The following is a 57,671-nucleotide window of genomic DNA, read 5'->3' on the forward strand; positions in this document are numbered from 1 at the left end:
GCGGGCCAGGTCACCCGGGACCTGCCGGCCACCGCGGTGGCCTCCGGCGCCCATCCGCTGGCCTGGCTGTCAATCCCCAATCTGCTGGCGGACGTGCAGTCCAACCTGATCGACTTCGACGTGCCGGTGTACGAGTGCACGTTCGAGTGCGTGCCCGCCAGCGTGGTCTATCGGCCGGCGCGGGTCACGCCGTGGCCGGTGATGCGCGGCACGCAGACAGCCCGCGTGGTCGGCCCGGACGGCGAGGAAATCCACACCGACAAGTACGGCCGCGTGCGCGTGCAGTTCAACTGGGACCGCGCGGGCAGCGAAGGCGGGCAGCCGAAGCTGTTCGGGGCGGACTCGTCGTGCTGGATCCGCGTGTGCCAGGGCATGGCCGGCGGGGCCTACGGCATGATGTTCCTTCCCCGCGTCGGCCAGGAGGTGATCGTCGATTTCCTGGAGGGCGACCCGGACAAGCCGATCATCATCGGCCGCGTCTACAACGCCGACCACATGCCGCCCTACAAGCTTCCCGACGAGAAGACAAAGAGCGTCATCAAGACGCACAGCAGCAAGGGCGGCGGGGGCTGCAACGAAATCCGGTTCGAAGACCTCAAGGACAAGGAACAGCTCCTCATCCAGGCCCAACGCCAGATGGACACGCGCGTCAAGGCCAGCCACTTTCACACCGTCGGCGGCAGCTACCATGTGCTGGTCGGCGGCGAGAAGGACGGCGAGCTGTTCGGCGAGTACCGCCAGAAGGTCTTCAAGCTCAAACAGACGCACGTGGGCGAAGAACGGCGGGCGTGGATCGAGAAGGACGACTCGCTCAAAGTGGACGGCAATCGCTCGGAGGGCGTTGGCGGCACCTTGTCCGTCAGCGTCGGCGGCGACGTCGTCGAGAAGTTCGACGCGAACCACAAGCACGAGGTGACCGCCACCTACGCCTGCAAGGCCGCCGACGTGAAGATCGAAGCGTCGGGAACCATCGAACTGACGGCCGGCGGGAGCTCGATCGTGCTGACGTCCGGCGGCGTCTACATCGTCGGGTCCATTGTGTATATCAACAGCGGCTCCGGCCCATCTGTCTCCCCGCCGGGCTGCTCCGCCGCGGCCCCCCAGACGGCCGAAGATCCGTCCGCGGCCGATGCTTCGAAACCAGGCAAGGACACGCGCTACAGCGGCGCGTCCGCCGCGGTGGCGCCGCTGACGCCGCCGGAAGAGGTCCCCGGCCACGAGTTCGAGGAAGAAGAGCCGACGCCGACGCGGACGTCGTGGATCGAGATTCAGTTGGTCGACGAGGCCGGCCAGCCGGTCACGGGCGAACGCTACGAAATTCAGACGTCCGACGGCAAGCAGCGGACCGGCGTGACAGACGCGAACGGGAAGGCGCGCATCGAGAACATCGCGCCCGGTGAATGTCAGATCTCGTTCCCGCGGCTGGACACCGAGGCATGGGAGCGGCAGGCATGAGTGCGCGGACCGCCAACGCAGCGCCGGACGGCCGTCCGCGACCGGTGACGCCTGACCGGTGGTTGAAGGGAGTTCGCCAATGGCAGTGATACGCGAAATTCGCGCCGCGGACGGTGACACGCTTTGCAGTATCGGCGTCGATAGCGGCTTCAAGAACTGCACCAAGCTGCGCCCGCACAATCCGGACTACAACACCCGGCCGCTGGCCCCCGGCGACCTGGTGAAGGTTCCCGAGGTAACGCGCAAGGACGAGGCCGGTCAGACGGAGATGACCCACAAGTTCGTGCGCAAGGGCAAGACCAACCGCGTGTGGATCATCCAGGATCGACACCGCGCGACCGGGCAGGAGGCCAGGGGGGACGCCGTCCGTGAGCTGGCGGTGAGCAACTTCGTCACCGGCCGCCAGAGCCGGGGCTTCGCACCCGACCCGTGGCGCGACGCGACGTTCTTTGGGTTCAGCGCGGGCGCTTCCGCCGACCCGGATCACTTCCGCCTGCTCATCCACGACCTACACGCCCACCGCACAAACACCGACACGGTGGAGGTGCAGCTCCGTACCCAGCGGCCCGTCCTGGGCCACATCCCCAACGAGATCCAATCGTGGCAGAACCTGACGCAGCCGGGGACCACGCTGGGCCCGATTCGCTGCCGGCGGTGGAACAACACGCCCTGGTACCGCTCGCCGTACCTGCGGCTGGTCGTCGATGAGGAGGATCGCCAGCTTCGCCGCACCGACGGCCGGATCAACATCGCCAACGACAACGGCGGCACGTCGAACGACGCCGGCACCGCCGTCACCGACCAAGTGCTGCTCACGCCCGCGCTGGACGATCTGGAGATCGAGATCCTCGACTATCGCGTCGAGGCCTTTCGCCCGGCGCCGGACTGTGAGCATGGCGACGCCAACGGCAAATGCCGGGCCCGCGCCGTCGCGCAGGTCGGGAAGGACGAGATCGAACTGAAGCTCAAGGTCGTCCGGATCGGTGGTCAGGCCGGGTCCGGCGCCACCAATGCCCAGATGCGCCAGATGGCGCTCGTCAACCTGCGCAACCGTTACGCGCAGGCCAACATCGGTGTGAATCTCGTCCAAGAGCCCGGCCCGGGCGTGACCATCGTCGACAACTTCATCCACGACGTGGCCGAGCCGCGCAACATGATCATGATCTCCGACTTCGACGGCCTGCCGGCCACGGGCGGCGGCACGCTGCGCGCGGAGGTCAATCTCGCCAGCGGGCGCGTCACCGCCAGCATCACAACGGACCGCGGGGCATCGCCGGCACTTACGGCCGGCAAGCTCGCGGCGGAACTGCGCCGCCAGGGCGTCACGTGCCGCGTCTCCGCCAACCCGCCCATCATCGGTTCGCCGCGTCCCTACGGCTCGTGCGACATCCTCTGCTTCAACCCCGATGGCACCTTGGCCCCGGTCCACAGCGTGACGGGCGATCCCGCCGAGGCCCAGACCATCGGCAGCACCGCCGGCTGGACGAACGCCCGCGTCCGCAACGAGGACTTCTACAACACGCCCGCGGAACCGCGGCGCGGCGGGAAGGCCCGCATGGTCGGTTCGCCGGACTACCGCGCCGCCGCCAAGAACTTCAATCGGCCGGGCCAGTATCTCTGCGCATTGGTCACGCGGCGGCTCGAGACCGCGGGCCTGAACGGCGAGGCGATCTTGCCGCACGTTGGCATTTCCGGGACCGTCGCGCCCCTGCCGGAATTCCGGCTGGTGGTCTTCGTGAGCCGGGGCGGCTACACCTCGCCGGTGACGCTCTCGCACGAGGGCGGCCACGCGCTGTGCGACTGCTTCCACACCAGCTTCAGCAACGGCGCCGATCAGGAAGAAGACCATGAAGGCAATATCTTCTGCAACAACGCGGCGCTCGCCTTTTCCGAGTGGATGTCCGCGTTCGCCCGCGACCGTCCGATTCGCAAGCGCATCTCCGACGGCCCGCTCAACGTCTGGCTCGTCACGCTGAAGCAGGGCGTGCCGCGCGTCGAGGGCGAGTGGCGCCTCATGGGCGGCCGCCAGATCGGGCGGCCGGCCACTGACCTGCCGGTCGGCGCGGCGGCGAACCCGACGTGTACGCAGCGTCTGCGGACGCATTCGAGCGCCATGTTCGTCGCGTTGCGACGTCTCCACGAGGCCCCGACTCCGCGCTAGCTCCGCAAGAGGTGAGACATGCTTCCTCAACCCCCCAACGGCTATCTGGACAAGGCGTCCGCGGACCACGCGCTGCTCACCTTCCTGAAGGCGAAGAAGTTCGACATGCCGACGCCGCTGCCCAAGCGGGTCGAGCCGCGCCAGGCCGGTGAGTTCGCCAGCAAGGCCCTGGAAAAGGACGCCCTCACGCCCCCCGAGGCCGGGCGCCTCAGCGAGCTCGTGCGCTTCTTCAACCTGCGCCAGACCGCCCCGACCCTCGCCCAACGACTGAACCGGCGTGAGTCCGGCGAAGCCGAGTGGCAGCGGGCCCTGGTCTTCACGACGCTGCTCGCGGATGTCGGCGATGACACCCAGGCGCGGCAGGCCGCCGAGTACCTGCGCTACCTGGCAGGCACGCGGGCCGCGTCCGAGGCGCCGGAGCAGATCATCGGCGCGTATTTCGCCCTGCCGGCGGGCGCCGACCCGAAGATCGTCACGGACCTCCTCGACGCCGAACAGCAAAAAGCCCAGGCAGCGGGCGCCCAGGATGAGGATGCCAGCCGCCGGGCCGCCGAGCTGCAGTCGCTGAAGTCCGACCGCTTCGCCCGCGTCGAGCGCGCCCGCAAGCGGAAGTTCGAGATTCTCGCGTTGAAGGACCCGGCCCGCCGGCGCAGCCAGCTGGCCCGCGTTTACCTGGAGCTCGAGGTTTACCCCACCACCAGCATGCAGCCCTGGAGCCTGATGATGCTCCAGCGCGAATGCGACGAGGGCACGCCCGCCGAACTCGCCGCCGTCTTCGGCGAAATCCTCGACTTGATGCGCATGCCGGCGGGCGTCGTCGGGCCCACCGGCGAGAAGCCCACCGGCGAGGAAGAAGTCGGCCTGCTCACGCGCTGCGTGCGGGCGATCGAGTTCTATCTCGGCTCACTGACCGAGGAGCAGCAGAAGTTCGTCGACAGCAAGAAAGATTTCCCGCGCGAGCAGGACGACGTGCTCTGGTGGGAGCTGGAGCCGGCCGCGGCCCGCGAGGATGAACGCTGATGCCTCCCGCGGCGCGTACCAACGATCCGACCGGCCACGGCAACCCGCTCAACCCCGGGCCGGGTAGTCCCGACGTCCTGATCGGGTACATGCCGGCCTGGCGCGCGCTGCCGACGTCGGTCGCTTCCGCCCTGGACGCGATTTCCAACACGATGAAATCGTTCCTGGCCAAACCGGTGATGACGCCCGCCGACGCGGCAGCGGACATCGCCAAGATCTGCCAGAATCTCACCGAGGGCGGGGCAAAGGCCGCCGGCGCCGGCGCGCCTGCGGCCGCCGGCGCCGCCGGCAGCCAGCTCGCCACGCTTAACGCGACCAACGGCACGCTCACGACGACGTGGACTTCCGCCTCGGCGGCTCCCGGCGGCCAGCCGGCCGCGAACAACGCCTACACCGAAGGCATCAAGGCCGCGGCGGGCGCCGCGGCCTCCGCGGTCGTGTCCGCCATGGCCAGCCTGGCGGACATGCACATGTGCCCGATGCCCGCGGGGGCGGTGCCGCACGGCCCCGGCTTCGTCACCAAGGGCAGCGGCACGGTGCTGATCAACAACCTGCCCGCCTGCCGCCAGAATGACAAAGTCATGGAGGCCTGCGGCGGCAGCGACCCGATCGCCATGGGCTGCCCGACCGTGCTCATCGGCGATTCGGGCGGCGGAGGCGGCGGGGGTGGCGGCGGGGGCGGCGGGGGCGGGGGCGGCGCCGGCGGGGGCGGCGGCGCGGGAGGCGGCGACGAGGAAGCCGCCGAGTCCACGGCGACCGAGACAGAAACCGAGCCGGAGGAGCGCGCGCCCGGACCATCCAGCGAAAAGGTGGACACCGGCACACACTGGGTGAGTATCGAACTCGTGGATGAAGCGGACCGGCCGGTGGTCGGCGAACCCGTCATCGTCCGGCTGCCGCAGGGCGAGCGGACGCAGGAGGTCCGCAGCAGCCTCGATGCGCGCGGTACACTCCGCATCGAGGGGTTGAAACGGGCGGGTGCCTGCAGCATCCGCTTCCCCGCCCTGGACCTGGCCGCGTGGCAGCGCTGGACGGGCAAGGCCCCGCCGCCGGCCGCCGGCGCTTCGACGTCGCCGCCTCCGGCCGAAGAGGGGCCGGTCCCCGCCGGTTCGACGACCGCGCGCGGGGAATGGCGGACCGTGCGACAGGGCGAGTGTCTGTCGAGCATTGCGGCGGACACGGGGCTCTTCTGGGACACGCTGTGGAACCATCCGGCCAACGCCGAGTTGAAGCGCCGGCGCGGCGACCCCAACATCCTGTTTCCCGGCGACGCGGTCTTTGTGCCGGAGAGGCGACCGAAAGAGGAGACCGGCAACACCGACCAGCACCACAAGTTCATGCGGCGCGGTGAACCGCACTGGCTGGACGTGAAGTTGCTGCGCAACGGCGAACCGCGGGCCAATGAGCCGTACACCCTGGAAGCCGGCGGAGAGCAGCGCACCGGCACGACGGATGCGCAGGGACGGATTCATGAGCCTTTGCGCGGCAACGCGCGGCGGGCCACGCTAACGGTCGGCAGCGATGTCTATCGGTTCGTGCTGGGCGGAGTCGATCCGCTCAACAAGATTTCGGGCGTCCAGCAACGGTTGAATAATCTGGGGTTCGCGTGCGGCCCTGCGGACGGCCAACTGGGTCCGCGGACGCTCGCGGCGCTGAACCTTTTCCGCCAGCACGTCGGCCTGCCGCCATCGCAGGAACTGGACGACGCCACGCGCGCCAAGCTGAACGAGGTGCATGACCGGATGGCGGGAGCGACGAGCAGTGCGGACGCGGTCGATGAGGTCGAGTTCGAGAGCTACGGCCTGCGCGCCGCGGACCTGGATACCACGGAGGCGCCGGATCAGTCCGGGCCGGTCACCTGACGGCCCGCCTGTGACCCTAACGCAACAGAGGCAGACACGTGAGCCCACCGGAGACGAAACCATCGGCCAAGAAACCCGCCAAGGCTGCGGCGGGGCCGCCGTTCGTGCCCGATTCGGTCGCGGTCGCGGCCTACACGGGCAAGCGGTCCGTGACCGGCAGCAGCACGGGCGTCACGGTGGACGACACGGCGCGGCCGGACGCGGAAGTCGAGATCACCTACCGCGTGCAGTTCCGCTTCTACCGTTTCTGGCAACCGCGCGTGGCGACGCCCGCGTGGTACGGCGTCGGTGAGCCAACAGACCTGGCCGAGCGGGTCAACAAGTCGCCGACCGGCGATGTGGTCTTGGAAGCGGGCGATCGCTTGTGCCAGCTCGACTTGAAGGAGCAGAAAAGCGTCCGCGTGGGGAAGCAATCACTGGTGCTGCACCTCGGCGAGTCGGAGAAGCGCGGCCTGCCGTACTGGTTCCCCACTGCCGGCAAGCTGCCGCCGGAGGTGAAGGTGGATCAGGCCGGCTGGAAGTGGCGCAGCCCGGTGAAGCAGCCGGGCAGCAGCCCGGACAATCAGTGGGGCCTGCGGGGGGACTTCGCGTTCCGCACCAAGCCCGGCGATCCGGCCGGCACGGGCCGGCAGTACAAGATGGTGACGGTGTGGCAGCGCTGGAAAAGCGACAAGAAAGACTACACCGCGGACATGTGCACGCTCGCGCCGGGCACCTACGCCGGCTACGTGCGGGTCATGGGCAACCATCAGGACAAACAGGGGCGCACCGACTACCCGGCGATCTGGGTGGGGTACACCTGGAACGCGGGTACGTCGGCCTGGGACTTGGGCGTGCTGGGCTGGATCCTGAAGAACCCCAACTCGACCAAGCTGACAACTTCGATCTTCATCCACCCGGGCAACTTCCCGAACTGGTTCCTCGGCTGCATCGGCCCGGGACCGGTGGACAAGCAGACGGAATGGGGCTTTGCGTCGCTCGGAGACACGCGCGACACTATGTGGGAGATCCTCGACGCTGTGGGCGTGAAGAAGAGCGACTACATCAACACCGAGCAATACGTGTCACCCGACAAGAAACACAAGAAGTGGTTCCTCATCCGTGTGAACGCCGGGAGTACAACCGTGACGTCACCGGACGGGTGGCGGGATCACCCCGTGTGGGTGAATCCATGAACCGATTGTCACGGGCCGCGATCCGCCCACTGAGCCGGATCGGACGGTGCCGAGATTGCCAGTTGAGATGAACAGTAAAGGAGTGTGGCTATGAACTCCCTCGTTGAAGCCAAAGTGAAGGACTTCCTGATCAACCGTCTGCACTACGACCCCTATCAGTGCGGCACCGTCGTGGAATGCATGCGGCAGTTCGCCCGCATCGCCGGGTACGCCCTGGACGAACGCTTCCGGCATTCCGGGCTCGGCTCCGGGCCCGAAGGCCGCGTCGCCGCCGGCATCGTCGACCAGGCGCTCGGCGGCGGCGGGTGCGAAACGTCCATGTACGAGACCCGCATGCACATCGACGAGTGGATCCGCCGCCACCCGGTGAAGGGGCGCTAGCGGCTGCAGCGCGGCGGCGTTGCCGGACCGGGTCAGCCGGCAGCGCCTGCGCGGGCGCAGCGCCCGGGTGGACGCAGGTTCCGCCGCGCGTGGGTGTTCGTCGTTTGACCCGGCCGGCTTGCGCGCTGCGCGCACCCGGTTCACGCTCGCCATGGAGATGACACGATGACCGACGAACCGCTGCCGCCCGATCTGGACGTAGAGCTGCCCATGCCCGGTGGTTTGCACGTGACCGCCGACCGGCCGTATCGCATCCTGTTCCTCGCCGATTTCGCCGGCCCGGCCGGGCGACTGTCCGGCCCGCTGGTCGATCGCGCGGTCGAGGTGCAGCCCGATACGTTCGACGAGCTCTTCGCCAGTACGAAGGCGACGGTCGCGCTGAAGACGACCGACCCGACGGCGACCGGCAACGAGATGGTCGTGCTCGACCTGACCTTCGCCGCGCTGAAGGACTTCCAGCCGCAGGCCGTGCTGGCGCAGATTCCCGCCACGCGCGCCCTGCTCGACGCCCGCGCCCAGATCGTCGCGCGCCTGCGCGGCAAGCTCACGAGCGAGCAGCTCACCACCGCGATCCGGAAGGCAGCCGAAGCCAACAGCGCGTTGAAGTGGCTGATCGAGTCGCTGCACTGGACGCCGGCCGCAGCGGCTGCGCCGTCCGACGCCGCCGTGGACAACCTGCTGGGCCAGCTCGACCTCGGCGACGAGTCGAGCGACAAGTCCGCGCCGCCCCCGAAGTCACCCATCGGTGCGATCGTGTCCGCCGCCGCCGCCAGCGGCGCGCCGCAAATTCCCGCCGCCGAGGCCTCCGCCCTGCGGCGCACTGTGGGACAAATCGACCAGCGCGCCACGGCGTGGCTCAACGCCGTCCTGCATGCCCCCGCGGTGCAGCGCGTCGAGGCCGCGTGGCGCAGCCTGGCGTTCCTGGTCAGCCATCTCGATTTCCGCAAGGGCCTGCGCCTGACCGCCGTGCACGCCCCGCGCGCCCAACTCACCGAGCGGCTGGTCGCCCTCGTCATCGATCCCGTCTTTGACGCCGGCGCCGATGCGCCCGACCTGATCGCGGTCGATGCGCTCTTCGGCAACAGCGCCCCCGATATCGAAACGCTCGACGAGCTGGCCCAGCACGCCGCCAGCCTGCCGGTCGTCGCGCTCGCCGGCGTGGGCGCCGAGTTCTTCGGCGTCAAACACGCCTGGCAGGTACCGACCCTGCCCGCGTTCGTCTCCATGTTCGATCAGTGGCAGTTCGCGAAATGGAAGGCGCTGCGCAACCAACCCTACGCCCGCGCGCTGGGCGTGATCTTTGGGCGCGGCCTGCTCCGCGCGCCGTACGCGCGCACCGACGGCGACGAGCTCGAGTTCGCCTACCGCGAGGAGTGCATCGCCGACAAGGACCTCGTCTGGGCCAGCGGTGCGGTCGCCGCCGCGTGCACCATCGCGCGCAGTTCCGCCGAGATTGGCTGGCCCACCGGCATGGTCGGCCGCCTCGAAGGCTTCGCCAGCGGGACGGGAGGCAAACAGGGCGAGAAGCGCTTCGGCCCGGCCGACAACCAGATGCCCCTCGAGAAAGGACAGGAGCTCGCCGCCGCGGGGCTGAACGCCGTCCTGTGCTTCAAGGACGAGGCGCGCATCGTTGTCTGCAACGGCTTCAGCGTCGCGCGGCCGACGCGCGCCGACGGCTTCGCGCTGCTCGAAGTGAGCTTGCCGTACCAGCTTTTTGCCAGCCGGCTGTCGAGCCTGCTGCTGGCGCTGAAACCCAGCCTCGGCGGCCTGTCGGCCGAAAAGGTCGTCTCCGTCACGCTCGCCCACGTGCGCGACTGGCTTACGATCGCCGAAGTCGCCCCCGATGAGCAGCAGGTCGCCGTCCAGGCGCGGCCGCTCGATAACGAGCCGAACTCCCTGCAGCTCGCCGTCACCGTGACGCCGCCGCCGCGCATCGTCCCCGGCGGCGTGCCGGTCGTGCTGGGCTATCGCATTCGGTAGAACAAGGCAAAGGCGCAGAGACCGGGGCCGACCGGCGAACGACTACGGCCCCGTGATGACGATGACGTTGTCGGGCAGGGCCGCCAGCACTTTCGCTACGTCCTCCCACGCGAGCTCGCCCTCGCCGCACCCCGGGCGCGGCAGGAGCGTCTTGCCCGTGCCGACGATCTGCGCGAGCTCGCGCGCGCTGCGCTCGATCACCGCCAGGCTCGGCCCCGCCCACTGGTACTGTTTGATCGGAAACGAGCACAAGCCCGGCCGGATCTCGTGCACGTGGTTCCCGCGCGCCGTCAGCAGCCGGCCCAGATCCTCGGCCAGCCCAGCGAACTTCGCCGCGGCACGCTGCGCCGAGGGTGTGTCGAGCACGGCCTCACCGTTCGAGACCGCGGCGTTGGTCAGGATGCAGCGGTAGTCCGCCGGCTCAAGCCATAGATCGCAGTTCTTCTCGATCATCGTTCCACCACCCGCAATCGACGCCGCCATTATAGGGCGAACCCGGTTCGCGCGGCTCCACTTCGAGGTCGGTCGCGGTCACGTCGACGTGCAGGTCGGGACTGCTCCGAAACGCCGGCCGACACGCGTCGGATAAATATCTCATCGGCACGCCGCGCCGGGCGGTCACAGCCTTCGCGCGACTCGCGCGAGCCGCGGCGACCGGCTCGGGAGCAACATGCTGCATACGCGCAGGATGCGCCCGGCCGCAGCAGTTTGGCCCGCCGGCCGCGGGTCCGCAAGAGGGGCTCGCAGATAAATGTCTGTACTTACTGGGCTTGCGCCGTCGTCGGGTCCCGGCGCGCCACACCGCCACGCGGGTCATGCGATCGTAACTCATTCATGGAAAGAAGGTTGCGATGATGGCGGTCCATGACGTCGCCCGATCTCCGGGTGCCAGATTGCGGCGACCCGGCCCTCCGCTCAGTCGCGAGGCCACCCCCGCGCCAACTGGTCTCCCCTGCGGACATTGGGCGCAATTACATTGCCCGCCTGCGCTTTACGGTGCTAAACTGGATTGACTGGGCGAGGTTGGTGCGTTCGCGGTTGTCTCACTGCCGTCGGTTGCCGCCGAATTCGCCACCGGGGCGCGCCCCCCCATGGCCCCCGCCGCCGGGTGCGGGAGGAGTTGTCATGTTCCGCTCGCTGCGACTCGTACCTGCGATCGCTCTCATGCTCGCGCTAAGTGTGGCGATGCAGCCCACCCAGGCGCAGGTCTGCCCGGACGACGCCATCTTCGCCCAGGGCCCCGCCGACCCGAACAGCGCCTGGATCGCCGCCGGCAGCGATGCCGGCGCCAGCGTGCTGCATTACGAGAACTTCCTGGTCACCGGCGGGCAGTCGATCTGCGACATCCACTGGTGGGGCCTGTTCGTCTACGCACCGTGGGAACCGTGCACTGAGACCAGCCTCCAATTCGCGATCACGTTCTACGCCGATTTCGACGGCACGCCCGGGACGCCCACCTGCACGTATTACGCCATCCCCACGGCGATCCCGACCGGGCAGTATTACAGCGACCAACCGCTGTGGTACTTCAGCGTAAACGCGCTCGCGCCCTGTTGCGACACCACCTACGGCTGGGTTTCGATCCAGGCCCTCGGCGACGATAGCTGCTGGTTCCACTGGATGAGCGCCAGCTCCGGAGACGGCCGGGCGTTCAAGTACGCAACGGGCGGCGATTCCGGCCCGGTGCAATACGACCTGAGCATTTGCCTCACGCCGGCGCCGCTCCCTGCGGGCGCGTGCTGCCTCGGGAGCCTCTGCGTGCCTTACACGCTGCAGGCCGATTGCACGCTCGCCGGCGGCACCTGGCAGGGCGCCAACACAACGTGCGAGCCGAACCCGTGCCCGCAGCCCAGCGGCGCCTGCTGTTTCATCGACTATTCGTGCAGCGATCTCACGGCGAGCGACTGCGCACGCTTTGAAGGTCAGTGGCTCGGCCCCGACACGACTTGTGCGCAGAATCCGTGTGGTTCGGCCTGTGCGGCATGGACCGAGGAAGACTACGGCGGCCCCGCCGCCGGCGTGGGCCATGCCATGGCGTACGACGCGGCGCGCGAGGCCGTCGTCCTGCTGGGCAACGAATTCGATGCCGAAACCTGGCTGTGGAGCGGCAGCGGGTGGGTGTCCGCCGCGCCTGCAACCAGTCCGCCCCCGCGCAGCGACCATGCGCTCGCGTATGACGCGGCGCGCGGCGTGGTCGTGCTCTTCGGAGGTTCGTACACCTTTGAGTACTGGCAGGTGCTCAACGACACGTGGACCTGGGACGGCACCACGTGGACGCCCCAGTCCCCCGTACACCAACCGCCGGCGCGCAGCGGCCACACGCTCGCCTACGACGCCGCGCGCGGCGTGACGGTGTTATTCGGGGGCCTGGATGGGCTGGGCGTCCCGCTGGGTGACACGTGGGAATGGGACGGCACGGACTGGACGCTGCGGGCGTCGTCCGGCCCCGGGCCGCGCTATCGCGCAGCCAGCGCCTATGACGCCGAGCGCGCCGTGGTCGTCCTGTTCGGCGGCGGCACGTTCGCGACGTCATACGCGCTCGGCGATACATGGGAATGGAACGGCGCGACCTGGAGCCAGCGCGCCACAAGCGGCCCGACGCCGCGCCTTGGACATGCGATGGTCTACGACCCCGGTCGCGCGGGGTGCGTCCTCTTCGGCGGCAGCGGCTCGGCGGAGATGATGAGTGACGAGACGTGGGTCTGGGACGGTGCGGCTTGGTCGCAGCTCTTCCCGGTGCTCCGGCCGACGCCCCGCGCCGGGCACGCGCTGGCGTTTGACGCCGCCCGCGCGGAGACCGTGCTGTTCGGCGGGTACAATTGCTACCCCAATGCCGACACATGGACGCTGGTCGTGGAGCCCGCGCCGCTGATCAGCCAGCAGCCGCAGAATGTGGCAGCCTGTGAAGGCGAGACGGCACGGTTCACGGTGGTCGCCGGGCGGGCCGACGCCCTCACGTACCGGTGGTACCGTGACGGTGCGCCGCTCAGCGACGGACAGCACGTCGAAGGCGCCACGACCGACACGCTGACGATTATCAGCTCCGCCGCGGCCGACGCCGGCAGTTACACCGTCAGGGTGGCCAACGCGTGTGCGGCGCGGACCAGCGCGCCGGCCACGTTGACCGTCGCGACGACAACCACCATCACCGCGCAGCCGCAGCCCGTGACCGTTGTCGCCGGCAACGTTGTCACGTTCACGGTCGCAGCCACCGGAACCGAACTGACGTACGCGTGGTTCAAGGGCGGCCAGCCGCTGGCGGACGGCGGCCGCATCAGCGGAGCGCGGACCGCCATGCTGACGGTCCACGCGGCGACGCCCGCGGATGCTGGCGCGTACACGGTGCGGGTCACTGGCGCGTGTGGCACGCAAACCAGCACGGCAGCGACCCTGACGGTTCTGCCCGACCGCGACGGCGACGGCATCCCCGACACCAGCGACAATTGCCCGGACGCGCTCAACCCCGACCAACGCGACTCCGACGGCGACGGTGTCGGCGACGTCTGCGACGGTTGCCCCGGCGACGCGAACAAGCTCGTGCCGGGCGCCTGTGGCTGCGGCACGCCGGACACGGATACTGACGGCGACGGCGTTCCGGATTGCGTGGACAACTGCCCCACGCAGGCCAACGCCGATCAGGCCGACAGCGACGGCGACGACATCGGCGACGTATGTGATGACGATCAGAGCGAGCGGCCCAAGCCTGAGCCGGCCGACTCGGCGTTCATCCGTGGCCTGATTGATTTCATCAGCGCGGACGAAGGCGACAGCGCCGACCGGGAGCACTTCCTGGACGTGCTGAGTGACATACTCCGGTCGCTGCCGGGGGCTGAGGATCCGAACGACGTGTCAGACGCCAACAGCCCGACGGATCAGTCCGGCCGTCCGGACGTGGCCGCCGCATTGTGTCCGACCACCAGCGCGCTCCTGTTCGGCCTTACGCTGGTCGGCTTGAGCCGCGTGCGCCGTCGCTGACGTACTGCCTGATCGAAAGCAAGCCACAAGAGGGGTGGTGCGCGCGTCCCGCCCGTCGCAGAAACGGGCAAGATCTCCATACCACCCATGTGAGCGCGATTCCGCGGCATTACGCCACGGCGCGCTGCCCCGCCAGAGCCACGAGCAAAAGCGCGTGAACCGCGCGCCGGTGGCCAGCTCGTGGATGTTCTGCTGGAGACGCAGGAGAAGATCAAAGCGGCCGTGCTGGAGAAGCAGCGGGCCGCGACCCCGAGAAAAAGGGATCAGAAACCTTCTTGCTCCTACGTTTCGCGCGACAAGAAGGTTCCTGACACCTTTAGCTGACCTTCTGATGCTCACAGGCGGCGCGCGTCAGTGCGAGCGGCGCAGCTTTGCACGCCGCGCGCGCTCCAGACGGTCCCGTTCCGCGTCGGTCAGGGCGCCAATTCCCTCGCGGCTGATCTTCGCGAGGATGTCATCGACATCCGGCTCATCCAGGGGCGGCTGGATGATCGCCGGCGGGATCGACGGCCGCACCACCTGGCGGACGCGACGCGGCCGTCGCGGCCCGCTCGACCAGCGCGCAGCAAGCGGCGCGCTGCCCGCGCCGGCCGCCGCCGCCAGCAGCCACGCTAGCGCGCCCTCGCGCGCGTCGGCGAACGCGAGCACGACGACGATTCCCGCGCAGATCGTGTAGATCGTCGCGACGCTCATGACGCGGCCCAGCAGCTGCACCAGGTCGTGCCGCAACTGCCGCCACGCCGTCAGGCACAGCGCCGCCAGCGCGCCGACCGGGTAGTCCAGCGGCGCCGTGGCCAGCGTCGGCAGGCCCCGCGCCACCGCGAAATACACGCCGCCGGCCACGAGATTGCCGGCCACGTAGAGCACGACGAGCCGCAGCAGGCCCATGCGCGGCTCCAGCCGTCCCGCCAGCGACCACAGCGCCAACACGACGAACGCCGCGCGCAGCACGTCCGCCGTCGCCAGCGGATGCAGCAGGATGCCCAGCGGATGCGCGGTTTCGCCGGACAGCGCGCACATGGCGACGATCGCCTCGCCGTTGCCGTGGCGCAGCATGAGCATCAGCACGAAAGCCGCCCCGTGGATGATCATCAGCGCGAGCGTGCCATTGGGCGGTCGGCGCAGTCCGCCGGTGGTCGAGACCGGCTCGCCGTACGACTCATCGGAATAATCACGCTCCTGCCAGCCCACGGCGACGCCCTGCACTGATTCCGTCCGGGGGCACGCACGCCCATGTCATATTGTATCGTGGGGAAATGGCGGTTCGGAACGGCCGGCAGCTCAGAGCGGATCCTCAGCCCGCGGCACGGGCGTGGCGTCGGCCGCCTCGGCATCATCAAAGATCACGGGGAACCCGCGCCGCCGCCCCGCCGCGCGGGCCTTCCGCCGATAGATCAGCATCAGGTTGCGAACGTAGATGAAGAGGCCCAGCGCCTGCGCCGTCATGAAGACGAGATCGGGCTTGAGCGCCGCGTACACGAAGGTCATCCCACCGCCGATCAGGCTCAGATACCAGAACGCGATCGGGATGTGGCTGCGGCCGCGGCGCTCCGACGCGAACCACTGCACCGCGAAGCGCAGGAAGAACACGAACTGCCCGGCGAAACCAAACAGCACCAGCGGATTCTGGAGTTCCTTGACGATCCACTGCCAGGTGATTTCCGCCAGCATGCGCGCCCTACTTGTTGCAGTAGTCGATGATCCGCGCAATCTCGCTGCGCAGGTCGCGCCGGTGCACGATCCGATCCACGAAGCCGTGCTCCAGCATGAACTCCGCCCGCTGAAAGCCCTCCGGCAACGTCGCCTTGATCGTGTTCGCGATCACGCGCGGCCCGGCGAAGCCGATCAGCGCGCCCGGCTCCGCCAGCGTCACGTCGCCCAGAAACGCGAAGCTCGCCGCCACGCCCGCCGTCGTCGGGTCCGTCATCACTACGATGTACAGCCCGCCGGCGTCATCGAACTTCGCCACCGCCGCCGACGTTTTCGCCATCTGCGCCAGCGAGACCATGCCCTCCATCATCCGCGCGCCGCCGCTGCACGTGACCATTAAGAGCGGCAGGCCCTCGTTCATGGCACGCTCGGCCGCCGCGGCGACCTTCTCGCCCACCACGGCGCCCATCGACCCCATGATGAAGTTCGGGTTCATCACGCCCATGATCAGCGGGCGGCCCTTGATGAACCCCTTGCCGACGACGATGGCCTCGGTCTCGCCCGTCTCCTGTTTCGTCTTCTCCAGGCGCTCCCGGTACGAGATGCGATCGGTGAACTCGAGCGGGTCGCTCGATTCCAGGTCTGGCAGAAACTCCTCAAACGTCCCCGGGTCGTTCAACTGCGCCAGGCGCGTCCGCGCGTCGATGCGGTAGTGGTAGTCGCATTCCGGACAGACGTGCAGCTCTTCCTCCAGAATCCGCCGGTACACCATCGCGCCGCAGCGGACGCAGCGGATCCAGAGCCCCTCCGGAACCTCGACATTGCGGCGGGGGGAATGCGTGCTCTCAGCCATGCTTGCTCCCGGGTTCGGTTGCCGTCCGGCGCGGCGTGCGCTGGGCGGGGGGGCATTCGTACTCGATCACGACCGGCTCGGTCGCACTGCGCGCGGCCTCGCAAAGCTCCGTGGCCGTGCCACCCCCCAGGGCAAACTTCGCCAGCGCGAAGCTGAACGGACGCATCACCACGCCGATCGCCTGCTTCCCATTCTTGCGCGCCTGCTTGCGGATGCACGCCGTCACGCGCTCCGCCGCCGTGGCCAGGCTCTCGCCGCCCGGCGGCTGCACATGCAGTGGCGACTCGCGCAGCTCGCGATGCGCCGACGCGAACCGCTTCTTGAGCTGGCCCTCGGTCAGGCCGGCCCACAGCCCGATGTCCACCTCGGCCAGCTCGGCCAGCTCCTTCGCCGGTACCGCCAGTTGCCGCGCGACCGCCGCGGCCGTCTCGGTCGCCAGCTCGTCCGGCCCGTGCAAGATGCGCTGCAGGCCCAGCGCGCCCAAACGCTGTGCCCACGACCCGCACTGCTCCCGCCCCGCCCCGGTCAGCGGCAACTCCACCCGCCCGAGCAGGCGGCCGGCGGCGTGCCATTCGGTCTCGCCGCACGGGATCAGCACCACTTTCATGCCTTCTGCTCCGCTTCGGCTTGCGCGCGCTGCGCCGCCCTCCGTAGCGTCTGCAGGGCTTGTCCCGGGTCGGCCGCTCCGAAAATCGCCGACCCGGCCACCAAGGTGTCGGCCCCCGCCGCGACCGCCAGGGCGGCGGTCTCGGCGTTGATGCCGCCGTCGACCTCGAGCCACTGGTCGTCATCCATCTGATCCGCGAGCACCTCGATCTTCTTCAGACAATCGGTGATGAACTGCTGCCCGCCGAAGCCGGGCCACACCGTCATCACCAGCACGATGTCCACGTCCGCCACGACGCCCAGCACGTCCTCCACCGGCGTGCCGGGGTTCAGCGACACCCCCACCTTCGCGCCCAGGTCGCGAATCTGCTTGATCAGCCCGCGCGGCTCCGGCACCGCCTCGATGTGAAAGGTGACGCTGCCGGCGCCGGCGTCCACGAACGCCTGCGCGTACTTGCCCGGGTCCGTGATCATCAGGTGCGTGTCGAGAAATAGGTCCGTATGCCGCGCGATCCCCGCCACCACCGGCACGCCCAGCGACAGGTTGGGCACCAGATGCCCGTCCATCACATCCAGGTGCAGGGCGTCCGCGCCCGCCGCCTCGACCAGCGCAATCTGGTCTGCCAACCGGCCAAAGTCGGCGTCCAGCACCGAGGGGGCAATCCGGATTAGCGGCTCGGTACTCATCGTTACCGCCTAGGCGTCGTCCAAGATGTCGATCGGCCCGAAGCGCTTGCCTTCCAGGAACTCCAGCGAGGCGCCGCCGCCGGTGCTGATGTGCGTCACCCGTTCCGCCAGCCCGGCCTGCTCCACCGCGGCCGCGCTGTCACCGCCGCCAATCACCGTCACCGCCCCGCGGTCGGTCGCCTCCGCGATCGCCCGCGCCAGCGCGTACGTGCCGGCCTCGAAGGGCTTCGTCTCGAACGCCCCCAGCGGTCCGTTCCACACGATGGTCTTCGCGTCGCGCACCAGTCGGCCAAATTCCTCCAGCGTCTTCGGCCCAACGTCCAACCCCATCAGGTCCGCCGGCAGCTCTCCGGCAATCGTCTGCGTCGGCACGCCGTCGCGCAGCTCAGTCGCGGCCACCGAGTCCACCGGCAGGTGCAGCTTGTTGCCCGCCTGTTGCAGCAGGCTCTTCGCGAGGTCGAGCTTGTCGCGCTCGCACAAACTCTTGCCGACCGCGCGGCCCTGTGCCGCCCAGAACGTGAACGTCATCGCCCCGCCGATCAGAATGTGATCCACCCGCTGCAGCAGGTTCTGAATGACGCCAATCTTGTCGCTCACCTTGGCGCCGCCCAGCACCGCCACGAACGGGCGCTTCGGCGATTGCAGCGCCTCGCCAAGGTACTGCAGTTCCTTCTCGACCAGGAACCCCAGCACGCGCGTGCCCTTCGGCAGCGCCGCCGGTACGTCGTACATGCTCACGTGCTTGCGATGGCAGGTGCCGAAAGCGTCGTTGACGTACATCTCGCCGTGGGCCGCGAGCGCCGCCGCAAACTCTTTCCGCAACGTGTCTTGCTGCGGCGTCAGTTTCTTGTCCGGGTTCTTCTTCGCCTCGTCAATGATGGTTTCGGCGGCGTGGAAGCGGACATTTTCCAGCAGGAGCACCTCGCCGTCCTTGAGCTTCTTCACGGCGTCCGTGGCCGGCGCCCCGATCGTGGCCGGCACGAACTGCACTGGCTTGGACAAGAGCTTGCTCATCCGCTCGGCGACCGGCTTGAGCGAGTACTTGGCGTCCTGCGCCGGGTCGCCCTTGGGCCGGCCGAGGTGGCTCATAACGATGGCCCTCCCGCCGTTGTTCAGAACGTGCTCCAGTGTTGGCAGGAACATCCGGATGCGACGGTCGTCCGTCACTTGCTGCTGCTTGTCCAGCGGCACATTCAGGTCGGCTCGGATGAGGACGCGCCGACCCCGCACATTCAGATCTCGAACCGATTTTTTCGCCATCGCCACACCTGCCTCGTTCAAGACGCGGCCCATCCGCGAGGACGGGCCGCAACAGCAACCGCAATATGATAATGCCGCCAAGTCCAGCGACAAGCGGAGCCCACGGCGCCGCCCATGCGCGCCGTGGGCTCCCGTCGTTGCGTCCGCGCTGGTGCGCGGCACGCACAAAACTACATCAGGCCATCCTTGGCCGCCATCAACTTGACCAGATCAACTACGCGGCACGAATAGCCGTACTCGTTGTCGTACCACGACACGAGCTTGAAGAACCGCGAATTCAGCTCGATGCTCGCCTTGGCATCATAAATGCTCGACAGCGGGCAGCCGATGAAGTCCGAGCTCACGACCTCTTCCTCCGTGTAGCCCATGATGCCCTTCATCTTGCCCTCGGACGCCGCCTTGATCGCCGCGTTGATCTTCTCCAGCGACGTCTCCTTCGAGGTCCGCACGGTCAGGTCCACGGCCGACACGTCCAGCGTGGGCACGCGGAACGCCATGCCGGTCAGCTTGCCCTTGAGTTCCGGGATGCAGAGCGTGACCGCTTTCGCGGCGCCGGTGCTCGACGGAATGATGTTGTAGCTGGCTGCGCGCCCGCCGCGCCAATCTTTCTTCGACGGCCCGTCGGCAGTCTTCTGCGTCGCGGTGATGCTGTGCACCGTCGTCATCAACGCCTCTTCGAGGCCGAAGTTGTCGTTCACGATCTTCGCCAGCGGGGCCAGGCAGTTTGTCGTGCAGCTCGCGTTCGAGACGATCGTGTCTGTCTTCGGGTTGTACTTCTCGTCGTTCACGCCCAGCACGAACGTCGGAATGTCCTTGTCCTTCGCGGGCGCCGATATCACCACGCGCTTCGCACCCGCAGTCAGGTGCTTCGACGCATCCGCCCGGGTCGTGAACAGGCCGGTCGATTCGATCACGTAGTCGGCTTTCAGGTCCTTCCATGGCAGCGCCGCAGGGTCCTTCTCCGCCAAGCAGCGAATCTCGCGCCCGTCGATCTTCAGCGCCGATTCCGTCGCCGCGACCGTGCCCGCGTAGCGCCCATGAACCGTGTCATAGCGGAACAGGTACGCCAGGTTGTCCGGCGGCACCAGGTCGTTCACGCCGACGAACTCGACGTTCTTGTCTTTCAGGCCGGCCCGCACCACCAGCCGTCCGATCCGCCCGAACCCGTTGATACCAATCCGAATCGCCATCCTGATGCTCCTTGAGCCTGATGCCGTTACTGCGCGGGGCGCCGGCGGCCAGCTCGCCGCCCGCAGAACCGCGTAGCTTCGGGCCGCCTGCTGTGCCTGTCAAGACACGGCCCTGGCGCGGCCGCGGCGCGGTTCCAACGCCGGCTAATCGACGCCGGATTACTCCGAATAATAGTCCGCCCGCGGAAACAGGTTCCACTCGCGCAATTCCCGCGCGACTCCGCCGGCGAAGGGCCGTAACGCCATCCATCCGAGACACGCGCCCCGCCGCCGCCGGCGTTACCTACCACGTCGGACGAAGCGCCTGTTCGAGCAGGATCTGGGCCGCTTCCGCGCTGCAACCCGGATGGCCTATCAAATCGAGATACGCCTGCACCACGGATACCACCACCGCCCCACCGATGGTCGTGCTGCCTTGAAAGACACCAACGTCGTACGGCCGCAGGAGCAGCACATTGGCGCCGCTGCGCACCCGCTCCAGCGCCAGCGCCTGCACGACCGGGTCCGGATCTCCATCGATGTACGCCGATACGTGCTGGCAGCTCACCCCGGTTGCCCGGCGGGCCGCGGCCGCAAGACCCGTCAGGGCGTAGCGCACTCCCGACGCCGCACACGCTTCCACGAGTGCCGCCTCCGTCGCACCCGTGTCACCCGCTGAGTGGTACGCCGTTATGGAGCTGCGTCGTAACGAATGCTGGTCGGCCCAAGCCTCGAGCAGCGCCTCCGCATTCGTAAGCCGCAGGCCGTCCGAAGTCCGCCGCAGCCACTCGCGGTCGGCCAAGCAGCGGGTCACATTGACCGCGTGCCCCAAGCTGACGCCCGCCTGCACGGCCAGGTCGGTCAGTCGCCAAGGCCGCCGCGGTTCGAGCAGACACGCGCGCAGCACCCGCGTGGCGCGCGGGCTGAACAGTGAGCGCTGCTCACGCCGCTGCGGCAGCGGGTTCGGCCGGCCCTCGCGGAGGATGCACACGTTGTCAAAACAGAGCCGCCCGTTGCCGGCCAGGTCCACGTACCCGACGTTGGCCGCCCGGCAGATGGCGGCGCCGGCGGGCGAGACGTATGGGGCGACGAACACCGGATAGGCCGTCGGAAACTCCTGTTGATACCGCAGCAACTGGTTCGTAGCGGCGCGTGCATGTCGCGGCTGTCCCGTCGTCCCTGACTCTACCACCAGAAGCCGCTCGACTCCGGGCAACGTGATGCGCAGCAGCGCCTCCGGCGCGACGGAACCGGCGGTGTGTGACCGTTTGGCGAGCGTCACGACCTGCACGGCCGGGACTTCCGACATCACGGCCAAGATGGCGTCGCGGACAGACGTAATCGACTGCAAATTACACCATTTGAATCTATTTCAGCTTATGCTGAAAATGACATAAAAATGAAAATACTCCAGAAAACCAATAATGTAAATGCTTTAGACGCTTTCCAGAAATAGCCGTGGCCACGCGAAGTCGGAGAAGATCCCACCCGTGTGGATGAAGACTACCGGCCGGTCGAAGCCGAACCGACGGCTGCGAATGCCGTCCAACAGAGCACAGAACGCCTTTCCCGTGTATACCGGATCTAGAACGATCGCCTCGGTGTGCGCCAGAAGCCGCAAGCCCTCGATCTCCGCCGGATATGGCACCGCGTAACCCTCTCCCACATACCCGTCGATGAACGCCAGCGCCCCCGCGTCGAACTGCACCGGCAGGTCGTACCGCGCGACCGCCTCCTGGCAGAGCTCCGTCGCCTTCGCGGTGTGCTCCGCGACGTTGTCGCTTACTGGAACCGCCCAGAGCCGCCACGAATCCAGCCGGTGCAGCATCCGGCCCAAGAGCAGCCCGGCGTACGTCGCGCCGGACGAGATCGCGACGAGGACGTCGCACTCGCCGATCCCCGCCGCCTGGAGCTGCTCGGCCAGCTCGCGCGCCGCGCGCAGGTAGCCCCAGCAGCCCAGCGGCTCCGACGACCCGGCCGGGGTGAACCGCGGCTTGCGACCGGCCGCTTTCAACTCGGCCAGCACGTCCGCGATGATCCGTTCGCGCTGGGCCGCGTACTCCGGGCGCGGGAACGAGCGCGTCTGCGCGCCAAACAACACATCCAGCAGGTGGTTGCCCTGCGGCAGCTCCGGCGCCGCTGGCCGAAACAGCAACACGGCCTGCATTCCTAGCCGCGCGCAGACCGCGGCGGTCGCGCGGCAGTGGTTGGACTGCGAGGTCCCCTCGGTCACCAGCGTGTCGCAGCCGCTCGCCAGCGCCTCGGCCGCGATGTATTCCAGCTTCCGCACCTTGTTGCCGGAGACCTCCAGCCCCGTGAGGTCATCGCGCTTTACCCAGACTTCCGCCCCGGCCAGCGCCGCGCCCAGGCGCTCCAGCCGCACCAGGGGCGTCGGGAGGTTGGCCAGCGGCACACGTTCCGGCTCAAACATCACGCGCACTCCGTCACCCGTCCCCGCACGGCGTACTGTACCACAAGCGACGCGCGCACTTCAGTCCTCCCAACTTGACGGCGCCCGCGGCGTATCGAGTACACTGCGCTGCGTTCGGGTCAGGTAATGAAGCGCGCCGCGCGGTCGCGCGTTCACTCGCTTTAGGAGATACGCCGTGCGCCCTCATGCTCACCAAACGAAACACATGCCGCGAGAAGCTTGCGTGTTGCGCCGCGTCGCCTTCGTGCTCTGCCTTGGCGTTGGCTCTGGCTGTGCGACGACTTCCGCGCCGCCGGCCGGCGAGCTCACCGTCCGCGACGCCATTGAGCATTACAGCGCGCAGCGCGCGGACGCCGTGGCCCAATCTGCCGCGCGCGGTGCCGTGCAGCTTGTGCTGCACGCCGGCGGCGGCCGAGAAGGTCTGCTGGACTCGCCCGCGCCGCTCAACCTCGCGTGGCATGGCACACCAACTTCCGGCAGCAAGCCCTTCCTGCTGGGCACGTTCACTGAGCAGGATGCGTCCGCCGCCCAAGCAGCGCCAGCCGCCGCCAGCGGCGTCGCGCTCCCCCCGGAGGGCTACTGGCGCCGGGATGCCTGGCACCAAGCCAGCGACGAGTTCGTCGCCCTCGCCACCCACGACTTCTGGAAGGGCTTCAAAACCAGCTTCTGGGACCTCGAGAATGCCCTCGTCCTCACCGCCACCATGGGCGCCAGCGTCACGATTCGCGAGACCGGGGTGGATGACACCATCCGCAATCGCACGCATGGCAGCCACGCGCTCGGTGACCTGGACGAGACCATCCAAATCCTCGGCCACCCCGGCACGCACTTCGCCGGCACCGGGGTGCTCTGGCTCACCAGCGCGCTAACCCAGGACGTGCGCGAGCACGAGGTCGCCAAGGCCCTCACCCAGGCCCTGGCCGTCAACGGTGTGAGCACGCTGATCCTGAAGGGTGCGACCAACACACGCACGCCCGACGGCGAGCATTTCGGCTGGCCCAGCGGCCACGCATCGAGCGCGTTCACCGCCGCCGCCGTCCTCAACGAGTTCTACGGCCCCTGGGTCGGCGTGCCGTCGCTCGCGCTCGCCGGCCTCGTCGGGTTTCAGCGCCTCGACTCGCGCGTCCACGACTTCTCCGACGTGGTCTTCGGCAGCATGATGGGCTACATCATCGGCACGTCCATCGCCCGCGGCGAGAAGGCGCAGTTTCCTGAGATCTTCGGCATGCAGGTGATCCCGTACGTTGACCCGGAAACCGGTGCGTCGGGCCTTGCCCTGCTGAAGCAGTGGTGAGCCGTCCGGGCCAGCGCCCCCGAACTCTCCGCCGCGTATAATCCCGCCACCGCCGTGGAGGACCGCGCGCCATGCCGTTGGGCTGGGAAGGTCGGAAGATCCGCCTGGTGCCGCTCGAGCACGAGCTGCACTTCGACAATTGCGTCCGCTGGCTCAACGACCCAGTGGTCACCGCCTGGACGCTCATTGGCGACTACCCGCTCACGCGCGTTGCCGAGGGAGACTTCTTCGACCGCGTCGCCCGCCAGAGCGACACCGACATCGTGTTCGCCATCGAGCTGCTCGCCGAGGAGCGCGAACACATCGGCGTCTGTGGGCTGCACAACGTCAACTATCGCCACGGCACCGGCGTGCTCGGGATCATCATCGGCCGACCACAGCTCTGGGGACGCGGACTCGGCTCCGATGCCATCGCGGTGATGACGCGCTATGCTTTTGACGTTGCCGGTCTGCGCCTCATTCTCTCCGAGGCCCTCGCCGAGAACGTGGCGTCAATCCGCGCACAGCTCAAATGCGGCTATCAACAGTTGGGCTGCATCCCGCAGCGCTACTGGAAGCGCGGCGCGTTCCGCGACGCCATTCAGTTCTGTCTGACGCGCGACGACTGGTCCCGCAGCCAAGCGCCCGCCGCCGCGGGAGCCTCCCATGCCTGACCTGCCGCGCCTGTTGTCCGACTTCGAACCGCTGCCCGGCCTGATCAAGGCCGACTACGCCGACTTTGTTGTTGAGGAGATCCCGCTCTACCCGGCTGACGGGACGGGGACACACACGTATTTTCTGCTGGAAAAGACCGGCATTTCCACGTCGCAGGCCATCCACGACCTGGCCCGCGCGCTCAACGTTCGCCGCCACGAGATCGGCTTTGCCGGCCAGAAGGACTCCCGAGCGGTCACGCGGCAGTGGATGTCCATCGAGCATACGCCGCCGGAGCGCCTGACCGCGCTCGCCATCCCGCGCCTGCGCATCCTTGAGACCACGCGCCATGGCAACAAGCTCCGGCTCGGCCACCTGAAGGGCAACGCCTTCACCATCCGTGTGCGCCAGACCGAACCCCAGCGCCTGGCCCAGCTCCAGGATGCCCTGGCGCGCCTCGTCCGGGTTGGCGTGCCCAACTACTTTGGCACGCAGCGCTTCGGCTATCGCGGCGACACGTGGGCGGTCGGCCGCGCGATCGTGCGGCGCGACCTGCAGGGTGCGCTGGACCTCATCCTGGGCCGCCCGACCGAACACGACGTGGACGCCACGCGGCGGGCACGCGAACTGTACGACCGCGGAGAATACTTACAGGCCGCTCGGGCGTGGCCGGCGCTGTTCCATACTGAGCGCCGGGCGCTGAAGGCGCTTGCCCAAGCCGGCGGCAAGCACCGGCGTGGCTTCGCCGCGATTGACCGGACCATGCGCACGTTCTATGTGTCGGCCTACCAGTCACACCTGTTCAACCAGGTCGTGGCCGCGCGATTGCCCACCGGCCTGGGGCAGCTCTGGCCTGGCGATCTCGCCTGGTTGCACGCCTCCGGCGCAGTGTTCCGCGTGGAGGACGTGGCCCTCGAGCAGCCGCGCGCCGACGCGGGCGACATCAGCCCGACGGGACCGCTCTTCGGCTACCGCATGACCGAGCCCTGCGGCCGCCCGGGCGAGCTGGAGGCCGCGCTGCTGGCCGGCGAAGGTCTTTCACGGGATGCCTTCCATGCTGGACCGCTGCGGATCAGTGGGGGTCGCCGGCCGTTGCGCTTTCGCCCGGAAGGTGCTCAGGTCTCGCTTGGCGCCGATGAGCGCGGCCCCTATCTTGAACTGCGGTTCGTGCTGCCACGCGGGTGTTATGCAACGGCGCTGCTGCGCGAGCTGTTCAGTGCGGCGCCCCCAGAGGCGTCCGATCCCGGGAACGCGGAAACGGAGGCCCTCGCGCCATAGCGGGAGCGCTGGGCGCGCGGGTGGGCGAGCTTTGCATGCCGAACGAGCCGGCTTTCGATTGGGGCCGTCTGCTTGATACGGTGCGGGATGATGAGCCCGACCTGTACCGGTCGTGGTTTGCCACGCTGCGCGCCACGCCGCCCGAGCGCGGCGAACTGGAGATCCAGGCGGACGACCCTTCGCAGGCTCACTATCTTGAGGACAAATGCCGCGACGCCTTCGTCAACGCGGCCATGAAGACGAGCGGCTACATGCTCGCGGTGCGCTTTGTCTGCCGCCAGGTGCCGCCGTCCGGCACCCTGACCGGCGCCCCGGCAGCCCTGACCCGTATCCGGCTCAGTGCTGACTACACGTTTGACCAGTTCGTCGTCGGCCCGTCGAATCGGCTGGCGCACGCCGCCTGCGGAGCCGTCTGCAACCAACTCGGCACGCTCTACAACCCACTTTTCGTTCACGGCGCTTCCGGGCTCGGCAAGACGCACCTCCTGCAGGCGACCTGTGGCGAGGTCCTGCAGCGCAACGGGAACCTCCAGGTGCTGTACGTAACCTGCGAGACGTTCGTCAATGACTTTGTGCAGGCAATCGCATCGGGGAAGCTCCAGCAGTTCCGCGAGGCTGCCCGGCGGGCCGACCTCCTCGCGATCGATGACATCCAATTCCTCGCGAACCGCGAATCCAGCCAGGAAGAACTGTTCCATACGTTCAACGTCCTTTACCAGAGCGGCAAGCAAATCGTCCTGTCAGCTGACTCGGCCCCCGCAGAGATCCCGACGCTCGAAGACCGGCTGATGAGCCGCTTCAACTGGGGCCTCGTTGTCCAGATCGACCCACCCAACCGCGAGACCCGCCAGGCGATTCTGCACAAGAAGGCCCGCCTGCGCGGCGTCGAAATCCCTGACGAGGTAATCGACGTCATTGCTGAACACGTCCAAGCCAACATCCGCCTGCTCGAGGGCGCGCTCACGAAGCTCATTACCAGCACTCAGCTCGGCGGGAAGCCGCTGAACGTCGAGACCGCGCGCGAGGTGCTGTCCAGCTACGGCGGCCGGGAGCAGCGCCCGCTCCGCGTCAGCGAAATTCTCGAAGCCGTGTCCAGCCATTTCGGCATCCGCCTCCAGGACCTCCTCGGCCGCAAGCGCACACGCTCCATCAGCCAGCCGCGCCAGATCGCCATGTACCTGGCCCGCAAGCTGACGCCCCTGAGCCTTGAAGAGATCGGCATGCAGTTCGGTGGTCGCGATCACTCGACCGTCCTGCACGCAGAGCGCTCGATCGAAAACACGCGCGGCACCGACCGTGAACTGGCCACGGCCCTGTCACAACTGACCGGCCGTCTCCTGTCGCGCGGCTGACGAATGCTGCCCACCACGCACCGCGGCACCGTCGGCGACCCTCACGCAGCGCCCTGACTGTGCGGCCTGTCAGCCACCGCGACGCCACATTGCCAGCTCCCCGCACAGCCGTCCGTCGCGCAAAATGCGTCGGAACAATAACTTGCGCGTCACAATCGACCCAAGTGACAGATTTCACACAGCAGGAGATGAGGAAGATGAAGTACCTTCCTTTAACCACCGTAATAACCCTGTCCCGGTCGCGTTGTCGCGCGGCCTACCCCGGCCTCCTTGGCCCGTGCAAAACTCCTCGATCTGCGCAACGCCTAGTAGCGGATGGCGCTTGGTTGGGTTAAATATAGGGGTGCGGCACATGCCTGGGGCTGACAGCTACAGCGCCCGGACTGGAAGCCGTGGTCCGCGTGGGCCCCGTGGCGCAAATGGATAGCGGGATTGCGATTATGAAGACTCGATTGCCACGCCAGGAGTTCCTCGACGCACTCGGCGCCATCGCGGCCGTCGCAAGTGGTCGCACGACCAAACCGATCTTCGGCTGCGTCAAGGTTGTGACCGAGGCGGAGTCCATTGCACTGAGCGCCACCGATGGAGAGGTGGCCCTGCGCCTGGGTGTCGGGAGCTTCGCCGTTGAGGAGCCCGGCGAGGCGGTGGTGGCCGCTGACCGGCTGCTTGGGATCGTGCGCGAGATGCCTGACGCCGAGATCCAGCTTGACGTGGATGAACGCTATTGTGTGGTGCGCGGCGCCGGCAGCGAGTTCAAGATCTTTGTGCAGCCGCCAGCGGATTTCCCGGCGATCCCGACGTTCGAGGACGAGCCGGACTTGGTGATTGACGGCGGGCTATTGTGGCGGATGATCGGGTTGACGATCTATGCCGCGGCGCGCGAGACAAGCCGTTACGCGATCAATGGCGTGCTGTGGGAGAAGCATGGGAAGCGGTTGTATCTCGTGGCCACGGACGGGCGGCGGCTGGCGCGGGCCGGCGGGGGTATCCTGGAATCCGCGAGCGGCGATTTTGAAGCGATCGTCCCGGCGAAGGCGCTGAACGTCTTTGAGCGCGTCTTCGCGCCGGGCCGCGAGCAGCGCGACTGGGCCGTAGATATCAAGGTGACGCCGAACCAGCTCTTGCTGCGCAGTGGCGAGCGGGTGTTGTCGACCGTGCTGGTAGAGGGCAACTTCCCGAAGTATCAGGACGTGATCCCGCGGGAGAGCAGCAAGGTGGCACACGTCGACCGCGCCGAGTTGCACGGGGCAGTCAAGCGCGCCGCGCTGCTGACCAGCGATGAGGCCCGGGCCGTGAAGATGACCTTCGACGGCGACCGGTTGACGATCACCGCGCAGTCACCCGAGCAGGGTGAGGCGCGCGTCGAACTCCCCATGGAGCTGGAGGGCGAGCGCGTCGAGATCGCGTTCAACCCGGCGTTCGTCAATGATGCGCTCAAAGCGCTGACCTGCGACCGCGTGCGCATTGAGTTACAGGACGGTTTTCGGCCTGGGATTCTCTGCGGCGAGGACAAGAATGAGTTCCTGTACGTGGTCATGCCTGTTTCCCTGTGACGGGCCGGGGAGCGTGCTGAGGCTGCCGTCGTGAACGTGGAGCAATACGAGGCGCTGCGGGCCAATCGCTATCGCCGGTGCCCGCGGAAGCTGAGCGAGCTGCCGCCGCGCGGGCCGCGGCGTGTGCGGCCGGCGGGGCTCACGCCGCTGGGCCACGTTGTCGCCGAGGCCGCCGAGCTGCTGCGCCGGCGCGAGGTCACGGAGGCGGCTTGGCTGCGGGTGGTTCCCGCGGCGTGGTCGCCGGCGACGCGGGTGCTGGGCTTGGCGTCCGCCAGGCGCGATACGGCGACGATCGCCGTCAGCAGCTCAAGCCTGCTCTTTGAGCTCCGTCGGCGGCAAGCGCGCCTGGAACGGGACTTGGCCCGCCTGGCACCGGGGATTCGGCACCTGCAGTTTGTGCTGGATGGCGGCAGCGCACCGGAGAGCGCAGGTTAGCTAGGGCGCGGGGCAAGGGCGGAGAGTGAAGTGACCGACATGCAACCGACATCCGCATACGATGAGAGCAAGGTGCAGGTGCTCGAGGGCACCGAGCACGTTCGCAAGCGGCCTGCCATGTACATCGGCGACACCGGCCTCCGCGGCCTGCACCACCTGGTGTACGAGGTGGTCGACAACTCGATTGACGAAGCGATGGCGGGGGCGTGCCAGAATATCGAAGTCTGTATTTACACCGACGGCAGCGTCAGCGTCGAGGACGACGGCCGGGGCTTTCCGGTTGGCATCAAGGAAGGCTACAACATGTCGGCGCTCGAGCTCTGCCTGACGCGGCTCGGCGCCGGGGCGAAGTTCGACCGTGATTCGTACAAGGTTTCCGGCGGCCTGCACGGTGTCGGCGTCAGCGTCGTCAACGCGCTTTCCGAGTGGCTCCAGGCCCGCACGCAGCGCGATGGCAAAACTTGGACCATGACGTTCGAACGCGGCAAGACCGCCAGCCCGCTGGAGTGTGCGGGTCCCGCCGAACACACCGGCACGCTCATCCGCTTCAAGCCGGATGCCGACGTGTTCCGCGAGGTCGACTTTCATTACGACATACTGGCCAAGCGGCTGCGCGAGCTGGCCTACCTGAATTCGGGCCTCACGATCACGATCCGCGACGAGCGCGATGGCACCGTCGAGACCTACCGGTTTGACCACGGGATCCGGCAGTTCGTCGAGCATCTCAACGAGGGCCGCGTCCCGCTCCATGCGCCGGTCTACTTCCGGCGCGAAGACCCCGCCCAGCGCCTGATTGCCGAGGTGGCGCTGCAATACACCGACAAGTACAACGAGACCATGCTCTCGTTCGCCAACAACATCAACACCGTCGAGGGCGGCACGCATCTGTCCGGGTTTCGCACCGCGCTGACGCGCACGCTGAACGCCTACGCCCGCAAGAACAGCCTGTTGAAGGCCAGCGACCCGACGCCGGGCGGCGAGGATGCGCGCGAGGGCCTGACCGCGATCGTCTCCGTGAAGGTCCCCGAGCCGCAGTTCGAGGGGCAAACCAAGACCAAGCTCGGCAACAGCGAGGTCGGCACCTTCGTCGAGACGACGGTCAACGAGATGCTCGGGAACTTCCTCGAGGAGCACCCCGCCGAAGCCAAGCGCATCGTCGGCAAGGCCGTCCAGGCCGCCGTCGCGCGCGAGGCGGCCCGCAAGGCGCGCGAGACGGCGCGCAAGAGCGCCTTGGCCGGCGCCGGCCTGTCACGCAAGCTCGTCGATTGCTCCAGCCGCGACGTCGGCTCGACCGAGTTGTTCATCGTCGAGGGCGATTCGGCCGCCGGCTCGGCCAAGGGCTATCGCGACGCCAAGACGCAGGCGATCCTGCCGATCCGCGGCAAGATCCTCAACGTCGAGAAGGCCCGCCTCCACAAGGTCCTCAACAGCGAGGAAATCCTGGAGATCATCAAGGCCGTCGGCACCGGCATCGGCGAGGAGGAGTTCGACGCCACGAAGCTCCGCTACGGCCGCATCATCCTCATGACCGACGCGGACGTCGACGGCTCACACATCCGCACGCTGTTGCTGACGTTCTTCTTCCGGCACCTGCGCGCCCTGATCGACAACGGCGTGATCTACATTGCGCAGCCGCCGCTCTACCAGCTCGCCAAGGGCAAGACGCGCCACTACCTCCTCGACGACGCCGCGCTCAATGAGCGGCTCAATCAGCTCGGCCACGAACGCATCACGCTTGAAATTCGCCGGCCCGGCGCGCCCCCGCGCCGCCTGCAGGGCGACGAGCTGCGAGCCCTGCAGCGCCTGGTGGAAGACATCGATCGCCAGGCGCGGATCCTCGCCCGGCGGGGCATTGTCTTTCGCACCTTCGTCGCGCGCCGCGCCGCCGACGGCCGGCTGCCGCTGCTCCGCGCCCAGACCGACGAGGAGGAAACCTATTTCTTCGACGAGGGCGAGTTCAACGCCTATCGCGCCGCGGCGACCGCGCGCGGCAAGACCGTCCTGCGCAGCGAGCTCGCCGAGGCCCAGCAGCTCCAGCGCTGCTTCGCCCGGCTCGCCGATTTCGGCTGCAGTGTCGACGACCTGTTCCTCCGCCGCGAAGAGCTCGTCACCGGCGAGCTCAGCGCGGCCACGTTCGTCCTACTCACCACCCAGGGCGATGTCCGCGAGCTCGAGAACCTCGCCGAGTTCCCCGCCGGCGTCCGCGCCATCGGCACGCGCGGCTGGGAAATCAAGCGCTTCAAGGGCCTCGGCGAGATGAACAAGGAAGAGCTCTGGGAAACCACGATGGACCCGGCCAATCGCGTGTTGCGCAAGGTGATCGTCGGCGAAACCGACGACGACCCCGAGCAGACCGACATCGACGCCGTCGAGGCCGATCGCATGTTCAGCATCCTGATGGGCGAGGACGTCGACGCCCGCCGGCAATTTATCGAGCAGAATGCGATCCATGTGAAGAACCTGGACGTCTAGGCGCCGCGGCCGGCGCCGGCGCATCGAGGCACGTTTATCCCAAGCCGATATAATCCGAGGTGCTGGGCCGGCGCCGTCGGCCCGATAACAGCGGACCCGCGTGGCGGACTCCTGTGCGCGAAAGCCCGATCGTCTTCGAAGGCCGTAGGTTCCGCGTCGAACGCCGCGCGTACGCCGTGCGCGGCACACCCCACCACTACGACATCATCGTGCACCCCGGCGCCGCGGTAATTCTGCCGGTGCTCGACGACGGCCGGCTGGTGCTCATCCGCAACTATCGCGTGGCCGTCGGCGAAGAGCTGATCGAGCTGCCCGCCGGCACGCTCGAGCCCGGCGAGGCGCCCGCCACTTGCGTAGTCCGTGAGCTGGCCGAGGAAACCGGCTACCGGGCTGGCCAGGTCACGCCGCTGGTCAGCTTCTACTCGTCGCCCGGAATTCTCACGGAGCGCATGCACACGTTCGTGGCCACGCAGCTCACGCCGGGCCCGATGGAACTCGACGCCGGCGAGGAGATCGAGGTCACGACGCTGACGCTGGCGGAGGCCTTGTCCGCGGTGCGCGCCGGCCGGATTACGGATGGCAAGACGATCCTCGCGCTGCTGTACTATGAGCGTTTTGCGTGTGAACGGGGGCGCGCCCGATGAACTTCCTCAACGGGTCATTCAGGATCGCGCGCCTGTTCGACATCACCATCCGGGTACACGTGCTGTTCGTCGTGTGGATTGCGTACCGGCTGTTCACCGAGCGCGCCGACGTGGCGGGTGAAGCGCTCTTCCTCGGCATGTTGTTCGGCATCGTGCTCCTGCACGAATTCGGGCACTGCTTCGGCGCGCGGATGGTCGGCGGCTACGCCGAGAACATCCTGATGTGGCCGCTGGGCGGGCTGGCTTACGCCCACGCGCCGATGCGCCCCTGGCCGCAGTTCGTCACCGTCGCCGCCGGGCCCGCCGTCAACGTCATTTTCTGCCTGCTTAGTGCGGCAGCCATCTTCGCGGTGAGCGGCGGGCGGGTGCTGCCTTCGGTGAATCCGCTCTCGTCGCAACCGTTCCTGTTCGGGACCGGGCCACTGGTTCTGCCGGAGTGGATCGGGTACCTGTACATGTTCTACCGGGTCAATCTGTTCCTGCTGGCGTTCAACCTGCTGCCGATTTTTCCGTTCGATGGCGGGCAGCTTTTCCACGCGATCATCTGGCCGTTCGTGGGCCTGCAGCGGGCCAGCCTGATCGCCTGCCAGGTGGGCCTGGTCGGCTGCATCGTGCTGGGCCTGCTCGGCCTGCGACTCGAGAGCGGCGGCATGCTGATCTTCATCGCCATCTTCGGTGGCATGACCTGTTGGCAGCGGCTCCAGGCGGCGCGCTACGGCCTGCTGGTTGAGGATCCAAGCTACACGCGCTATGACGCCGGCGGAGCGCGCGCCGGCTTCTGGGCGCGTATCTTCCGAACGAAAAGCCGCGCGCGGCCGGCTGCGCGGCCGATCGAGTTTCCCAATCCCAACCCCGGTGGCTGGGAGGCCCGCGAAGCGGACCGGCGCGCGACCGAGGCGGAGCTCGATCGCCTGCTCAAGAAGGTGTCCGCGCAAGGGATCCACAGCCTCAGCTACGTCGAGCGGCAAACACTCGAACGCATCACCCGCGAGCGTCAGCGCGAAGAGCGCGAATTCCAGCGCGACACGCGCGTGTAGGTGACCGCAAACGGGGATTTCACCACAGAGACACCGGGGACACAGAGGCGCACAGAGACAGCGACGACTCGTCCGCGCCTGCGGGGCACAACATGGGCGGATCGCGGGCGGCTCCTATCGCAGCGTCTTTGTCGGCGTGGTCGCGTCGATGTAGATCAGCGCGTCGAACGCCCTCGGCAGCGCGAGCGGGAAGAACTGCTCGTCCATCGCCAGCGCGCCAATTGAGCGGAACTTCACCGGGCGCGTCAGCCAGGCGGCGGCGGGATCGTCCGCTTTCGCCTGACGCAGGTCCAGGATGAAACGCGGCACGCCGAGCGCGTGAAAGGCGTATTCCGCGCAGCCCGGTGTCGCCGCCTGCAGCTCGTTGTCCGACGAGAGGCCCTCCCCCTTCGTGATCGCCGTGTAGCGGCCAGTGTTCGCGGCGAAGCCGAGCACCACGTACTTGTCGCCGTACCATTCGCGCAGGCTCGCCCCCATCGGGCCCAACCCGAACCCCGGCCGGTCCGCGGACACGTGCCCGTTGTGCGCCCACAGCACGATCTTTGCGTCCGGCGGTGCCTGCTCGAGGATCCAGCGCACGTTGCGGGCCATGCTCAGGTCGCGCGGCACCTCGTTGCCGAACATCTCGTAGCACTGCTGCACGACGCGCGCATTCTGCCGCGCCCAGGCGAACTCCTTTGCTGACGAAGCGGCCTCGTAGTCCGCACGGTGCTCGTCGAGATGCTCCACGATCGCGCGGCACAGCTTCGCCGCCCCCTTCGCGTCGATTTGCGACCCCTTTTCCTGCGACGCGTACGTTATCTTGAGGCTGCACCGGCCGGATTTTGCCGTCTCGCCGTCCACTTCGACCCGGTAGCCATCGCCGCCGGTCATAAAGCCGGCGAGCTTGCCGCTCTCGAAGTCGAAATCCGCCGGCGCGCCGGCCGCGTACGGCTCCCCGTTGAGCTCGACGCGCAGCTCGTCAAACCAGGCGCTGCCATCGCCCGTGAGAATGGCACCAAAGTTGATGTTCCTCGCATCGGCGGCGACCGGCAGCTCGATCTCGTAGCGCTGCCAGTCCGCCGTGCCGGTGGCGCCGCGCCCGTTCATGTTGTCGAACGCCAGCACCCCAGACTCGCCGTCCACGCGCCACCACAACCCCGCCCAGCCGCGCGTGATGCCTTGTGTCTTGATGTAGCCGCTGTACTGCACGCGCTTCCCCGCTGCCGCCGCGACCGGGAATGACCCCGTCGCCACGCCGAACCCGGTCGCGCCGCCGGCGGGCCCGGACTTCTTCGCGTCAGCGTACGCGGTGGTCACGGACGGCGCGTATGCCGGCTCGACACGCGCGACGTACTCGCGCGCGATCTGCATGGCGAGGTCCGGCGTCTGCATGTCGAAGCCGGTGAACTCGATGCGGCCCCTGCCAGACTCGTTGAACGCGCGCATCCACAGGATCAGGTCCAGCACCTCCTGCGTGTTCCACGTCCAGAAGTACATGCCGGCGAGCAGCTGGCGGGGCTCGCCCTGGCCGGTGCGGACGAAGTCGTTAACGCGGTACGCCTCCGGCATGTTGGCTTCGATGGCGAAGATGGTGAAGGCGAGCTCGGTGGCTAGGTACTCGACGAGCCTGTGCTTCATCTGAAAGAACTCGCGCGTGCCGTGCGTGCCTTCGCCGAGCGCGACGATGCGGGCGGGGCCGATCAGGTCCTTCAGCGGGCGCAGGTCGTCGAAGCCCGTACCGGCGTTTACCGATTTGACCTCGATCACGTGGGCTTTGAGCCAGGCGAGTTCCTCGGTGGAAGGTTCCTGCGCCGCCGCGCGCGCGCAAAGGCTGAGTGCGGCGAGCAGCACGGCGACAAGCGCCGCGCGTGAAACTCCCCTCCCGCTCAGGGAGGGGGTAGAGGGAGGGTTGGACTTACGCGATTTCGACGGCCATTCTGCCGCCTCGCAGGAAGAGAGCGAAATCTCGCCGCCGTCGCCGTGCGTCCCGTTCATGTTGACCTCCTTCGTGCCAGCCCAGCGCGGTGCATGATACTCGTTCTCGTCGCCGCGCCCTGCGCTCATTCAACGCATGGGCCGCCCCGTCGCACCAGCAAGGAGGCCAGGAACGCCGCTCCCACTAGACGGCAAGAATTCCTGACGCGTTCCCAGCGGGCGCACTTGGTCCGCCGCCAATGGAGGTTTTCCGAAACCCGCTGGCTCGCGCTCGGGGCTCTGATCTGACGACCCTGCCCGGTATACTGGCACCGATGGACGACAACGCACTTAACCAAGCCGCGCGACTGCTAATCACGGCGAAATCCGTGTGCGTCTCCACCGGCGCGGGCATGTCGGTCGAGTCCGGCCTCGACACGTTTCGCGGCGAGGACGGCCTGTGGTCGAAAGTGAACATCGAAGACATGGCCACGCCCGACGCCTTCCGCCGCGACCCGGTGAAGGTCTGGGCCTGGTATCGCTGGCGGCGCCAGAAGCTGGCCGAGATCGAGCCGCACGACGGGCATCGCGTGCTGGCCGAGTGGGAGCAGGAGATCCCAGACTTCACGCTGGTCACGCAGAACATCGACGGGCTGCACCACCGCGCCGGCTCGAAGAACGTCATCGAGCTGCACGGCCGGCTGGACGTGGCCCGCTGCACCTATTGCGACTACACCGTCCAAACGCTCGATGACCTCGGCGAAGACCCCTACTGCCCGCTGTGCCACAAGCGGCTCCGCCCCGGCGTCGTGTGGTTCAACGAGGCCCTGCCGACAGGGGCGATCGAGCTGGCGTTCGCCGCCGCCCAGCGGTGCGACGTGTTTTTGGTCATCGGGACCAGCGGGGTGGTCCAGCCGGCGGCGTCGCTCGCGGACGCGGCGAAGGCGTACGGCGCCCGCGTCATCGAAGTGAACCCGAACCCGAGCGAGCTTTCCTACCTGGCGGACGTATGCGTGCGGGCTGGCTGCCGGGCGGCACTGACCGGGATCGATGCCGCATGGCGTCGGATCGCGTCGTGAGCGCTCCCAACTTGCGGATATTATTATCCGTGATCGGTCTCGTGGCAAGCGCGCACGCCGCCGCGTGTCTCGCGTAATTAGTGCTTTTACAAGCGGTTAACAACCTGTTTGTTGTTATAGTCCGGTCCTGGAAAAATTGACCCGGGGAAGTTCATAGGTTATACTAACAGGATTCAAGTGGACGTGACCCTGACGGCGGGCGGGTCGCTGAGCGGTCGATGGTCGGGTAGCGACACACGGTTCCGCCGATTAGTCGCGCGTAAATGGATAACTCCTTAAAAGACAGAGTCTTGGAGACTGTCGACATCGTCGAGGTCGTCGGCGAGCGCGTTGCGCTGACGCGGAAGGGAAAGGACTACATCGGTCTGTGTCCCTTTCACCCGGATCACAAGCCGTCCTTCGCGGTCAGCCCCACAAAACGCATTTTCAAATGCTGGTCGTGCGGCGCCGGTGGGGATGTCATCCGCTTTGTGGAGAAGTTTGAGCGCATTGATTTTCGCACCGCGCTCGCGCAGCTGGCGCGCCGCGCGGGGATTGAACTGCGTTCCACGCCCGAGGATCGACAGGCGGCCCAAATCCGCGGCGAGTTGCTGGCCGCGATCGCTTGGGCCCGGGATCATTTTCGCCGCGCACTCGGGGCGCCCGGAGCCGGGCAGCGGGCGCGCGAGTACGCGCTCAGCCGCGGCCTGACCGAGGCGACGATCGAACGTTTCGGAATCGGCTACGCCGCCGATTCATGGGACGACCTGGTCACGAGCGCCCGCCGCGCGGGCCTCCGACCCGAGATTATCTCCCAGGCGGGATTGACCGCAACTAACGAAAGCGGAAGAACTTACGACCGTTTTCGCCATCGGCTCATCTTCCCGATCGCCGACGCAGCGGGCCGGCCGATCGCCTTCGGCGGACGGGCGCTCGATGACGATCCCGCGAAGTATCTGAATTCACCGGAGTCGCCACTGTTCAGCAAGTCGCGCGTGCTCTACGGGCTCGACCTGGCTCGCCGGGCGATTCAGAAGCAGGATGCGGCGATCATTGTTGAAGGCTACATGGATGCGGTGTTGCTGGCGCAGCACGGCTTCGAGAACGTCGTGGCCACGCTCGGCACGGCGATGACCGAAGCCCATGCGAAATTGCTGCGGCCACTAGCAGGAACGCTCTATCTGTGCTTCGACAGTGATGACGCCGGCGTGCGTGCGGCCAACCGCGCGGTCGAGGTCTCCGTCCTGACGAAGACGCAGGTGCGGGTGGTGGTGCTCGACGGATTCAAGGACCCCGCCGATTGTCTCGTTGCGCAAGGTGCGGAGGGCTTTGCGGCGCAGTTGAAGCGCTCCGTGGATGCGCTAGAATTCAAGTGGTCAAAAGCGGTTAGTGCGTATGACCGCGGCGATCAGCGGAGCCGGCGTGCCGCGATCGAGGAGTTTGTGCAGTTTGTGGCCGGAGTCGCGGTTGCCGGCGGGGTGGACCCGTTCCAGCAGGACCTGTTGGTTGGCCGACTCAGCAGCTTGCTCGGCCTGCCGCCGGAGGAAGTGTTCGACTTGCTCGGGCGCGCGAAGCGGCTGATCCAGCGGCGTGGGCGGGCGGAGCGAACGGTCGTGGCCGCGGCGTCGGACTACGCCGGGGCGATCCGCGGGCTCGCGGGCGGGCTGGTGGTGGCGGTCGAGTCCGTTCTCGGACTGCTGCTGGAAGGCGGCGAATGTTGGCGGCACGTGGACGAAACGGTGGCCCGTGGCGTCGCGTGTTCTGAGACGTGGCAGCGACTTTATGGGCTGTTGCTTGAAGTTCATGATGATATGGGTGAATACTCCATTGGCGACATCGTCGCGCGCTGCGACGACAGCGCCATGTGCGAACTCGTGGAACGCGCGCGGGCCCGCGGGGCGGGCTCGGAGCTGGGCGCGGCCGCTTTCCTGGCGGCCCGGGAGCGCCTGGCGGCGGAGCTGGGCGTGCTTCGCCGGACCGACCTGCGCGCCGACCTGTGCGGGCCCGGCGGAGACGATGAGAGCGTCTTCCGGCGTCTGCACGCCGAGGCCCGCGGGACGGATACGATCCTCCCGCCGGAGCGGCGGCACGGGCCGCTGCCGGTGACTCCGTGACACGGAGTGTCGTGAGAGAGAAGGTTTTGCAGTCCGAAAGCAGCACCGCGGAGTGTCATTATTCGCGCGCCAGATCATAAACCGCGGAGCAGCGGGAGTCGCCGGCGGGCCGCAGGCGCGGCCGGCAAAGCAGTGCCGCCGGCATCAGGGAGAACATCGATGGTCGTCGCAACCACAGACATCGATCCGATCGAACAGTGCGTCAACGAGCTGATCGAGAAGGGCAAGCGTCGCCAGTACCTCACCTGGGAAGAGCTCAACGAAACGCTCCCCGACGAGGCGATCTCGCCCGAGAAGCTTGAGAGCGTGCTGAACCGCATCGAGCAGAACGGCATCCAGATGATCGATGAGATCGAGGCCGACAAGCTGCGCGATGCCGAGCGCAAGCGCACCGGCACGCTCGAAGGCGGCGAGAGCCTCGACGAGGTGACCGAGGTCGACCTGACCGACACGACCGCCCGCCGCGTCGACGACCCGGTCCGCATGTACCTGACGCAGATGGGCGAGATCCCCCTGCTGACGCGCGACCAGGAAATCGCCCTGGCGAAGAAGATCGAGCTGACGCGGATGGCGTTTCGCCGGCGGGTGCTTGAAAACGACTACTGCATGAACCAGGCGGTGGAGACGATGCAGGCGGTCGCCGACGGCCGCATGCCCTTCGACCGCACGATGAAGATCTCGACGACCGAGAGCATGGCCAAGAGCACGATCATCAAGCGCCTGCCGGCCAACCTCGCGACCGTGCAGAAGCTGCTGGAGCTGAACCGCGCCGACTGGAACTTGGCGCGCGACATGCGCAGTGCCGCCAGCTTGCGCAAGTCGGCCCAGGAGCGCATGGACCAGCGCCGGCGCCGCGCCGTGACGCTGCTCGAGGAGCTCTCGCTGCGGACCAGCCGGATCATCCCGATGATGCGGAAGCTGGGTGCGGTGTGCCAGAAGCTCGAGGCGCTGGAGGAGGAGCTGAAGGCCCGCGGCCGGTCGCTGCCGGCCGAAGAAGTCGACGCCATGAAGGATGAGCACCTGGGCCTGATGGACCTGGTGATGGAGGGCACCGAGGACCTGCGCTGGCGCGTCAACGAAGCCCAGAAGGTCTTCGGCGAGTACGAGGATGCAAAGCGCAAGCTGGCGGGCGGCAACCTGCGGCTGGTGGTCTCGATCGCGAAGAAGTATCGCAACCGCGGGCTGTCGTTCCTCGACATCATCCAGGAAGGCAACACCGGCCTGATGCGGGCGGTGGACAAGTACGAATATCGCCGGGGGTATAAATTCAGCACGTACGCGACGTGGTGGATCCGCCAGGCGATCACGCGGGCCATCGCGGACCACGCCCGCACGATCCGCATCCCGGTCCACATGATCGAGACGATGAGCAAGCTGCGCAACATCAGCAAGCGGCTGCTCCAGGAGCTGAAGCGCGAGCCGACGATCGAGGAGATCGCCCGCGACGCGAAGATGCCCGTCTCGGAAGCCCGCCGCGTGATGAAAATCAGCCGCCACCCGATCTCGCTGGACCGCCCGGTCGGCGAGAGCGAGGATTCGTACTTCGGCGATTTCATCGAGGACGAGAAGGCGGAGTCGCCGGTCAGCAGCGCCAGCAGCGACATGCTCAAGGACCGCATCGAGGCGGTGCTGAAGACGCTGACCTACCGCGAGCGCGAGATTATCAAGCTCCGCTACGGCATCGGCGACGGTTATACGTACACGCTCGAAGAGGTGGGCAAGATCTTCAAGGTGACACGCGAGCGTGTCCGGCAGGTGGAGGCGAAGGCCATCCGCAAGCTGCAGCACCCGGTCCGCGCGCGCAAACTGCAGGGGTTCCTTGAGGCGATGAAGGCCGGTACGCAGGCCGCAACGGCGAGCGAGGAGTAGGATGCGCGCCGGGTGAATCGATCGTCAACTCTGCAAGGTGTCGGGAAGGGCCGCGGTTGAGTCGCCGACGAACGACGGGGGAATTGCCCTGCCGGAAGACCGTCGGGCAGGATGTACTCCGACGTTGCGATGCGCGAAGCTGAGGTGCCGGGATTCGGCGCCCCCCAACCGGCCCCGCATTGCTATCTCCTGTCCTCGCCGCCATCCGACGTGTGGCGACTGTGCTCGCGCACGGCCAGCCGTTGAGCCTCTGTCGGCAGGCGCTCAAGACCCGGCTTGAGGCGATCGTCGAAAATCCTCTCGACCGGGGCGGCCAATTCGGTTTGTCGCTCCTTCAACCGCTCTGCGTGATCCGCCGATACGCGGCCGCTCTTCACAGAGTCGGCCTGCTGTTGCCACTCCTCGATTTCATGTTGTCTTTTGGCCAGATATGCGCGCGCCTTCTCCTCACACCCGCGGCACAGATCCCACGCCTTGCGCGCCTGATCGGTGTCCAGTCGGTAGCGCACGATGAAACCGCGCGTGTACGCCTCCCATTGCGATTCCAGAAGGCGGACGTCCAAAACACCAGCCAATCGTACTGGCTGCGTGCTCGCGATCCCGTCGTTCGCGTGGTTGACCGAAAGGCGCTCGTGCTCGCGCGTGATCGTGGGTCCCGGCCGTAGCTCGCCGCTCTGGAGGCGCGCGTGGTACTCGTCCAGCCCAATCAGTTTCTTCCCGTCCCAGATCATGACCGGTGTTTCCGCGCGTGTCTGGCAGATTACAGTTGTTCCGGGCTCAATACCAATGCTCGCGGGCGTTAGCGACTGGGGATGGTACGGGCGATTGAATTCAGCCGACAGAATCGTGATGACCGTCGAGGGCGTGACATCGCCTGCTGCCAGACGATACAGTTCAATCTCCCGAGGGAACCACACCCCGTCCATTTCCTCGAGCGCATAGCGAGTTTCACCGATTTGCTTCCCGTCCAACCAAACGGCCGTGCGAACGATGCCGTTGTCCTTTTGTGGGTCAATCCACCACACAACCCTGCTGCTGCCGGTGGATGCGGTGACGACTGTCAGCTCGTTCTCCGAAGCCGTGGTGTAGTCGGGCGCGGGGTACGCGCATCGCCCGACCTCGCTCTCGAAGTCCTTCCCGAAAACAACAGGGTTGAGCCCCATCGTGCGCAAGTCCCACAGGCGCCAGAAAGTAGTTCGCTCATCGGGGAGTATGTCGGCCGTCACATCGTCTTCCACATGCTGCCAAATCTCCCCCCCCTGCACGAGGAAGTGCATCGGGCCGTGGTAAGTCAGGTCATCGCGTGGCTGCCCGTCCAACCCGCGCATGACCACCCCCTCGTCGTCACCTCGGTAGACCGTAGTGTAATCATCGCCAGCGCAGCGCCAAGTGTAGTATTGGACACGCGGGGGCACCGAGGGTGGGTCGGTATCACGAGGCACGGTGCGTTGTTCAGAAAACTCGATATGTGCCGTGCGCAGCCATGCTCGATCTCGGGCTTGCTCTGCCGCGACGAGCGCCGCTGGTTTCTCGCTGCCAGCAAAGGCCGGAGTAGTGGAAGAGAAAGCCGCGACGAAGCACGATATCGCAAATGCGGAATACGGGGTGCGCATGCGTGGCCTCCGCACAACTCGGCCCCACGCCGTCGCTACTTCGCGCAACCCAGCCCGCTGGCGCTGTAGCGATCCATTTCGCCCGCAGTTCCCCATACATCGTCGGGCACGCAGGGGTTGTAGACAGGGTCACACGGTCCGCCGTACTGAGATGCGCATCCACGAACGGAGTAGCACGCTACGCGAATGACGTCCATGTCATAGAGGCCGGTCTCGACCTTGGGGCGGGTGTTACAGACGATATCATCAAGGCAAGGTGCGTTTGTATAGAAACAGAGGCAGACTTGTTCACCCGGGCAGCCAGGACAGATTTCCTGACCGTTGTAACGCAGGCAGAACCAACTCACCTGCGACACGCCGAACGAGGCAGCGCACCAGAGCATCAGTCCACCAACAGCAAATACTTTGCACGCACGCGCCATGATTAGAACACCGCATTTTTCCAGTTTGGAGATATGCTCGAGTCTCTACACCGTCGCGCATCGAGCGGCGCGCAGTCAACTTGCAACAACCAAACTATCGCGAGTGTAGTGTATGCGCTTCGTGCTTTACTTTTCAACACGGGCTGGGGGAGACTGGTGATGAAATCGCCCCAAGGGCAGCGCCCCAAGTCTCCGGGTCGGCCCGGGAACGCACTCGTGTCGCCCCGCACAGGGATCGAGAGCGCGCACAATCAACGAGATCCTCAGAGGACCCTCCGATCGAGTTTCCAACGGGATCGGGAGTCGCCTGCCTACGCAGCGTCTTCCGGTCCGGTTGCAGCCGCCCGGCTGCGCGACAGGGGGCGTTTATGTTGCTCGCGCAGTAAAGTGCAACCCCGCATCGGCGCGAACCCAACCCCGGGTCCACGCTCAACCATGCGCAGCGGGAGTTCGCTGACCTTCTCGTGGTATTGGCGGCGTCACACCCCCGGGGATGACTGAGTGCGTCAAACGATGGCCAATCCGCCGGCGTATCGCGGCCGCCGGCCCGCTGCTGTCGGTGCAGCCACGGAGTCTCATCGCCCGCAAGCTCGAGGGCTTCCTGGAGGCGATGAAGAGCGGCAGCGCGGCGCCGAGCGAGATGGAATAGCTCACCCGCCGCAGCGCAGTTTCCCGCCGATTCACAGCGGCCCCGTGGCGCGCAAGGCGTGCCGGCGGGGCCGCTTTTCACTTGGCGAATCCGGGCCGCTCCTATAGCATGGACGGCGTACCTACTCCGGAGGTGGCCCATGAAACAACTCTCTCGACCATTCGCTTCTGTGTCACTTGTGCTCATCGTTGTCGGCCCGGTGCTGGCGGCAGCGCCCACCGCGGCCTTTCTCACACCGAGCAAGTACACGGCGTCCATCGGCGAAGCTGTGAACGTGCGCTTCGACGTCGGCGCCGCGAAGGACGCCCGGCCCGGGGCGTGGCCCGCGGAGGGCGTGCGGTGGCTGTTCGTGCGCGGCGGGCCGGCACAGGAAAACCGGCACGATGTGCGCCCAGCGCGCGATTCGGACAACTTCACCTCTGCGACGATTGAGCACCCGGGCGTCACGCTGGTCGGCACGGATCAGGTGCCGGCCGTCACCGAGGCCCCCGCCGCCGAGTGGCGTGCGTTCCTCACGCTGAATGCGGCGGACCCCGCGAAAGTGTCTGCCGGCCTGACCGACCGGCCGGTGCGCGTACGGCAAGTCATCTCGACCAAGACGCTGATTCGTGCAGCCGCGGATAACCAGCGCATCACACCCTCGGCGATCGCGACCAGCAAGTCCGGGCAGGTCGTCGAGATTCGCGTGCATTTCGATCCGACGGCGGCGCAGCCCGGCAGCGACATCCCGCTCACGTTCTACGTCGATGGCGACAAGCGCTCCGACGCGAAGGTACAGGCGACGAATGTCACCACGGGTAAGTCCGAGGAGTTCGTCACCGATGGCGGCGGCTCCGGCCACTTCTGTGTAACGGACGCCGGCGTGTGGCGCGTCGAGGGTCATTACGTTCAAGCGCTCGACAACGACCCATCCGCCGACTGGGTCGTCTACACCGCCACCTTGACCTTTGAGGTTGGCGCACCCGTCGCGAAAGGGGGTGCGCAATGAAGCCGATGCCACGACGAGTTGTCGCGCTGCTTTTCAGCTCGGCGCTCGCGCCGCTCGCCTTCGCCGCGGACTGGCAGGAACTTGGTCCCGCGCCGATCACCAACGGCGACTACACGGGCCGCGTATCCGCCATCGTCTGCAGCGCCACCGATGCGAATCGCTACTTCGTCGCCGGCTGCGACGGCGGCGTGTGGCGCACCACCGACGGCGGCGTGACCTGGACACCCCTCACGGACCACATGCCAACGACGTCCATGGGCGCTCTCGCACTCGACCCGACGAACGAGAACATCGTGTACGCCGGCACCGGCGAAGCCAATTACGCCAACCACTGCCGCTACGGTCTCGGCCTGTTCAAGAGCATCGACGGCGGCGAGACTTGGGTGCATCTGGCCGAGGACACGTTCGGCGGCCGATGTTTCTCCCGGATCATCGTCAACCCGCAGAACCCACAGGTGCTCTACGCCGCGATTACGCGCGCCGGCGGCTTCCCCGAAATGGCCGCGGCCAAGGGACATCCTGGAGCGACCGGCCCGGTCGGCGTGTTTCGTTCCGTTGACGGCGGGACAACCTGGGCGCAGTTGACCAACGGCCTGCCCAATCTCGATGCGACCGACCTGGCCATCACGCCCGGCAACCCGAGTGTGCTGTACGCTGCCATCGGCCGCATCTTCGGCCACGCCGCCAACGGCATCTACAAGACCACTGACGGCGGCGACTCGTGGACCAAGCTGGGCGGCCTTGGCTGGCCGACCGCGACCGTCGGCCGCATCAGTCTCGCCATTGCCCCCACGCAACCCAGCCGCATTTACGCCCTGGTCACCAACCCGGCCACGGCCACCGGCGGCAACGCCTCCACGCTCGGCGCCTATCGCAGCGATAACGGTGGCGTGGCATGGGCGACTCTACCACTCGGCAACATCCAGTCGAGCTATGGCTGGTATCTTTCGTTCGTGTCCGTGCGGCCGTCCGATGCCAACACGGTGTTCATGGGCGGGCTCGATCTCTCGCGCTCCACCAACGCCGGTTCGAGCTGGAATACGGTCACGCCGCCGCACGTGGACATGCACGCGGCGGCGTGGGATGCGGCGGGGCGGCTGGTGGTCGGTGACGACGGCGGCGTGCATCGGACCACGAACCTGGGCGATAGCTGGATCGCGCTCAACGACGGGCTCGGCCTCGTGCAGTTCTACGCCGGCCTTTCGACCCACCCGACCGACGCGGACTATCTGCTCGGCGGGACACAGGACAACGGCTCCAACATCCGTACCACGGGAACACCGGAATGGACGCAGGTGTTCGGCGGCGACGGCGGCTGGACACAGCTCGACCAGGTGACGCCGACGCGCCTGTTCATCGAATACCAGGGCAGCGGAAACCTCTACCGCTCGACCAACGGGGGCGCGAGTTTCAACTTCAGCGGCTCGGGGATCTCCTCGTCCGACCGCAACTGCTTCCTGCCCCCCTACCTGATCGACCCGACGAATTCCATGCGCATGCTCTATGCCACCCACCGCATCTATCGCAGCACCAACGGCGGCACGAGTTGGACGGCCATTTCCGGCGATCTCACCGGCGGCGGCACGGCAGCCATTCGGACGCTGGCGCAGGCGCCGTCCGATCCGAACACCGTCTATGCCGCCACCAATGACGGACGGGTCCTGCGGTCCAGCAACGGCGGTTCGAGCTTCGCGCTGATCGCGAGCAACCTCGCGGGCTGGCCGCGCGTGACGCGCGAGATCTTCGTGCATCCCGACGAGCCACTGACGGTGTATCTCGCGGTCGGGACCTTTGGGCAGGATCAGGTCCGCCGCAGCACCGATGGCGGCCAGAACTGGATGTCGCTGGTCGGCAACTTGCCCGACGTCCCGGTCAACACGATTGCGGTGGACGTGCGGGGCAAGTTCCCCGTGTTATACGCCGGTGCCGATGACGGACTGTATTGCTCGATCAATGACGGCGTGGCGTGGCATCGCTACGGCAACGGCTTGCCGAACGCGGCGGTGATTGATTTGCGGATCGAGCCGGACCGCGCGCGGCTGATTGCCGCCACGCAGGGCCGAGGCGCGTGGAGCATAGCCGTCGCCGTGCCCGCGGACATGAACGGCGATGGACAAGTCAACTTCGGCGACATCAACCCGTTCGTGCTGGCGCTGAGCAATCCGGATACCTACGCGCAACAGTATCCGACGGTGGATGCCGACCTGGCGGGTGACATGAACGGCGATGGCCAGCTCGACTTCCGCGACATCAACGGGTTTGTCGCGCTGCTGGCCAGCTGATGGCGGCTGAGATCAACAAGGCTGCGCGGCAGCGCCGGTGGCGGCGCATCAAGTGGAGTGTGCGGGCCGGTGCGCTGCTGTTTGTGATTGGATACCTGAAGTTTGTGGGCCTCGACGGCAAGTTCTACTATCCGGATCAAAAGCAGTACGACCGGCCCGCGGACTACGGCCTGGTCCACGAGGACGTCTGGTTCACCACGCGCGACGGGCTGAAGCTGCACGGCTGGTTCCTGCCGGCCGTCGGCACACCGCGCGGGATCGTTGTTCACTTTCATGGCAACGCGGCGAACGTCACGGCCCACATTGGACTGATCGAATGGCTGCCGCGCGCGGGCTACCACGTGCTCATGTTTGACTACCGCGGGTTCGGGCAGTCGCAGGGCCGCGTGACGCGCGCCGGCACGATCGCGGATGGCCATGCCGCCGTGGACTGCGCCCTGGCGCGCCCCGAGGCGCAGGGGCTGCCGCTCTGCGCGTACGGCCAGTCGCTCGGTGGGGCGGTCGCGATCGTGGTGGCGGCGGAGCGGCCGGAGGTGCGGGCCGTGGTGGCGGAGTCGCCGTTCAGCGCGTATCGCAGCGTTGCGGCGCGGCACGCGCGCCGGCTGGTGCCGGTGGACTGGCTCGCGCGCTTCCTCGCGACGATCACGGTGTCGGACGGCGACGATCCCATCGCTGTCGTCGCGCGACTGGCGCCGCGCCCCCTGTTGGTGATCGCGGCGGAGCAGGACGAGATCTGTTTCCCGGACGAGGCCCGTGCGCTGTACGACGCGGCGGGCAGCCCGAAGGACTTCTGGCTGGTCCCCGGCGCCGAGCACCTGGCGATCGCGCTGGAAGCCCAGTCCGAGCTGACCGCGCGGGTGCGCGCGCTGTTCGATCAGGCCGCGCTGCGCTAGGAATTCTATGTAGCATAGACGCAGTTCTGGCTCAGCGGGTCGTGGCGTGTGCGAGCCGGAACACGCGCCCCTGCTGGTGCTGTGTAATCTCGACGGTCAACTCGCAGGCCCGTGCCACATCGCAAAAATCGTCTGCCGTCGAGCGATGCGCGTCACTGATCAGCGCAAAACCTGTCGGCGACAAATGCTGCCGGACAAACCGCGCGATCGGCTCCAGGTGCCGCTTCTCGTACAGCACGTCCGCGGCCAGAATCCGCTCCGGGCGCAGGTCGGCGTACGTCTCGCGCCAATCGACATAGCGCGTCGCCGGCGGCGGCAGTTCGTTTCGCTGCGCGTTCGCCGCCGCAAACGCCAGCGCGTCTTCGTCATAATCCGAGATCGTCACGCGGTACCCGCGCGCGGCGGCGACGAGCCCGACCAGGCCGATGCCGCCGCCCAGCTCGAGCACCTGCGGCGCGTCCGCGGAGTCGACCGGCTCCCAGGTCGCAACGACGTCGGCCAGCACGCGCGCCGCGGGCCAGAGGGTTGCCCAGTACGGCATGTACTCGTCGCGCGCAAAACGCGCCGCGACGCGCGCGTCGTCAAGCAGCGTGTTGCTGTCGGCGGGCATGATGAGCTCGTAGATGCGCCCGCCGACCACGATGGATTCACGTCGCAGCGGATAGCCGCGCAGCTCGTCCATGTCGTCACCGCTCTATCACACCCCCCCGGCCGACGGCTATTATGGTTGCGCCCGCACCCTGGGCAACACGGACGCAGCGCCATGACCGTCAATCCGCGCACGCGCGATGATGCCACGCCGGCCTGCCGACTGACGCCGTTCACGCCGGACTGGGCGCCGACCGTCGTCCGTTGGGTGCGCGATGCACAAGAGGCTTACTGGCTGGCGCCGAAGACACCGCCGCCGCTGACGGCCGCCCAGATCCTCGGTTGGCGCAAGCCGGAGCACTGCCCGTACCTGCTGTTCGCGGCGGACCACGCGTTGCCAGTGGCGTATGGCGAGTTGAACCGGCTGCACGGCGTGCGGCGGCAGTACTGGCTGGGGCACCTGATCGTGGACGCGGCGCGGCGGCGGCGTGGTTACGGTGTGCAGCTTACCCGGCACTTGCTGCACGAGGCGTTTGTGCAGCGGGGCGCGCACCGCGTGACTTTGGTCGTGTTCACGGAGAACACGGCGGCGCTGGCCTGCTACCGCGCGGCGGGGATGCGGGATGACGGCTTTGAATGGCACACCTTCCCAGCATACGGCCGGCGGGAATGCCTGCTGCGGCTGGCCGCCAGCGCCCCGCCCGTGAGCTAATTTCTAGTTACTATAGTAATCCTAGTTACATCGTCCTGGCGGGGGTCGCACCGGGCGGTCGTGTTTCACGTGAAACGTCGCAGTGACGTCGCGCACGTCAGGATTCGGTCACAAACACCCCGGCCTCGTATCCCACGGAATTCCAGGGATCGCGGTCCATGACGGTCTGGCATTCCGCACTGCACGTGTGTCGCAGCTCACGGTAAGTCAGCCCCCCTAACTCATTCATCGCGCCGATCAGAGCCGCGATCGCCCCGGGTCCGCAGGCATTGTGGTTCGCGACGGCCTCCGGCACGATCCCGGCTGCATCGCCCGCCTGGATCCGATCAATCATCCGACGATCATTCACTTCCTTCGCCCAGCGAACACCAGCCTCGCCGCGCCCGTGCGGCTCAAACCCGAATGCCGGGCCGTAGTGCGTCAGGTCCGTCGATCCCACGAAAGCCACCGTGCGTCCCATGCTGCGCGCCGCGGCAGCACAGAAACGACCGATTTCCGGAGCCTCTAGGCTGGGACGCACGCCGATGGGTATAAAACGCACGTCCGGCAGCAGGTACTTTGCCAGTGGCAACTGAACCTCGATGGAATGCTCGCGCCGATGTGCTCCCGGGTTATCCTTGATGAGGGGATGCTGCGTCAATGCGTGTGCCAGCTCTTCATCGATGAAAAGCGGTCCGAGCGGGGTGTCCCATCCGCCCCGCGTGCAGGCGCTGGCCACGTTCGCGTCCGGTCCGTGCACGGCGCCAAAGACGATGATCGTGTCCGGCTCGCCGGCCGCAATGGCTGACCATCCCAGGGCGGCGGTGGCACCGCTGTAGACCCAGCCCGCGTGCGGCACAACGGCGCCGACCGCGCGCCGAGCGGCCGGCTCCTGGAAGTACTGCGCCGCCAACTCGCGACAGCCCGCTTCTGTCCCCGGGTAGAACCGTCCGGCAACGGCGGTGGGTCGCACGGCAGGCATGGCATCACTCCAGGTGAACCTTGCCCCCCAAGTGTTCGGCGAGGTGGTCGAACTCTTCCAGTGTGCCATAGTTGATGACGACGCGTCCGGAGTTCTTCTTCCGGCCAGGGAAGAGGCGCACACGCAGGCCCAATGACTTGCTCAGCGCGTCGGCCACGGCGGACAGATGACGCCGCTGAGAATCCAGCTCGGGTGTGGGCTCGGGTGGCATATGTGCCGGTTCGCTCGCAGCCCGGGCGAGCTCCTCGACTTGACGTACCGACAAGTTTCTCCGGGCGACCATTTTGGCGATGGCGAGCTGGCGCTTTGGATCGTCGATGCCCGCGATAGCACGGGCATGGCCCATGCTGAGTTCGCCGCTGCCGAGGAGGTAGCAGACCTCTGGCTGTAATTTCAGTAATCGTAGATAGTTCGAGATGTTAGCCCGGCTCTCAGACACGCGCGTGGCTAGGTCTTCGATGGTGCCGCCGAACGTGTCGAGATAGTGCTGGTAGGCGGCAGCGCGTTCCAGCGGCGCGAGGTCCTCGCGCTGGAGGTTCTCCACCAGGGCGGTCTCAAATGCCTGGGCGTCGGTGAACTCGCGGACGATGGCGGGGACGGCTTCCAGGCCGGCGGACCGCGCCGCGCGCCAGCGTCGTTCGCCGGCGACGATTTCGAACTGCCCGTCCTCGGTGCCACGCACAACGATCGGCTGCAGCATGCCGCGGTCGCGAATCGAGTCCGCGAGGTCTTTGAGCGTCTGCTCGTCGAAGGTGGTGCGCGGTTGACGCGGGTTGGGCTTGATGCGGTTGATGGCGAGCGTCTGGATTTGCCCGGCGCTTGGTTGCGTGGAGACGTGATGGGGCGAGCTGCGCGGCTGCGTCTCGCGCGGAGTGATCAAAGCATTGAGGCCGCGGCCGAGTCGATTGGGTGTCTTGGCCATAGTGTACTCCTGAGAGCCGCGTCTAGTATGACTGGCACCCCGGGAGTGTCAACGGAATCCGTGGCGGGCGTTTCACGTGAAACGCGGGTCCGGCGGTAAAGCGGCATACAACACAAAAACAATATACACAGGTGTAACACCGTAATGGCGCACCAACACGACCCGTGTGTGAGAGATTCTATTCTATCTAGATAATAGCGGCGCCGGCGCGTCGGCCGGGCGCGCCAGGGCGCGAAAGGCCGCGAGCAGTTTCCGGTGGCGGCGCTTGCGCGCCCCGAAGCCCAGCGCGTCCATCTCGCGCTCCGCGACCTCCGGCGCGAGGCCGTCGATGTGCACGCGATACAGCGCGCAAAACAGCAGCGTGCGCTGCTGGCCCAGGCGGCAATGCACGAGCACCGGGCGCCGGGCCGGGTCGCGACAGACGCCCAGAAATTGCTCGGCCTGGGCGGAATTGGGCGGGTTTTTGTGATTGCAGGGGATCGTCACGAATTCCACGCCCTGCGCCGCGCACACCGCGCGCTCGTCGCGCTCCCACGCGTCGGGATCGTCTTCATCGCGCTGCCCGCGCAGACTGACCACCGTGCGCAGCCCATAGCGCGCAATCAGGTCCGTCAACTCGGCCGGCGTGGGCTGGCCACAGCGGTACAGCGTGCCCGCGGCGACCACGCCGAAGTGTTGCAGGCCGTCATACGGCGCACGGAACAGCCGACGAACGAAGCGGGGGACATTCACGTCCCGCCTCCCAAGCCACCCACGGATCCCGGTGTGGCCGGTCCTTACGGCCGCGCCACCAGTTGGAACGGAGCACGGCCCTCGGCCACTTTCTGTCCGAGTTTATCAATGACCGTGACTTTTGCCACATACTGGCCGGGGGGAAGTGTCTCCGGCAGGCGGACGAGACGAGGAATGAAGCAATCGTGCCGGCGGTTGCGGCAGCGATCGACGATTTCTGTGTCCTTGATCTCCAGCACGGTATCGCCGATGCGATTGAGGATCGTGGTGGTCATGTCGAAGCGGGTCGTGTAGAGCTCGTTCTCGGGTTCGCTGACGAAGTCGCTGACCTCGCAATAGAGCACGAACTCGGCCCCGCTGCCGGCCGGGAAACGCGCCGGCTCGATGGCGTCATACTGCCCGTAGCTCCGTACGGCGCTGCACAGTTTGACTGTAGGAATGCTCAGCTCACTGACGCGCTGGAGCGACTTCTGCAGGGCTTCCAGCTCGCGCGCGGCGACCGTGGCGGCCCGCGTCGGATCGCCCATGTGACACTCGCGTATCACCACCCAGGCCTCGACGAACCGACTGGCAAGCTCCTGTTGCTCGGCGGTAACCAGGCTCAGCGGCTGTCGCGCCCGTTCGTAATCGCCGGCAACCACCCACAAAATGCGGCGATCTAGCTGCTCGCGGAATGAGCCCTCCTCGCTGGGCAGCGACTGCTCGAGAAAATCGCGCAATGAAGCAGGGCCGCCGCGGGCGACCGCCGGCTTATTGATGCCGGGCGCCGCGGTGTCGGTGGTTGCGACCGGCATGTTGGGGGCAGCGTGCACGGTAACGGTGTCCAGTGTCGGGGGGACCATTGTCACTTCGAATGCGGGCTCCGGGCCGGGGGTCGCCGGGGACGGTGTCGCGAGCGCGACCGGGGGCGGGGGCGGCTGGGGGACGGGTTCGATATTGGGGTCGGGGTCGGCGATCAGGGTCACGAACTCCGCGGAGGATGGCGGCGGGCCAGACGGGGCGGCCGTATCCGCCGGGCGGATCTGCTCGGCCTTATCCAGCCGCTGCATCCACGCGCCCACGTCCTGCTGAACCGGGTCGGCGTTCTCAACTTCCTTTGCGACAACGACTTGTGGCGGCTCGGCTGGCGCAGCCGGTTCGGCGGTCTCGCGCCGTGCCGCAGGGTCCGGTTGCAGCCACGCGCAACCGCCGACCATGAGCAGACTACAACCCCACACCGTCCAGGGCGTGCATTTCGCATCCATGCGCGACTCCGACGATGCCGGTCAGCGCGCCGGGGCGGCGAGCCTCACGAGCATCAGCTCCACGCCCGTTTCTATCGACCGCGCCCCCGACTTGGCTTGTGAGTCCAGGTTGCCGATTGCCGCCAGGAAACGGCGGAGGAAGGCTGCCGGCAGGCGGCGGAGCAGGATCTCCAGCTCGCGTTCACGCCGCCACATCATGAGCTTCGAGGCGACCTCGGACAGTGTGGCCCCGCCGGCGACCGCGCGGTGGGCGGCCAGCCATTGGCGGATCTTATAGGCCATGCCGCCGAGGACCTTGAAAACCGCGCCACGATCGGTCGCCAGCACGTCGTGCCACAGGCGCAGCGCGTCGGGCAGGCGCCCGGCGGCGGCGGCGTCCATGACCGCGAAGATCTTCTCCTCGCGGCTTTGTCCGACCAGCGCACTCACGTCCTCATCGGTGATAGCCTTGCGGCCGGCGGCGTACAGACACAGCTTCTCGATCTCGGAGATTAGGAGCCCGGCCTCCAGTCCGACCAGGTCAACGAGGCGCGCCGCCGCCGCGGGCTCGATGCGCAGGCCCTGCGCGCCGGCCTGGGCGAGCACGAAATCGACGGCGGCGCGGCCGACGAGCTTGCGGCATTCGGTCAGTTGCCCGCCGGCCGCCAGGGCCGCCTTCGCCAGGCGCGTGGTGCGCGGGAAGCTGCGGCATTCGAGCACGAGCGTGCCGGTCGGCGCAGGCTTGGCGACATATTGCTCCAGTCGCGCACGGTGCGCGGTGATGAACTCGTCCGCGTCGCGGATCAGCACGACGCGTCGATCAGCCAGGAATGGCAGCGTGCCGAGGTCTTCGAGCACGGCGGACAACACCGGGCCACCATCGTCGGGGTCGCGCGCGCCGTCGTACTCGGTGAGGGCGAGGCTGCGATCGACGCCGGGGGGAAGGAGCTTGTTGAGCGCCGCGATCAGGGCCGTGGATTTCTGGTGTGTATCGTCCCCGTAGATGACGACGAGGGCGGGATTGGCGGGTCGTTGGGGCATTTTTCATCCGTCGGCGCCGTGCCGGGAGTGGCAGCGTGCTCCGGGTCAAAGTACTCGAGCCGGCGCTGGGCCTTCGCGCGCAGGTCCGCGTCCGCGTCGGCGGCGGTGAGCACCCTGCGCCACGCGGCCAGCGCCTGGGCGGTATTGCCCAGCCGGTGTTCGACGTCGCCCGCCCGCAGCCACACCAGCCCGGAATCGGGTCGCAGGCGCTGCAGCTGCTGCAGGTGCGCGCGGGCTTGAGCGTAGCGTCTTTCGGTGGCGGCGACCAGTGCCAGGCCTTCGATGGCGCCGGCGTGCTCGGGCAGCGCGCTGCGCGCGGCGTCGAAGCGCGTGTTGGCCTCAGTCAGACGGCCCGCGCGGTAGAGCGCGCCGCCCAGTTCCACCAGCAGATCGGCATCGTGGGGTGCCAGCGCCACGGCGTCCTCATAGCGTGCCGCCGCCAGGTCGTAGCGCCCCTCGGACATGAAGCGTGCGGCCAGCGTGCGCAGATGTTGCAGTTGAGTGGCGTCGGCTAGCAGCGGCCCGTCGGGTGCCAGTTCCGCCGGGGCGGAGGTCAGCGCCGGCTGTGTCGCAGCCGGTTGGCTGGCCGGGGCGTCGGCGCGCGGGCTGGGGAGGGCGATGCCCACGGCTTGTGCCGCGCAGTGATTTCCCGCGAGATCGGTGGCGACGCAACGGACGTCCAGCTCGGCGCTGTGCACGCTCGCGGGTGGCGCCCAGCGCAGCGCGCCGTTGTCGACGGTGGCGGTGCCGCCATCCTGCCACTGGCCGGGCGTTGTCCTATAAAAGACGCGCAGGCCACCGTCCGCGAGGTGTTCCTCGACCAGGCTGACCTTCAACCGGATGACCGCCTCGCCGTCGATGGTTTCAACCTGCGCGCTGTGAATTTGCAGCAGCGGCGGTGTCGTGTCCACGATGATCGAGACGGTGGGTGTGGTCCCGGGCACGGGCGGGTCGGCCGAGGTGCCGGCCGCATTGCGCAGCACCACGTAAAAATCGTAGCGCCCGTCCGCGGCCGCGGTGTAGCGTAGGGAGCGCTGACCCGCCGGCTCGGCGTCGGCGCCGCGCCAGGTGCGTCCCCGGTCCGTGGACACCCACAGGTCGGCGCCGCCCACGGCGACCGCGTTCGCGGTGCGGTACTCGAGCACGATCTCGCGCGCCGCGACGTAGCTGGGGAGCGGGTCGGCGTGCGCACTGGGGCGCGGCAGAGCCAGCACCAGCAGGGGGATCAGGACCAAGCGCTTCATCGTGTCTCCACACGGTGTGCGTCCAGAGCGTCTATCGGTGGCGAAGCCGGTGGTTCTCCCTGGGCTGGCCAGCGATGCGCGAGGGGTGCGCGGCGGTCGGGGCGCCTTAGAATGTGTTGGCGACCGTGGCCTGAACGGAGGCACGCGATGTTGGTTTTATTGGGCGAAGCGGTCTGGCGCCGCGCCGGGTGCGCGATTTGCGCGTGCCTGTCGGCAGCGGCAGCGGTGCACGCCGAAACGCTCACCTACGTGCTCACGCCGGCGCCGCAGCAGGGACACCTGCACGTCGAGTTGAGCTGGCAGACGGCGGGGCGGACGGAATCGCGGCTGTGCGCGGTGCCGCGCTGCGGGACGGTGTCGGACGTGCCGGCGCTGTTCAAGGACCTGCGCATCGACGGGGCGACCAGCGTGCGGCGCGACAAGGCGTGCTGGCAGATTGAGCATCGGAGCGGTGCGGCGCTGCGCTGCCGGTACACGGTCGATCCTGGCCGGCGCGAGTTCGACTGGGAGCACACGCATCATCCGATCACGACGAAGCAGTTCTTTCACGGACTGGGCAATGCGTTTCTGGTGACGCCGGTGGCGGGCGGCGGCCAGCCGGACGAGTACGAGGTGCTGGTGCGCTGGAAACTGCCGGATGGTTGGCGGGCGGTGTGCTCGTGGGGCAGCGGCCCGAGCGTTGGGGCGCGGATGAAGCCTGACGACGTGCGGCAGTCAGTATATCTTGCGGGCCGGATCGTGACGGAGCGGACGCCGGTCGCGGGCGGCGGCGAAGTGACGGTGGCGATGCTGGACGAGTTCGGGTTCGACGTCGCGGCGCTGGGCCAGTTGTCGGCCGAAGTGATTGCGGAGCAGTGCGCGTTTATGCGCGAGACGGCGTTTCCGCCGTTTGTCGTGACCGCGATTCCGGTGGGGCCGGCGGTGGTTGGCGGTGACCTGCGGATTGCGGGCATGGGGCTGTATCAGAGCTTTGCGTTGTGCATCTCGCCGCGTGCGGAGCTGACGGACGGCGTCGAGCACCTGTTCGCGCACGAGCTTTTTCACACGTGGAATGGGCGGCTGGTGCAGGGCGAAAACCCGGAGGAGCTGGTGTACTGGTTTACGGAGGGGTTCACGGACTATTACGCGCTGCGGATCCTGTTCGAGTCGGGGCGCTGGACGGCGGGGGTGTACGCGGGCTGGCTGAACCGCCATCTGCGCGAGTACGCCGCCAACCCGGCGCGCAACGCGACGAACGAGGAGATCCAGGCGGGGTACTGGAAGCAGCGGGCGACCGTGGGTGAGGTCGCGTATCAGCGCGGCCTGCTGCTAGGGCTGCGCTGGCACCGGCTGGCGCGGCAGAAGGGCGTGACCGAGGGCATCGATCGGCTGTTTCACGCGCTGGTGGCGCGGGCGCGCGACGGCCAGCCGACGATTTCCAATGCGCTGTTGCGCCGCGAGGGTTGTCGTGTGCTGGGCGACTGGTTCGGGCCGGAGTTCGACCGCTATGTGACGCGGGCCGAGACGATCGAGGTGCCGTCGGACGCGCTGGCCCCGGAACTGCGCGGGCGCGTCCGGACAGTGTACGAGTTCGAACTGGGCTTTGAGCGCGAGCGCTCGCTGCGCGCCGAGCGCGTCCACGGTCTGAAGAAGGACTCGGCGGCGGCGAAGGCCGGCCTGCGCGAAGGCGACGACCTGATCGGGTGGCGCATTCCGACCGACGCGGATGACCAGGTGCAGCTCCAGGTCAAGCGCGGCGACACGCTCAAGACGATCACGTACCGCCCGCGCGGCGCGCGGCGCGATTTGCTGCAATTCGCGGCGGGCGGCAAGGATGATTAACCCGCGCAAAACGAAAGGCAGGTCGCATGGTCGCGCGACCTGCCTTACATCGCTAAACAGTTCCCGCTGCTACTGCGGAGCCGGCGCGGGCGGCGCTTCCGCGGGCTTCTCTTCCGCCTTGGGCTTGGTCGGGTCGTACACCTGCTCGCCCTTCAGCAGCTTCTCGATCTCGCCGCCGATCGTCGTCTCCAGGTCCTGCGCCATCCCGACGTGCACCGCCTGCACCACGCCCTGCTTGTCCAGTACGAACGTGCACGGGATCGCGGCGACCTTGAACTTGCGACCAAGCTTGCCCGCCGGATCGAGGAACTGCCGGAACGTGATCTTCTTATCCGCGAGGAACTCCCTGATCTTCTTGTCCTTGCCGCGCTCGTCCTGGTTCAGGCCGATGACCGTGACCGGCTGATCGGCGTACTTGTCCGCCAGCTTTTGGATCTGCGGCATCGACTGCACGCAGGGCATGCACCAGGTCGCCCAGAAATCCAGCACGACCACGCGGCCGCGCAGACTCTCCAGCGACAGCGGCTTCTCATCCACGCCGTCGCCCGCGAACGCCGGCGCGGGCTTGCCCAGCAGGCTCTGCGGGTCCGGCGGCTGCATGAGCGAATCCCAGTCGAACTTGTCGACCTTCGGCGTGCCGGGCTCGGGCTTGAACACGAAGCGCTCGGCGGGGATGTCGCCGTCGAGCTTGACGCCCTTGAACGTCGCGGTCGCCACGGCCTTGTCCAGTTTCTTCGGCATGCCGGGGACATCCAGGTCTTCGTCGCCGCCGTCCTCCCGCGCCCCTTCTTCCAGGCCGAGCACCTTGCGGAGCACCGTGGTCAACTCCAGGCGCAGCTCGCCCGCCAGCCCGGTTTTCTCATCGAGCCACAGGCTGAACGGCACCAGTTCGTCGCCGAACTCGAACGGCGTCTGGGAGGCGTCGAAGATCCCCGCCAGGCGCGTCCCCGGGCGGCCGTCGAATTCCTCGCGCGTCACCGCGGTGAATTCGCGCACCATCGGGAACAGCTCCTGGAATTTCTTGTCAGGCTGGCTGAGGACGAACAGGATCGGGTGCGGCGGGTCGTTGACCAGCAGGTCCTCCGTCAGCTTGTCATAGTCGACGCGCTCTGGGGCGGCGGTCTCGGTATACGCGTCCAGCGCGGCGGTGTAGAGCCAGAGCTGCTTGCCGTCGCAGTGGATCGAAAAACTGTCGGTCGACAGGGCGAGGCGGTTCGCGCCACCGTAGAGCAGTCCGGCGAGGTAGTCGTTCGACTGGCCGACGTCCTTGCCGTCCTTGT

45 protein-coding genes (2 of these 45 only partly in view) are annotated in these 57,671 nt (G+C 67.4%); 25 read left to right on the forward strand and 20 right to left on the reverse strand.

Annotated elements, in window-relative coordinates:
* The 7 genes from tssI to KA383_03020 all read left to right on the forward strand — a co-directional run.
* A protein-coding gene (tssI, locus tag KA383_02990) for a type VI secretion system tip protein VgrG (protein ID MBP7745071.1) crosses the window boundary here: on the forward strand, positions 1-1,455 show its 3' portion. The gene continues 1,188 nt to the left of window position 1, outside the view; the window shows 1,455 of its 2,643 coding nt (coding positions 1,189-2,643); the start codon falls outside the window, past its left edge; its stop codon occupies positions 1,453-1,455.
* 79 nt (positions 1,456-1,534) lie between these two features.
* A complete protein-coding gene (locus tag KA383_02995; GenBank protein ID MBP7745072.1) occupies positions 1,535-3,616 on the forward strand; it encodes a hypothetical protein in 2,082 nt (693 codons plus the stop codon).
* An 18-nt stretch (positions 3,617-3,634) separates the two neighbouring features.
* Positions 3,635-4,636, forward strand: coding sequence for a hypothetical protein (locus tag KA383_03000; GenBank protein MBP7745073.1), 1,002 nt, complete (start codon positions 3,635-3,637; stop codon positions 4,634-4,636).
* On the forward strand, positions 4,636-6,498 hold the full coding sequence (locus KA383_03005; protein ID MBP7745074.1) for a PAAR domain-containing protein: 1,863 nt from the start codon (positions 4,636-4,638) through the stop codon (positions 6,496-6,498). Before KA383_03000 ends, KA383_03005 begins: the two co-directional genes overlap by 1 nt.
* Before the next feature lie 38 nt (positions 6,499-6,536).
* Positions 6,537-7,673, forward strand: a complete 1,137-nt coding sequence (locus KA383_03010) for a hypothetical protein (protein MBP7745075.1) — start codon at positions 6,537-6,539, stop codon at positions 7,671-7,673.
* Between the two features lie 90 nt (positions 7,674-7,763).
* Positions 7,764-8,054, forward strand: a complete 291-nt coding sequence (locus KA383_03015) for a hypothetical protein (GenBank protein MBP7745076.1) — start codon at positions 7,764-7,766, stop codon at positions 8,052-8,054.
* A 165-nt stretch (positions 8,055-8,219) separates the two neighbouring features.
* Positions 8,220-10,034 (forward strand): type VI secretion system contractile sheath large subunit, encoded by a 1,815-nt coding sequence (locus tag KA383_03020; GenBank protein ID MBP7745077.1) that lies wholly within the window; start codon positions 8,220-8,222, stop codon positions 10,032-10,034.
* A 42-nt stretch (positions 10,035-10,076) separates the two neighbouring features.
* Here KA383_03020 and KA383_03025 read toward each other — a convergent pair whose 3' ends face one another.
* Positions 10,077-10,487, reverse strand: a complete 411-nt coding sequence (locus KA383_03025; protein ID MBP7745078.1) for an ADP-ribose-binding protein — start codon at positions 10,485-10,487, stop codon at positions 10,077-10,079.
* 672 nt (positions 10,488-11,159) lie between these two features.
* Here KA383_03025 and KA383_03030 point away from each other — a divergent pair.
* Positions 11,160-14,009, forward strand: coding sequence for an immunoglobulin domain-containing protein (locus tag KA383_03030; protein MBP7745079.1), 2,850 nt, complete (start codon positions 11,160-11,162; stop codon positions 14,007-14,009).
* Between the two features lie 351 nt (positions 14,010-14,360).
* Here the strand turns inward: KA383_03030 and KA383_03035 are convergent, their stop codons facing one another.
* The 9 genes from KA383_03035 to KA383_03075 form a co-directional block, all read right to left on the reverse strand.
* The gene (locus tag KA383_03035) at positions 14,361-15,215 is read right to left on the reverse strand and encodes a hypothetical protein (GenBank protein ID MBP7745080.1); all 855 of its coding nucleotides are present in this window, start codon (positions 15,213-15,215) and stop codon (positions 14,361-14,363) included.
* 75 nt (positions 15,216-15,290) lie between these two features.
* Positions 15,291-15,680, reverse strand: coding sequence for a lipid-A-disaccharide synthase N-terminal domain-containing protein (locus KA383_03040; protein ID MBP7745081.1), 390 nt, complete (start codon positions 15,678-15,680; stop codon positions 15,291-15,293).
* A 7-nt stretch (positions 15,681-15,687) separates the two neighbouring features.
* Positions 15,688-16,512 (reverse strand): acetyl-CoA carboxylase carboxyltransferase subunit beta, encoded by an 825-nt coding sequence (locus tag KA383_03045; protein ID MBP7745082.1) that lies wholly within the window; start codon positions 16,510-16,512, stop codon positions 15,688-15,690.
* Complete coding sequence (locus KA383_03050; protein MBP7745083.1) at positions 16,505-17,119, reverse strand: histidine phosphatase family protein; 615 nt, start codon at positions 17,117-17,119, stop codon at positions 16,505-16,507. The genes KA383_03045 and KA383_03050 overlap by 8 nt, the downstream gene beginning before the upstream one ends.
* Positions 17,116-17,805: a ribulose-phosphate 3-epimerase gene (gene rpe / locus KA383_03055; GenBank protein ID MBP7745084.1), complete on the reverse strand. Its 690-nt coding sequence runs from the start codon at positions 17,803-17,805 to the stop codon at positions 17,116-17,118. The genes KA383_03050 and rpe overlap by 4 nt, the downstream gene beginning before the upstream one ends.
* 9 nt (positions 17,806-17,814) lie before the next feature.
* Entirely contained in the window at positions 17,815-19,065 is a 1,251-nt protein-coding gene (locus KA383_03060) for a phosphoglycerate kinase (protein MBP7745085.1), read from the reverse strand.
* Positions 19,066-19,235: 170 nt separating this feature from the next.
* Complete coding sequence (gap, locus tag KA383_03065; protein MBP7745086.1) at positions 19,236-20,255, reverse strand: type I glyceraldehyde-3-phosphate dehydrogenase; 1,020 nt, start codon at positions 20,253-20,255, stop codon at positions 19,236-19,238.
* 283 nt (positions 20,256-20,538) lie between these two features.
* Positions 20,539-21,543: a hypothetical protein gene (locus KA383_03070; GenBank protein ID MBP7745087.1), complete on the reverse strand. Its 1,005-nt coding sequence runs from the start codon at positions 21,541-21,543 to the stop codon at positions 20,539-20,541.
* Between the two features lie 126 nt (positions 21,544-21,669).
* Positions 21,670-22,665 carry a D-cysteine desulfhydrase family protein gene (locus tag KA383_03075; protein MBP7745088.1) on the reverse strand — a complete coding sequence of 332 codons (996 nt, stop codon included), beginning with the start codon at positions 22,663-22,665 and terminating at the stop codon, positions 21,670-21,672.
* A 205-nt stretch (positions 22,666-22,870) separates the two neighbouring features.
* On the opposite strand from KA383_03075, the gene KA383_03080 reads away from it, so the two are divergent.
* The 9 genes from KA383_03080 to KA383_03120 all read left to right on the forward strand — a co-directional run bounded on the left by KA383_03080 (position 22,871) and on the right by KA383_03120 (position 33,363).
* Positions 22,871-23,959, forward strand: coding sequence for a phosphatase PAP2 family protein (locus tag KA383_03080; GenBank protein MBP7745089.1), 1,089 nt, complete (start codon positions 22,871-22,873; stop codon positions 23,957-23,959).
* Positions 23,960-24,030: 71 nt separating this feature from the next.
* The gene (locus tag KA383_03085; GenBank protein MBP7745090.1) at positions 24,031-24,612 is read left to right on the forward strand and encodes a GNAT family N-acetyltransferase; all 582 of its coding nucleotides are present in this window, start codon (positions 24,031-24,033) and stop codon (positions 24,610-24,612) included.
* A complete protein-coding gene (truD, locus tag KA383_03090) occupies positions 24,605-25,870 on the forward strand; it encodes a tRNA pseudouridine(13) synthase TruD (GenBank protein MBP7745091.1) in 1,266 nt (421 codons plus the stop codon). Before KA383_03085 ends, truD begins: the two co-directional genes overlap by 8 nt.
* Positions 25,871-25,905: 35 nt before the next feature.
* Positions 25,906-27,222, forward strand: a complete 1,317-nt coding sequence (dnaA, locus tag KA383_03095; protein MBP7745092.1) for a chromosomal replication initiator protein DnaA — start codon at positions 25,906-25,908, stop codon at positions 27,220-27,222.
* A gap of 440 nt (positions 27,223-27,662) precedes the next feature.
* A complete protein-coding gene (dnaN, locus tag KA383_03100) occupies positions 27,663-28,775 on the forward strand; it encodes a DNA polymerase III subunit beta (protein MBP7745093.1) in 1,113 nt (370 codons plus the stop codon).
* A gap of 30 nt (positions 28,776-28,805) precedes the next feature.
* A complete protein-coding gene (locus KA383_03105; protein ID MBP7745094.1) occupies positions 28,806-29,210 on the forward strand; it encodes a hypothetical protein in 405 nt (134 codons plus the stop codon).
* Between the two features lie 39 nt (positions 29,211-29,249).
* Positions 29,250-31,682: a DNA gyrase subunit B gene (locus KA383_03110; GenBank protein ID MBP7745095.1), complete on the forward strand. Its 2,433-nt coding sequence runs from the start codon at positions 29,250-29,252 to the stop codon at positions 31,680-31,682.
* 176 nt (positions 31,683-31,858) lie between these two features.
* Entirely contained in the window at positions 31,859-32,326 is a 468-nt protein-coding gene (locus tag KA383_03115) for an NUDIX hydrolase (GenBank protein MBP7745096.1), read from the forward strand.
* Entirely contained in the window at positions 32,323-33,363 is a 1,041-nt protein-coding gene (locus tag KA383_03120) for a hypothetical protein (GenBank protein ID MBP7745097.1), read from the forward strand. The genes KA383_03115 and KA383_03120 overlap by 4 nt, the downstream gene beginning before the upstream one ends.
* A 114-nt stretch (positions 33,364-33,477) precedes the next feature.
* Here the strand turns inward: KA383_03120 and KA383_03125 are convergent, their stop codons facing one another.
* Complete coding sequence (locus KA383_03125) at positions 33,478-35,340, reverse strand: erythromycin esterase family protein (GenBank protein ID MBP7745098.1); 1,863 nt, start codon at positions 35,338-35,340, stop codon at positions 33,478-33,480.
* A 254-nt stretch (positions 35,341-35,594) separates the two neighbouring features.
* Here KA383_03125 and KA383_03130 point away from each other — a divergent pair, with 254 nt between their 5' ends.
* From KA383_03130 to rpoD, 3 genes are all read left to right on the forward strand, one after another.
* Positions 35,595-36,338: an NAD-dependent deacylase gene (locus KA383_03130; protein ID MBP7745099.1), complete on the forward strand. Its 744-nt coding sequence runs from the start codon at positions 35,595-35,597 to the stop codon at positions 36,336-36,338.
* Between the two features lie 290 nt (positions 36,339-36,628).
* A complete protein-coding gene (gene dnaG, locus KA383_03135) occupies positions 36,629-38,431 on the forward strand; it encodes a DNA primase (protein MBP7745100.1) in 1,803 nt (600 codons plus the stop codon).
* A gap of 180 nt (positions 38,432-38,611) precedes the next feature.
* Positions 38,612-40,300 carry an RNA polymerase sigma factor RpoD gene (rpoD, locus tag KA383_03140; GenBank protein MBP7745101.1) on the forward strand — a complete coding sequence of 563 codons (1,689 nt, stop codon included), beginning with the start codon at positions 38,612-38,614 and terminating at the stop codon, positions 40,298-40,300.
* Between the two features lie 182 nt (positions 40,301-40,482).
* Here the strand turns inward: rpoD and KA383_03145 are convergent, their stop codons facing one another.
* Positions 40,483-41,913, reverse strand: a complete 1,431-nt coding sequence (locus KA383_03145) for a hypothetical protein (protein MBP7745102.1) — start codon at positions 41,911-41,913, stop codon at positions 40,483-40,485.
* A 1,210-nt stretch (positions 41,914-43,123) separates the two neighbouring features.
* Here KA383_03145 and KA383_03150 point away from each other — a divergent pair.
* Genes KA383_03150 through KA383_03160 form a run of 3 tightly spaced genes read left to right on the forward strand, consistent with a single transcriptional unit; the run spans position 43,124 to position 47,147 of the window.
* Positions 43,124-43,972 carry a hypothetical protein gene (locus tag KA383_03150; protein ID MBP7745103.1) on the forward strand — a complete coding sequence of 283 codons (849 nt, stop codon included), beginning with the start codon at positions 43,124-43,126 and terminating at the stop codon, positions 43,970-43,972.
* A 5-nt stretch (positions 43,973-43,977) separates the two neighbouring features.
* The gene (locus tag KA383_03155; GenBank protein MBP7745104.1) at positions 43,978-46,254 is read left to right on the forward strand and encodes a hypothetical protein; all 2,277 of its coding nucleotides are present in this window, start codon (positions 43,978-43,980) and stop codon (positions 46,252-46,254) included.
* A complete protein-coding gene (locus tag KA383_03160) occupies positions 46,254-47,147 on the forward strand; it encodes an alpha/beta fold hydrolase (protein ID MBP7745105.1) in 894 nt (297 codons plus the stop codon). Before KA383_03155 ends, KA383_03160 begins: the two co-directional genes overlap by 1 nt.
* Before the next feature lie 31 nt (positions 47,148-47,178).
* Here KA383_03160 and KA383_03165 read toward each other — a convergent pair whose 3' ends face one another.
* Positions 47,179-47,829, reverse strand: coding sequence for a methyltransferase (locus KA383_03165; GenBank protein MBP7745106.1), 651 nt, complete (start codon positions 47,827-47,829; stop codon positions 47,179-47,181).
* An 81-nt stretch (positions 47,830-47,910) separates the two neighbouring features.
* On the opposite strand from KA383_03165, the gene KA383_03170 reads away from it, so the two are divergent.
* A complete protein-coding gene (locus KA383_03170) occupies positions 47,911-48,447 on the forward strand; it encodes a GNAT family N-acetyltransferase (GenBank protein MBP7745107.1) in 537 nt (178 codons plus the stop codon).
* A gap of 97 nt (positions 48,448-48,544) precedes the next feature.
* Here the strand turns inward: KA383_03170 and amrB are convergent, their stop codons facing one another.
* From amrB to KA383_03200, 6 genes are all read right to left on the reverse strand, one after another.
* Positions 48,545-49,408 carry an AmmeMemoRadiSam system protein B gene (gene amrB / locus KA383_03175; protein MBP7745108.1) on the reverse strand — a complete coding sequence of 288 codons (864 nt, stop codon included), beginning with the start codon at positions 49,406-49,408 and terminating at the stop codon, positions 48,545-48,547.
* Between the two features lie 4 nt (positions 49,409-49,412).
* Positions 49,413-50,330, reverse strand: coding sequence for a ParB/RepB/Spo0J family partition protein (locus KA383_03180; protein MBP7745109.1), 918 nt, complete (start codon positions 50,328-50,330; stop codon positions 49,413-49,415).
* A gap of 183 nt (positions 50,331-50,513) precedes the next feature.
* Positions 50,514-51,062, reverse strand: a complete 549-nt coding sequence (locus KA383_03185) for a tyrosine-protein phosphatase (GenBank protein MBP7745110.1) — start codon at positions 51,060-51,062, stop codon at positions 50,514-50,516.
* Positions 51,063-51,106: 44 nt separating this feature from the next.
* Positions 51,107-52,306 carry a hypothetical protein gene (locus KA383_03190; GenBank protein ID MBP7745111.1) on the reverse strand — a complete coding sequence of 400 codons (1,200 nt, stop codon included), beginning with the start codon at positions 52,304-52,306 and terminating at the stop codon, positions 51,107-51,109.
* Between the two features lie 21 nt (positions 52,307-52,327).
* Entirely contained in the window at positions 52,328-53,326 is a 999-nt protein-coding gene (holA, locus tag KA383_03195) for a DNA polymerase III subunit delta (GenBank protein ID MBP7745112.1), read from the reverse strand.
* Positions 53,251-54,570, reverse strand: a complete 1,320-nt coding sequence (locus tag KA383_03200) for a tetratricopeptide repeat protein (GenBank protein ID MBP7745113.1) — start codon at positions 54,568-54,570, stop codon at positions 53,251-53,253. The genes holA and KA383_03200 overlap by 76 nt, the downstream gene beginning before the upstream one ends.
* A 147-nt stretch (positions 54,571-54,717) precedes the next feature.
* Between KA383_03200 and KA383_03205 the strand changes: the two genes are divergently transcribed.
* Positions 54,718-56,391, forward strand: coding sequence for a hypothetical protein (locus tag KA383_03205; protein MBP7745114.1), 1,674 nt, complete (start codon positions 54,718-54,720; stop codon positions 56,389-56,391).
* 69 nt (positions 56,392-56,460) lie between these two features.
* On the opposite strand, the gene KA383_03210 is transcribed toward KA383_03205, so the two are convergent.
* Positions 56,461-57,671, reverse strand: partial view of a TlpA family protein disulfide reductase gene (locus KA383_03210; GenBank protein MBP7745115.1) — the 3' portion only. Its footprint extends 259 nt past the window's final position; the window shows 1,211 of its 1,470 coding nt (coding positions 260-1,470); its start codon lies beyond the right edge, outside the window; it ends in the stop codon at positions 56,461-56,463.

This window comes from Phycisphaerae bacterium, from assembly GCA_017999985.1.
GTDB lineage: Bacteria > Planctomycetota > Phycisphaerae > UBA1845 > Fen-1342 > JAGNKU01.

Excerpts from the sequence above, each read along its gene's own strand:
- gap (MBP7745086.1), bottom strand. The coding sequence starts at position 20,255 with ATGGCGATTCGGATTGGTATCAACGGGTTCGGGCGGATCGGACGGCTG.
- KA383_03030 (MBP7745079.1), top strand. The coding sequence starts at position 11,160 with ATGTTCCGCTCGCTGCGACTCGTACCTGCGATCGCTCTCATGCTCGCG.
- KA383_03120 (MBP7745097.1), top strand. The coding sequence starts at position 32,323 with ATGAACTTCCTCAACGGGTCATTCAGGATCGCGCGCCTGTTCGACATC.
- dnaA (MBP7745092.1), top strand. The coding sequence starts at position 25,906 with ATGCCGAACGAGCCGGCTTTCGATTGGGGCCGTCTGCTTGATACGGTG.
- holA (MBP7745112.1), bottom strand. The coding sequence starts at position 53,326 with ATGCCCCAACGACCCGCCAATCCCGCCCTCGTCGTCATCTACGGGGAC.
- KA383_02995 (MBP7745072.1), top strand. The coding sequence starts at position 1,535 with ATGGCAGTGATACGCGAAATTCGCGCCGCGGACGGTGACACGCTTTGC.
- KA383_03145 (MBP7745102.1), bottom strand. The coding sequence starts at position 41,913 with ATGCGCACCCCGTATTCCGCATTTGCGATATCGTGCTTCGTCGCGGCT.
- dnaN (MBP7745093.1), top strand. The coding sequence starts at position 27,663 with ATGAAGACTCGATTGCCACGCCAGGAGTTCCTCGACGCACTCGGCGCC.
- KA383_03205 (MBP7745114.1), top strand. The coding sequence starts at position 54,718 with ATGTTGGTTTTATTGGGCGAAGCGGTCTGGCGCCGCGCCGGGTGCGCG.
- KA383_03190 (MBP7745111.1), bottom strand. The coding sequence starts at position 52,306 with ATGGATGCGAAATGCACGCCCTGGACGGTGTGGGGTTGTAGTCTGCTC.
- KA383_03040 (MBP7745081.1), bottom strand. The coding sequence starts at position 15,680 with ATGCTGGCGGAAATCACCTGGCAGTGGATCGTCAAGGAACTCCAGAAT.
- KA383_03045 (MBP7745082.1), bottom strand. The coding sequence starts at position 16,512 with ATGGCTGAGAGCACGCATTCCCCCCGCCGCAATGTCGAGGTTCCGGAG.
- KA383_03110 (MBP7745095.1), top strand. The coding sequence starts at position 29,250 with ATGCAACCGACATCCGCATACGATGAGAGCAAGGTGCAGGTGCTCGAG.
- KA383_03130 (MBP7745099.1), top strand. The coding sequence starts at position 35,595 with ATGGACGACAACGCACTTAACCAAGCCGCGCGACTGCTAATCACGGCG.
- KA383_03170 (MBP7745107.1), top strand. The coding sequence starts at position 47,911 with ATGACCGTCAATCCGCGCACGCGCGATGATGCCACGCCGGCCTGCCGA.
- KA383_03060 (MBP7745085.1), bottom strand. The coding sequence starts at position 19,065 with ATGGCGAAAAAATCGGTTCGAGATCTGAATGTGCGGGGTCGGCGCGTC.
- KA383_03085 (MBP7745090.1), top strand. The coding sequence starts at position 24,031 with ATGCCGTTGGGCTGGGAAGGTCGGAAGATCCGCCTGGTGCCGCTCGAG.
- KA383_03155 (MBP7745104.1), top strand. The coding sequence starts at position 43,978 with ATGCCACGACGAGTTGTCGCGCTGCTTTTCAGCTCGGCGCTCGCGCCG.
- amrB (MBP7745108.1), bottom strand. The coding sequence starts at position 49,408 with ATGCCTGCCGTGCGACCCACCGCCGTTGCCGGACGGTTCTACCCGGGG.
- KA383_03000 (MBP7745073.1), top strand. The coding sequence starts at position 3,635 with ATGCTTCCTCAACCCCCCAACGGCTATCTGGACAAGGCGTCCGCGGAC.
- KA383_03125 (MBP7745098.1), bottom strand. The coding sequence starts at position 35,340 with ATGAACGGGACGCACGGCGACGGCGGCGAGATTTCGCTCTCTTCCTGC.
- rpe (MBP7745084.1), bottom strand. The coding sequence starts at position 17,805 with ATGAGTACCGAGCCGCTAATCCGGATTGCCCCCTCGGTGCTGGACGCC.
- KA383_03015 (MBP7745076.1), top strand. The coding sequence starts at position 7,764 with ATGAACTCCCTCGTTGAAGCCAAAGTGAAGGACTTCCTGATCAACCGT.
- KA383_03150 (MBP7745103.1), top strand. The coding sequence starts at position 43,124 with ATGAAACAACTCTCTCGACCATTCGCTTCTGTGTCACTTGTGCTCATC.
- KA383_03075 (MBP7745088.1), bottom strand. The coding sequence starts at position 22,665 with ATGTTTGAGCCGGAACGTGTGCCGCTGGCCAACCTCCCGACGCCCCTG.
- KA383_03025 (MBP7745078.1), bottom strand. The coding sequence starts at position 10,487 with ATGATCGAGAAGAACTGCGATCTATGGCTTGAGCCGGCGGACTACCGC.
- KA383_03020 (MBP7745077.1), top strand. The coding sequence starts at position 8,220 with ATGACCGACGAACCGCTGCCGCCCGATCTGGACGTAGAGCTGCCCATG.
- KA383_03080 (MBP7745089.1), top strand. The coding sequence starts at position 22,871 with ATGCCGCGAGAAGCTTGCGTGTTGCGCCGCGTCGCCTTCGTGCTCTGC.
- KA383_03160 (MBP7745105.1), top strand. The coding sequence starts at position 46,254 with ATGGCGGCTGAGATCAACAAGGCTGCGCGGCAGCGCCGGTGGCGGCGC.
- KA383_03005 (MBP7745074.1), top strand. The coding sequence starts at position 4,636 with ATGCCTCCCGCGGCGCGTACCAACGATCCGACCGGCCACGGCAACCCG.
- KA383_03200 (MBP7745113.1), bottom strand. The coding sequence starts at position 54,570 with ATGAAGCGCTTGGTCCTGATCCCCCTGCTGGTGCTGGCTCTGCCGCGC.
- KA383_03180 (MBP7745109.1), bottom strand. The coding sequence starts at position 50,330 with ATGGCCAAGACACCCAATCGACTCGGCCGCGGCCTCAATGCTTTGATC.
- truD (MBP7745091.1), top strand. The coding sequence starts at position 24,605 with ATGCCTGACCTGCCGCGCCTGTTGTCCGACTTCGAACCGCTGCCCGGC.
- KA383_03070 (MBP7745087.1), bottom strand. The coding sequence starts at position 21,543 with ATGTCGGAAGTCCCGGCCGTGCAGGTCGTGACGCTCGCCAAACGGTCA.
- KA383_03165 (MBP7745106.1), bottom strand. The coding sequence starts at position 47,829 with ATGGACGAGCTGCGCGGCTATCCGCTGCGACGTGAATCCATCGTGGTC.
- KA383_03050 (MBP7745083.1), bottom strand. The coding sequence starts at position 17,119 with ATGAAAGTGGTGCTGATCCCGTGCGGCGAGACCGAATGGCACGCCGCC.